The organism is Sphingomonas sp. GM_Shp_2, from assembly GCF_026540875.1.
Lineage (GTDB): Bacteria > Pseudomonadota > Alphaproteobacteria > Sphingomonadales > Sphingomonadaceae > Sphingomonas > Sphingomonas carotinifaciens.
Window position 1 is genome coordinate 1 of the sequence record NZ_JALNUQ010000014.1, and the last position, 55546, is coordinate 55546.

The window sequence follows — 55546 nt, forward strand, 5'->3', positions numbered from 1 at the left end:
ATGGTGTCGCTGTCGCGGCTGGACCTGGTGAACGCGGCGCATGGGCGGCCGGCGGGAACGATGCTGCTGCGCGCGATCGATTCGCGGATCCGGGCGGCGGCGGCGGAGGTGTTCGGGGAGGCGACGATCACCGCGCGGCTGAGCGGGTCGAATTTCGTGGTGGCGGGCATGGGCGGGGCCGGGGAGGCCGCCGCGATCGCCGCCGCGCTGGAGGGGGCGCTGGCGCGGCCGGTGCTGGCGGCGGGGTCGCCGGTGCTGCTGGGCACGCGGCTGGGACTGGCGCGCAGCGAAATGGGCGACGATGCCGCCGCCTTGCTGCGCCGGGCGAGCGAGGCGCTGGCCGAGGCCAAAGCGAGCGACGGCGCGGTGCTGCGCGTGGCGCATCCGCAAGGGGTGGCGCCGCTCGACGTGCTGGGCGTGGACCTGCACCATGCGATCGAACGCGGCGAGATCGACGTGCTGTTCCAGCCGCAGGTGGAGATCGCGACGGGGCGGATCGTCGGCGTCGAGGCGCTGGCGCGCTGGTATCACCCGACGCTGGGGCCGCTGGGGGCCGAGCCGCTGTTCGCCGCGGCGGAGCGCGCCGACCTGGGCATCGCGCTGTCCGATCACATCCAGCGCATCTCGCTGGCGCGTGCCACCCGCTGGCCGCAGGCGCTGGACGGGGTGAGGCTTTCGATCAACCTGACCGCGGCGGACATTGCGCGCGCCGGCTTTGCCGAAATGTTCCTGAAGCGCGTCGACGCCAGCGGCTTCCCGCGTGGGCGCCTGACCGTGGAGATCACCGAGACGGGGATGATCGAGAATCTCGACGCCGCCGCGGCGCTGCTCGCGCACTTGCGCGGGGCGGGGTGCCGCGTGGCGATCGACGATTTCGGGACCGGCTATTCCAGCCTCGCCTATCTGAAAGCACTGCCGCTCGACTATCTCAAGATCGACCGGGCGATCACGCAGGATATCGAGGGCTCGCCGCGCGACCGGGTGGTGGTGCGCGGGGTGATCGCGATGGCGCAGTCGCTGGGGCTGGCGGTGATCGCCGAAGGGGTGGAAACCTCCGCGCAACTGGCGCTGCTCGCGGCGGAGGGGTGCAATTACTACCAGGGCTTCCTGCGGGCAGGGGCACTGGGCGAGGCGCAACTGGTGGCGATCATGGAGAGCGAATGATGGGCATGATGGCGATCGGGATCGCGCTGGTCGCGGCACAGGCGGGCGATCCGGCCGAGGCGGGCATCCGCGCGGCGATGACGGCGAGTGCGGCCGGGTGGGACGCAGGCAATCTCGACCGGTTCATGGGCATCTATGCGCCCGATGCGGTGTATGTCGGTGCGCGCGGGCTGGTGCGCGGCAAGGCGGCGATCGCCGACAGCTACCGCGCCAGCTTTGCCGGGGGCGCGAACAGCCGCGGACGGCTGTCGTTCGAATATCTGCTGATCCGGCCGATCGGCGAGCGGCGAATGGTCTTCGCCCGCTGGCACCTGCGCGGGGGCAATGGCGAGGAAAGCGGGATGACGACGCTGGTCTTCGAACGCCAGGCGGGTGGATGGAAGATCGTGGCGGATCATAGCAGCTAGGGGTACGCGATATCCCCTTCATCCGTTCGGCCTGAGCGAAGTCGAAGGCCACGCGCTGGTGGCTGTGCTTCGACTACGCTCAGCACGAACGAACTATGTTCAAAGCCGACACGCCAGGCGCCGGCATTCAGCCCGCTGCCTTCGCCAGCCCCTTGGACAGTTGCAGCGCGCCGTGGAGGCGGGCCTTGGCGTCGGGCCAGGCGCGGTTGACGACCAGCTTGCCGTCGGGGCGCAGCTTGGCGACCTCCTTCAGCCGGTCCACATAGGCGAACAGGCCGTCCACATCGGCGGGCTTGTTGTCGTTAAACGACACCAGCACGCCCTTGGGGCCGACATCCATCTTCGACACGCACGCCTTCTTGGCGTTCAGCTTGATCTTGATGACCTGGATCAGGTTGTCGGTCGCATCGGGCAGCGGGCCGAAGCGGTCGATCATCTCGGCCGCGAAGGATTCGATTTCGGCATGCTTTTCGAGGTCGTTCAGGCGGCGGTACAGTCCCATGCGCAGGTCGAGGTCGGGGACGTAATCGTCCGGGATCAGGATCGGCGCATCGACCGTGATCTGGGGGCTGAAGTCGCGCGGACGCTCGAACGCGCCACCGGACTTGGCCTCCAGGATCGCCTCCTCCAGCATCGACTGGTAGAGCTCGTAGCCGACTTCCTTGATATGCCCCGACTGTTCGTCGCCCAGCAGATTGCCCGCGCCGCGAATGTCGAGATCATGGCTGGCAAGCTGGAACCCGGCGCCCAGCGAGTCGAGGTCGGACAGCACCTTCAACCGCTTCTCCGCGGCATCGGTCATCTGCCGCTCGGGCGGGGTGACGAGGTAGGCATAGGCGCGCGTCTTGGCGCGACCGACGCGCCCGCGAAGCTGGTAGAGTTGCGCCAGGCCGAAGCGGTCGGCGCGGTTGACGATCATCGTGTTGGCGGACGCGATGTCGATCCCGCTTTCGATGATGGTGGTGGAGACCAGCACCTCGAACTTCTTGTCGTAAAAGGCCGACATGCGCTCCTCCACCTCGGTGGCGGACATCTGGCCGTGCGCGACGACGTAGCGGACCTCGGGCACCTCGTTGCGCAGGAACTCCTCCAGATCGGGCAGGTCGGCGACGCGGGGCGTGACGAGGAAGCTCTGGCCGCCGCGATAATGCTCGCGCAGCAGGGCCTCGCGCAGCACCACCGGGTCCCACGGCATGACATAGGTGCGCACCGCCAGGCGATCGACCGGTGGCGTCTGGATGACGGACAGCTCGCGCAGACCCGACATCGCCATCTGCAGCGTGCGCGGGATCGGCGTGGCGGTCAGCGTCAGCATGTGGACGTCGGCCTTCAGCGCCTTCAGCCGTTCCTTGTGCGTCACGCCGAAGCGCTGTTCCTCGTCGACCACGACGAGGCCGAGGCGCTTGAACTCGACATTCTTGGCCAGCAGCGCGTGCGTGCCGACGACGATGTCGAGGTCGCCCGAGGCGGCGCCTTCCTTCACCTTCTTGGACTCCGCGGCGGTGACGAGGCGCGACAGCCGCCCGATCTTGATCGGGAAGCCTTCGAACCGCTGGACGAAGTTGTTGTAATGCTGGCGCGCGAGCAGGGTCGTGGGACAGACCACCGCAACCTGCATCCCCGCCATCGCCGCGACAAAGGCGGCGCGCAGCGCCACCTCGGTCTTGCCGAAGCCGACATCGCCGACGATCAGCCGGTCCATCGGCTTGCCCGCGGCAAGGTCGGCCAGCACATCCTGGATCGCGCGGTCCTGATCGTCGGTTTCCTCGTAGGGGAAGCGATCGACGAAGCTGGGATAGCCGGCGGTATCCGGCTCCGCCAGCTCGCCGGGGCGTAGCGCGCGCTCGGCAGCGGTGGCGATCAGCTCACCCGCAATCTCGCGGATGCGCTCCTTCATCTTCGACTTGCGCCGCTGCCACGCCTCGCCACCCAGCCGGTCGAGGGTGGCGCCGTCCTCGCCCGATCCGTAGCGGGTCAGAACCTCCAGATTCTCGACCGGCACGTACAGCTTGTCGCCACCGGCATAGGACAGGGCAACGCAGTCGTGCGGGCTCTTGCCGACCGGGACCGAGGTCAGCCCCTCGTAGCGTGCGATGCCGTGATCGGCATGGACGACGAGATCGCCGGGCGACAGCGTGGCGAGTTCGGCAAGGAACGCGTCCGCCGATTTGCGGCGCTTGGCCCGGCGGACGAGCCGGTCGCCGAGCATGTCCTGTTCGGTCAGCACCGACACGTCGGGCGCGGTGAAGCCATGGTCGAGCGGCAGGACGATCATCGCGACGCCGAAGCTCTTGCCCGTATCGGCGATGCCCAGCGCCTCCTGCCAGCCATCCGCCGCCTTGGCGCCCTTCAGCCCATGATCCTTGAGCAGGCTGGTCAGCCGTTCGCGCGCACCGACCGAATAGCTGGCGAGGACGGGCTTGCGCCCCTGTTTGCGCAAGGCCGCGATATGCGCGACGACTGCCTCGTAGACATTCGCCTGGTTGGCCCGCTCGGGCGCGAAGTCGCGGGCATTGTCGACGCCGAAGTCGAGCACGGTCCGGCTTTCCGGCTCGTGAAAGGGCGTGGTCAAATGTGCGGTCGCCGCCTCCAGCGCGGGGGCCCATTCCTTGGGCGCCAGATACAGTGCCTTGGCGGGCAGGGGGCGATAGCTGCCCGGCTGCGCGCCTTCGGCCCGCTTGCGGTTCTCGTAATAGTCGGCGACCGCCTCGAACCGGCCTTCAGCCGCCTGGGCGACGCCGGCGTCGCGGACCACGACCGCATCGCCCAGATGGTCGAAGAGCGTCGCCAGCTTGTCCTCGAACAAGGGGAGCCAATGCTCCATGCCGGCCAGTCGCCGCCCGTCGGAGATCGCCTGATAGAGCGGGTCGCCGGTCGCGGTCGCACCGAACGTCTCGCGATAACGGGTGCGGAACCGCTTGATCGATTCTTCGTCGAGCAGCGCCTCGGACGCAGGCAGCAGGGTGAAGCCTTCGATCCGCCCGGTGGTCCGCTGGTCGCCGGGATCGAAGGTACGGACGCTTTCGATCTCGTCGCCGAAGAAGTCGAGGCGCAGCGCCTGTTCCGCCCCGCTGGGGAACAGGTCGACCAGACCGCCGCGCACCGCATATTCGCCCTGGTCGTGCACCGTCTCGGTGCGGACATAGCCGTTCGCCTGCAGCAGCGCTGCCAGCCGGTCGAGGTCGATCCGCTCGCCGGGCGCCAGCTTGGCGACGAGCTGGCGGATGCGGAACGGGGTCAGCACCCGCTGCGTCGCGGCATTGGCGGTGGTCAGCACGAGTTGCGGCGCCTTCGCCTTGGCCTGCAACCGGTGCAGGCCGGCGATCCGCTCCGCCATGATGCGCAGCGTCGGCGAGGCGCGGTCATAGGGCAGGCAGTCCCAGGCCGGGATCTGGATGACCTCCAGCTCGGGTGCGAAATAGGGCGCGGTGCCGGCGATCGCGCGCATCTGCGCATCGTCGCTGGCGATAAAGACGACGCGTCCCGCCGCACGCGCCAGATCGGCGAGCAGCGACGGCTGGAACCCTGCGGGCACGCCGGACAGGGTGAGCGGGGTGGTGGCGGACAGGATCGTCTTCAGGTCGGGCATGATATTTCCACTAGGCCCTCGCCCCGACGGGGAGAGGGAGGGGACCCGCGGCGCAGCCGTGGGGAGGGTGAGGGGGTGCCAGGCAGCGTTTCCGCCTGTGGCATCCCCTCACCCCGACCCTCTCCCCGGGGGGGGGGAGAGGGGGGCAAAGGTCACTTCGCTACGGGTACGAAGTCCAGTTCGCGCATCGTCTGCATCATCGGACCCTCCCAACGCGGCGGACAGGGTTGGGTGCCGATCGCCCAGGCCATGATATCCACGTCCTGTTCCTCCAGCAGCGCCTCGAACCAGTCGGTCTGCTCTGGCGTCCAGTCCTGGTGATGCCGGTCGAAAAAGCCGCCGATCATCAGGTCGGCCTCCTTGGTGCCGCGGTGCCAGCTGCGAAAGCGCAGACGTTTCAGACGGATGGCGTGGTCCATGGGGCTCCCAACAAATGGTGCCCGGCGGACGCTGGCGGCGGCCGTCGGGTGCGGTATAGGCGGCATGTAGTCATGCGTCCCGATATCCTCAATCCGCTGTTCGCCGAGGTGACCGCGCTGAAAGGCGTGGGGCCCGGCCTTGCCAAGCCGCTGGACCGGCTGGACCTTCGTCGCGTCGTCGATGTCGCCTTCCACCTGCCGACCGGGCATATCGACCGGTTGCCGCGCGACGAGCTGATGACGTCGGATGCGGGACGGGTGATCGCGATCACGCTGACCCCGCGCGAGCATCGCAGCCCGGCCGGGCGCGGACCGGCGCGTGTGATTGCCGAGGATGCGCGCGGCAATACCGTTGCGCTGGTCTATTTCGGCGGATCGGCCGGCTGGGCGAAGCGGCAGTTGCCGGTGGGCGAGCCGCGCCGTGTATCCGGGCGGCTCGATCTTTATGGCGACACGCTCCAGATCGTCCATCCCGAGGTCGGCGAGGATGACGAGGCCTTTGCGATGCGCGAGGCGATCTATCCGCTGTCCGAGGGGCTGACCTCGCGCCGGATCGCGGGGTTCGCCGCGCAGGCGATCGAGCGGGCGCCGGCCTTGCCCGAATGGATCGAGCCGGGGCTGAAGGCCGCGCGCGGCTGGCCCGACTGGCGCGATGCGCTGGCGCGGATCCATGCCGACCCCACCGACGCCAAGGCGCGCGAGCGGCTGGGCTATGACGAGGTGTTCGCCAACCAGCTGGCAATGACGCTGGTGCGCGCCGATTCGCGGCGGCGGCGGGGCCGGGCGCTGAAGGGGGACGGGCGCCTGCGCGACATGCTGCGGTTGCCGTATCGGTTGACGGGGGCGCAGGACCGTACGGTGCGCGAGATCGAGGGCGATTTGGCGCAGGAGGCGCCGATGCTGCGGCTGTTGCAGGGCGATGTGGGCGCGGGCAAAACGCTGGTCGCCGCGATGGCGCTGCTGATCGCGGTGGAGGCGGGGACGCAGGGCGCGATGCTGGCGCCGACCGAGATCCTGGCGCGCCAGCATTACGAGACGCTGCGCCGGACGCTGGCGAGCCTGCCGGTGCAGATCGGGGTGCTGACCGGCCGCGACAAGGGGCGGGCGCGCGAGGCGACGCTGATGGCGCTGGCGGCCGGCGAGATCGACATATTGGTCGGCACGCACGCCATCTTTCAGGAAGGCGTCACCTACCGCGACCTCAGTCTGGTGGTGGTGGACGAACAGCATCGCTTCGGCGTGCAGCAGCGCATGATGCTGCAGGAAAAGGGGCGCAGTCCGCACGTCCTGGCGATGACCGCGACGCCGATCCCGCGCACGCTGACGCTCGCGAATTACGGCGAGATGGACGTCAGCCGGCTGGACGAGATGCCGCCCGGGCGCGAGCCGATCGAGACGCGGGTCGTATCCGAGGAGCGGCTGGACGAGGTCGCCGCCGGACTGGGCCGCCATCTGGCCGATGGCGGGCAGGCCTACTGGGTGTGCCCGCTGGTCGAGGAAAGCGAGAAGTCCGACCTCGCCGCCGCCGAGATGCGGGCGGAATCGCTGCGCGCGCTGTTCGGCGACCGGGTCGGCCTGATCCACGGCAAGATGAAGCCGGCGGAAAAGGACGCGGTGATGGAGGCGTTCGCGGGCAACCGGCTGGGCGTGCTGGTCGCCACCACCGTGATCGAGGTGGGGGTGGATGTGCCCAATGCGCGGCTGATCGTGATCGAGCATGCCGACCGGTTCGGACTGGCGCAGCTTCATCAGTTGCGGGGGCGTGTTGGGCGGGGCGGGGGGCTGTCGCGCTGTCTGTTGCTACGGGGCAATGCGCTGTCGGAGACGTCGCGCGCGCGCCTTGCGCTGATGCGCGAGACTAATGACGGTTTCCGGATCGCGGAGGAGGATCTGCGACTGCGCGGGGCCGGCGACCTGCTCGGCAAGCGTCAGTCGGGCGAGTTGTCGTTCAGGCTGGTCGCACCGGAGATGCTGAACGACCTGATCCAGTGCGCCCAGGACGATGCCCGGTTGCTGATCGACCGCGACGGCGGGTTGCAGGGGCCGCGCGGGCAGGCGGCGCGGACGGCATTGTACCTGTTCGAACGCGAGACGGGCGTGGCGCTGCTTCGCTCGGGCTGAGCGGGATCAGCTACCGCGCAGCGCCGACAGGAACGGGAAATAGGAATGGGTGGGCACCGGCCGGTCGAACTGGCAGCCGATCCGGCCGCCGAGCGCCCAGCGTATCTCGGCTGTGGCGCTGCCCAGAACCGGCAGCTGGACGTCGATCCGGTCCCCGACGTTCAGCGTGTCGATGCACCGCGCCATCAGGCCGCCGCCAGAGACGTTGACGATGACGATCGCGATCCTGCTGCCGTTGGCGGCGACGGCACTGGTGCGATAAAACACCTCGTGCCGCGGCTCGCCGCGATCTTCATGGTTGTTTGCCGTTGCTGCCCAATTCATCCCCGTACCCCCGCTTCACACCAATACGGTTAAACCCGCAATGGTTGAAAAAGGATCCAGATCAGAATTTTATTTGGCAAATCAGTATGATGTAGATCAAGATCTTATGCTGCATTGCAGCAAGGTCATTCCCGTGCCAGCAACCCATGGTGCTTCTTGCCGGCGGAAATTCGCACGGTTTCCGCATCGACCGCGATGATCGCGGTGTCGCTGTCGATCTTCTCGCCCTCGACGCGCGCGCCGCCGCCCGCAATCAGACGACGAGCCTCGCCCTTCGATTTGGCAAAGCCCAGGCCGACCAGCGCATCGACGATGCCGATACTGCCGCCTGCAACCGCCAGCGTCGGCAGCGCGCCGCCGGCCGACCCCTCCTCGAAGGTCCGGCGCGCGGTTTCGGCAGCCTCTTCCGCCGCCGCCGCGCCGCGGCACATCGCGGTCGCGGCGTTGGCGAGGATCTTCTTGGCCTCGTTGATTTCCGCGCCTTCCAGCGCTTCCAGCCGGGCGATCTCGTCCTCGGCCACGTCGGTGAACAGGCGCAGGAAGCGGCCGACATCGCGGTCGTCGGTGTTGCGCCAGAACTGCCAGTAATCGAAGTGCGGCAGCTGGTCCTCGTGCAGCCAGACCGCACCGGCCATCGTCTTGCCCATCTTGCCGCCGTCTGCGGTGGTGATGAGCGGGGTGGTCACGCCGAACACGTCGGTGCCGTCCATCCGGCGCGCCAGCTCGATGCCGTTGACGATGTTGCCCCACTGGTCGCTGCCGCCCATCTGGAGCCGGCAGCCGCGGCGCAGCGCCAGTTCGCGGAAGTCATAGGCCTGCAGGATCATGTAGTTGAATTCGAGGAAGCTGAGCGACTGTTCGCGGTCCAGCCGCAGCTTCACCGAGTCGAAGCTGAGCATCCGGTTGACCGAGAAATGCTGCCCCACCTCGCGCAGGAAGGGGATATATTCCAGCCGGTCGAGCCATTCGGCATTGTCGACCATCACCGCATCGGTCGGCCCCTCGCCAAAGGTCAGGAAGCGTTCGAAGATGCGCTTGATCGAGGCGACATTGGCCTGGATGCCATCCTCGGCCAGCAGCTTGCGGGCCTCGTCCTTGAAGCTGGGATCGCCGATCTTGCCGGTGCCGCCGCCCATCAGCACGATCGGCTTGTGCCCCGTCTGTTGCAGCCGGCGCAGCAGCATGATCTGCACCAGGCTGCCGACGTGCAGCGACGGCGCGGTCGGGTCGAAGCCGATATAGCCAGGCACGATCCCCTTGGCGGCCAGCGTGTCCAATGCCGCGGCATCGGTCATCTGGTGGATATAGCCGCGGGCAGACAGCGTGCGAAGCAGGTCGGACTGGTAGGTCATAGTGTGTGTGTCGTTACACATGCGCGCCGCCGCCGTCACCCTTCAGTTGGGTGGCCTTACTTGCGCGGCAACTGGCTTTGCGGATCGACCGGGGTACGGCCGCGACGCAGTTCGAAATGCACCTCCGGCCGGTCGGCGAAGCCGGTATCGCCCGACAGCGCGATCGTCTGCCCGCGCTTCACGCTCTGCCCGCGCTGGACGAGCAGCTTGGAGGCATGGCCATAGACGCTGGTCCAGTTGTCGCCATGCTTGACGATCACCAGCCCGCCCAGCGCGGCGATGCCGTCGCCGACATAGGCGACAACGCCGTCCGCCGCGGCCTTGACCGGCGTGGCCAGCGGCACCGCGATCTTGATGCCGTCGTTGCGCTCGCCGCTGGCACCGGGACCGAAGCGGCGCACGACGCGGCCGTCGACCGGCCAGACGAAGCCGGAGCGCAGGCGTGCCGGCGCGGCGACGACCGCGGTCGGGGGCAGCACGCGCTTCGGCGTCGCGGCGGGCCTGGCGGGCGCCTGGTTGCTGGCGAGCGCGGGCTCGCCGCCGGTCAGGATGTCGTCCACGTCCAGGCTGAACGCCGCGGCGCGATCGGCCAGCGAGGGCGTATGCTCGCCGCTCGCCGGGCCGGGAATGATGACGCGCTGGCCGGCGCGCAGCACATAGGGCTCCTCCAGCGCATTGGCGTCGACGATCCGCGACCATTCCACGCCATAGGCGCGCGCGATCGCGATCCCCGTCTCGCCGGAGCGGACCAGGTGATAGCGCCCGGCGGGGATCGAAAGCCGCTGCCCCACCCGGATGACGAAGGGGGGTTGAAGGCCGTTGGCCCGCGCGATCGCCTCCGACCCCGAACCGGTGCGATCCGCCACCCGGCGCAGGCTGTCGCCCGGCTGCACGACATAGGTGGAGGCGGGGATTTCGCGGGCGTCGGGCGTGACGGGCCGGGTTTCCCAGGACGGGCGCGGCGCCGGCAGCGTCGATACCGCGTCGCTGGCCGGCGGCGACAGGTCGCCCTGCATCGCCGGCGGGGCGGGCCGTTCCTCTGCGCGCGGGGGTGGCGGCGGCGGCGCAGTGGGGGTGGCATCGTCCAGGCTGGGGATGCACCCCGCCAGCATCGTCGCGCCCAGCATCATCGCCAGCTTCCGCATGCCGCCACCCTCCGCTTCAACTATAGGCCGCGTTCAGCATGGCGAGCGAGGCGCCGTGCGTCAGGTCCAGATGCAGCGGGGTGACCGCAATATGGCCGTCATGCACCGCGTCCAGATCGGTATCGTGCGCCGGCGTGTGCGGCATGCGACCGAGTGCCAGCCAGTAATAGTCATAACCGCGCGGATCGGTACGCTTGTCCATCCGCACCCGGCCATAATCGCGAATGCCCTGCCGCGCGACGCGGATGCCCTGCACCGCATCCGGCGCCACCGGCGGGAAGTTGACGTTCATGAGCGTGCGCGGCGCAAAGTCGAGACCCAGCAGCGGGCGCAACGCCCGCTCGCCCCAGGCGCGCGCGGTATCGAAGCTGACCGCATCGCCCATCCCGTGCTGCGCGTAACGCTGGCTGAGCGCGACCGAGCGGATGCCCGCCAGCGCGCCCTCCATCGCGGCGGATACCGTACCCGAATAGAACACGTCCTCGCCCAGATTGGCGCCGCGGTTGACGCCGGACAGGATCAGGTCGGGCTTGCCGTCCGCCATGATCTCGCCAAGCGCCATCATCACCGCATCGGTGGGCGTGCCCGCCACCGCGAAACGCCGCTCATCGAAGCGGCGGACGCGCAACGGCCGGGTCAGGGTCAGCGACCGGCTGGTCCCCGACTGTTCCTCCGCCGGTGCCACCACCCAGACATCGTCGGAAAACCGCGCGGCGATCTCCTCCAGAACCTTCAGGCCGGGGGCATGATAGCCATCGTCATTGGTGAGGAGGATGCGCATGGCTCAGCGTGCGCCCAGCACCGTGGCGCCGCCCAGATAGGGTTGCAGCACGGCCGGCACCGCCACCGATCCGTCCTGTTGCTGGTAATTCTCGATCACCGCGACGAGCGTGCGACCGACGGCCAGCCCAGAGCCGTTCAGCGTGTGGACGAAGCGGTTCCCCTTGCCCTCGGTGGGGCGGAAGCGGGCGTTCATCCGGCGCGCCTGGAAATCGGTGCAGGTCGAGCAGCTCGAAATCTCGCGATACCGGTCCTGCCCGGGCAACCACACCTCCAGGTCATAGGTGCGCGCCGCAGAGAAGCCCATGTCGCCCGTGCACAGCAGCATCCGGCGATAGGCGAGGCCGAGCGCGTCGAGCACCCCCTCGGCACAGGCCGTGATCCGCTCATGTTCTTCGTCCGACCGGTCGGGATGGACGATCGACACCATCTCGACCTTGTCGAACTGGTGCTGGCGGATCAGCCCGCGCGTGTCGCGGCCCGCCGCGCCCGCTTCCGACCGGAAACAGGGGGTGAGCGCGGTGAAGCGCAGCGGCAGTTCCTCCTCCGCCAGGATCGCTTCGCGCACGATGTTGGTCAGCGAAACTTCGGCCGTGGGGATCAGCCAGCGGCCATCGGTGGTGCGGAACAGGTCCTCGGCGAATTTGGGCAATTGCCCGGTGCCGAACGCCGCCTCGTCACGTACCATGAGGGGCGGCTGGACAAGCTCGAAGCCATGCTCCTGCGTCAGTCGGTCGAGCATGAACTGCCCCAGCGCCCGCGACAGCCGGGCCGCGTCCCCGCGGAGCAGCGTGAAGCGCGCGCCCGACAGCGCGACGCCGGTTTCGAAATCCAGTCCCAGCGCCGGGCCGATCGCGTCATGCTCGGCGGGCGGGAAGGGGAATTCGGGGCGCTGGCCGCGTGTGTGGACCAGCGCATTGTCGGCCTCGTCCGCGCCCGGCGGAACATCGGCGGCGGGCAGGTTGGGAATGGCGGCAAGGGCCGCGTCCAGCTCCGCGCCGATCGCGCGTTCCTGTTCTTCCAGCTCGGGCAGCTTTGCCTTCAGGTCGGCGACCTCGGCCATCAGGCTTTGTGCGCGGGCTTCGTCCTTTGCCGCCTTGGCCTGCCCGATCTGCTTGGACAGGTCGTTGCGGCGGGTCTGTGCGTCCTGTGCGGCCGCGATCGTCGTGCGGCGACGCTCGTCCAGCGCGAGCAGGGCGGCCGACTGCGGTTCGCCGCCACGCTTGGTCAGGGCGGCATCGAAGGCGGCGGGATCGTCGCGGATCAGGCGGATGTCGTGCATGGGCCGTGGCTATGGCGGGGTGAACGCGGGCTTGCAAGCCGGCCACCGGCGCAACCACGGCGGCGGCACGCGCGTTGTCCCGAATAGAACCGACACTGCAAGGAGATACGCGATGCTGGTGCCGCACAATGCATTCGTGCTGGTGGCCGACGGGCGCAAGAGCCTGTTCTTCCGCAACGATGGCGATGCCGAGTTCCCGAACCTCAAGGTCGAACATGCCGAAGAGCATCCCAACCCGCGCGACCGCGACCAGAAGACCGATGCAGCCGGTGCGGCCCGCTCGACGCAGAGCGGACAAGGCGCCCCGCCGATCGCGCAGGGCGGATCGAACCAGGCCGGTGGCGGCGGGCAGGGCGCGCAATTCGCCCCCTCGCGCGGCACGCTCGGCGAGACCGACTATCACCAGCAGGAGGAAGACCGCTTCGCGGTCGAGATCGCCGACATGCTGAAGCGTCGTGCGCTGGCCAATGAGTTCGAGTCGCTGATCATCGTCGCGCCGCCGCAGACGCTGGGCGAACTCCGCAAGCATTACCACAAGGAGGTGAGCAACCGGCTGACGGGCGAACTGGCCAAGGACCTGACCAACATGCCGGTGCCCGATATCGAGACGGCGTTGAAGAACGCCTGACGCGCGAGGGGACACCCCTCCCGCACACGCAGGAAGGGGCCCGCCGAGGGGATCGGCGGGCCCCTTTTTCCTTGGCCGCAAAGCTGGTGGATCAGGCCTGCGCGGTGCGCTTCGCGAACCGGTGGCGGGCGACCAGTGCGGCGGCGGCGGCCCCGAACAACAGCATCATCGGCGGTGCGGGCACCGGTGTCGGCGGTCCGCCATTCGATCCGCTGCTGCCCGAGGAAGAGGCCGAACTGGCCGAGGATGCCGAGGACGCGCTGCTCGCGCTCGATCCGGTGCTGCCCGAGGCGCCGCTGGCCGACGACCCGCTGGCGCTGGAGCCGCTGGCGCTCGATCCGTTCGACGACCAGCCGCCGTTCGAGGACCATCCGCCATTGGACGACCAGCCCTTGCTGCTCGATCCATAGCTGCTGCTCCCGCTCGCCGAAGAGGCGGACGACGCGCTGGAGGCGCTGGACGCCGACGACGCGCTGGAGGTGGAGGAGCCGCCGGTGGACGTCGAGGACCCACCCGTCGAGGTCGAAGATCCTCCGGTCGAGGTGGACGAGCCGCCCGTCGACGTCGAAGACCCGCCCGTCGACGTCGAAGACCCGCCGGTCGAGGTCGAGGAGCCACCGGTGGAGGTCGATGACCCGCCCGTGGATGACCCGCCGGTCGATGTGGAGGAGCCGCCCGTCGAGGTCGATCCGCCCGAAGAGGTGGACGAGATGACGATGCTGCCGCTGGAGCCGGCGCCGCCACCGAAGCCGAAGCCGCCGCCAAAGCCGCCGCCGAAACCGGGCGAGCCCCAGCCGCCGCCGATCACCGCTGGCGCAAAGCCGCCACCACCGCCGGCCAGCACCGGATCGGCGGGCAGCGGCAGCGGCACCGGCGGCGCCTGCGTCGATACGGTCACCACCGCCGGGGCGCAGGCGGTGGTCGTGGTCTTGGTCACCACGCGGCGGACCTTGCCGACCTTGGCATAATGGCGGCGCGGCGCCTTCTTGATCTTGGTCTGCTGGGTGATCGCCGGCCGCTTCGGACTTTCCGCGATATGCACGGCACCGCCGCCGATCACGGCACCGCCCGCCGCACATGCGCTAAGTTTCGCCAAGGCCATCCGGACCGACATCGCTTACCTCTCACATCGCCCGCCCAAGCCGGCCGGGGATCAACCCTGTTGACGCTCTGCGCCCGATACTTCGACAGAAACCAAGAAACACTTAAGTGCAAGGCCTCTCCGGCGCGTGCGGTCGTGCAAGAACGGGACTCGCGGGAGCGTGCGCTTGCGAAACCATGATTTTCGCTCAGGATCGTGCGGAAATTTCCCGCTTGCCGGTGCAGCAATGCTGCAACGGATGCCGAATGGCACAATGCTGCGCTGCACCAGCGTGCAGATGTTCGCAACAAAGCTGCGCAAATAGGTAAGCATCTGAAACGTCAGTCGCTTGCCGCGCCCGGTTTCTCCGATTATAGGCGCTGACACCATGGGGGGCGGCCCTGAGGACGCGGAGCGAAAAGCGCCGACGGGCCCGAGGGAGAGTGGTATGGCGACGGTGTTTAATCGCGTGGACGACTCCAGCAGCCCGGCGGCTGCGAACGACCTGGACGACGGCTATCGCCCTTCGGCGGACGAACCGTTCATGAGCCTGCGTCAGCAGGACTATTTCCGCCGTAAACTCAATCAGTGGAAGGAAGCGATCCAGCGTGATTCGCTAGGCACGCTGTCGCAGCTGCAGCTCGATTCGTTGCGCGAATCGGATCTGACCGACCGCGCCTCCAGCGAGACCGACTGGTCGATCGAGCTGCGCACCCGCGACCGGCAGCGCAAGCTGATCGCCAAGATCGATGCGGCGCTGCGCCGTATCGACGACGGCGAATATGGCTATTGCGAGGTGTCGGGCGAACCGATCAGCCTGGGCCGGCTGGAGGCGCGGCCGATCGCCACGATGACGGTGGAGGCGCAGGAGCGCCACGAGCGTAACGAGAAGGTGTCGCGCGACGATTGATCGACCGCGAATGATGCAATGGGTTATTGTTTCGTTTACCCATTGCGTCATATCCCCTTGGGATGGGGGCGGGCAACCGATAGTGTCCCCGGTTCAAGTCAGGGGCCCGCGCGGAATGGATATATGAACGGCGACGATCGCAGCACGAACCAGGCAGTGGCAGACGCGGAGCGGCGTGCGCCACGCGACAGTCTGTTCCTGATGGCGCAGTTCGAGGTCGCCGGGCAGCGCCATGAAGTGCGCGTGCGCAATCTGTCCGAGGGCGGGTTGATGGCCGAATTCCCCCGCATCCTGGAACCGGGCACCCCGGTCATGCTGGTGCTGCGCGGCATCGGCGAGGTGCACGGCAAGATCGCCTGGTGCACGCAGGGGCGGGTAGGCGTCGCCTTCGACAACAGCATCGATCCGCAACTGGCGCGCAAGCCGGTGACCGGTGGCACGACGACGCCGACCTATGCGCGGTCTATCCCCAATGTCCGGGTGAAATCTTCGAAACCCTGACGGGCGGCGGCGGCGGGTAGCGGCATGGCTCGCGACCGCCGGGCGGCAAAAGGGCCCCGGACGCCGATGCGTCCGAGACCCACGATCTGCCGTTAAAGGCTGCTCATTTCCTCTTTCAGTCGCAGCTTCTGTTTCTTGAGGTCGGCCAGGATGGTCGCATCGGGTAACGGGCGCTGCGTTTCTGCATGGATGCGACGATCCAGCGTCGCATGCTTCGTCTCCAGGGCCTGATGATGCGTTGACTGCATGGCGGTAAACCTCCTGAGCATTCGCGTTGGGGGAAAGGGATTAAAGCACCGATCGACCGCAATGTCCCGACCCCTTGGTCGGAAATCGACAAATGGTGGTGAAAGGCGCGACGACCTGCATCTGCCCGCTCGCGCCGCCGCCCGTCCCATCGTAAGGGAGCGGCAGCGATGGCCGGGGGATATGCGATGGACGATGCGGAATGGCGGGGGCGGCTGGACGTGTTGCGGGTCGAGCATCGCGATCTGGATGCCGCGATCGGCGCCCTGGCGGCCGTGCCGGTGCCCGACCAGCTGCAGATGGCCCGGCTGAAGAAGCGCAAGTTGCGCCTGCGCGATGAGATCGCCGCCGTCGAGGATCGCCTGATACCCGACATCATCGCCTGACGCCCTCTGGAAGCACAGGGGCAGGGCCGCCTGCTCCGTTTCGGGACGACGGCATCGTCGCAGGCTCTGTGCGACGTGCCGGGATTGTGCGAGCCGCATGCATCATGGATGGACGGACCGATCCCGATTTGCGCCGGCGCCTGACCGAGGGGCTGTATAGTGAGGCGATGCTGCTGGCCGATGAGGCTCGCAGCTATTTCGATCTGGGCGGGCGCGGCGATCGCGACGGTCTGGCGCCGGTCCAGCGGGTCGCCTTTTCCTGCGAGGCGCTGAAGCTGACCACCCGCCTCATGCATGTCATCGCCTGGCTGCTCACCCAGCGCGCGGTGGACGCGGGCGAGCTGAGCGCCGCCGATGCCTGCGCACCGACCCGGCGGCTGGGCGATGCGCCGGTCACCGATGGCGACATGCTGGCGACCATGCCGCCGCGCGCCCGCGGACTGGTGGCGACGAGCATCGACCTGCACCGGCGCGTCGCCCGGCTGGACCGGACCGTGGCCGACGACATGCCCAATCCGGCGCACTCGCTGCACGATCGGCTGGTCGCCGCTTTCTAAGGGCTGCGGCAGGCGGTTCGCGATGTGCGACCGCCGCCGCCCGAGGTTAAATCACGTTATTTCAGTCACTTGAAAGTTGCGTCACCTCCCGCTGTCCACCACAAGGGACAGGGCGATCGATGACGGCAGAGACCAGTGACCCGGCCAGCACCGGCCGCACCATGAAAGCCGCCCTGAAAACCGAGGATGGCCGCTTCCGCATCGCGGAGGTGGAGGAGCCCGCACTGCCCGCCGCGGACTGGGTAAAGGCGCGGGTGCGCGTCGCCGGCATCTGCGGCACCGACCTGCGCCACTGGAAGAAACCCGACCCCGAACTGCGCTGCTGCATCATGGGCCATGAAATGGCGGGCGAGGTGGTGGAGATCGGGGCGGATGTCACCCATGTCGCGATCGGCGACCGCGTGCTGGTCGAATCGGTTCTGGGTTGCGGACATTGCGAATGGTGCCGGGTGCGCCAGTATAATCGCTGCCCCGACCTTTATCCCACCCGCCGTGCCAGCGTGTCGCGTGCCTATGCCGAGTTCGTCGTCGGGCCACAGCACAAATTCTACAAGCTGCCCGATCATGTCGGCTTCGACGATGCCGCGCTGCTCGATACCTATGCGGTATGCCTGCATGCGCAGCATCTGTCGGGGCTGACCATCAACGCGCGTGTCGCGATCATCGGCGCCGGCCCGATCGGGCTGGGGCAGGCGATGCTGGCCAAGGCGAGCGGCGCCGATGTGCTGATCATCGACACCGTGGCGCATTCGCTGGAGGTGGCGCGGCAACTGGGCGCCGACGTGACGGTCGATCCGGAGCAGCAGGACCCGGTCGAACAGGTGATGGCGTTTACGCAAGGTCGCGGCGCGGACGTGGTGTTCGAATGCGCCGGCGGCACGTCGATGCCGACCACGCTGCCGCTGGCGACCAAATTGGCGCGACGCGGCGGCCGGATCGTCCTGGTCGGCGGCTTCGACGGGGGCAAGACCGAGATCGCGCTGGAATGGCAGCGCATCCAGATGTCGGAGATCGCACTGATCCCCAGTGCCAGCTTCGCCGTCCACGACATCTACCCCGAACAGGCCGAGGTGCTCGATCTGGTCGCGCGCGGCAAGCTGCGCACCCAGGAACTCATCACCCACCGCTTTCCGCTGGATGCGATCAACGACGCGTTCGAGGTCGCGCTGGACAAGGAGAAGACCAGGGCGATCTTTGTCGCGCTGGAGATCTGATGCAGGCTGGATCGGGGGCGGAGCCTACCCCCCGATCCGCACCCGGGCGGCACGATATTCGCGCTCCAGCCGCGCCACCCGGTCCGCGACCGGCTCTACCGCATCCACCGCGCCGATGCCCTGGCCCGATCCCCAGATGTCGCGCCATGCCTTGGCCTTGGCGCCGTTGCCGGTGCCGAAGTCCATCGTCTTCAGGTCGCCTTCGGGCAGCGCGTCGGGGTCGAGGCCGGCGGCGGCGATCGACCCGCGCAGGTAATTGCCGTGCACCCCGGTGAACAGGTTGGAATAGACGATGTCCGACGCGCGCCCCTCGACGATCGCCTGCTTGTAGCCGTCGACCGCATTGGCCTCGGTCGTGGCGATGAAGGGTGAGCCGATATAGGCGACGTCGGCCCCCATCGCCTGCGCCGCCAGGATCGCGCCGCCGGTCGCGATCGATCCGGACAGCGCCAGCGGCCCATCGAACCATTGCCGGATTTCCTGCACCAGCGCGAAGGGGGACAGCCGCCCGGCATGGCCGCCCGCGCCCGCCGCGACCGCGATCAGCCCGTCCGCGCCCTTTTCCACCGCCTTGCGGGCAAAGCGGTCGTCGATCACGTCGTGCAGCGTGATCCCGCCCCAGCCATGCACCGCCTGGTTCAGGTCCTCGCGCGCGCCGAGCGAGGTGATGACGATCGGGACCTGCCATTTGGCACAGGTCGCCAGATCCGCCTCCAGCCGGTCGTTCGACCGGTGGACGATCTGGTTGACGGCAAAGGGTGCGGCCGGCCGGTCCGGATGGTCGCGATTATGCGCGGCCAGTTCCTCGGTGATCCGGTGCAGCCATTCGTCGAGCATCGCCGCCGGTCGTGCGTTGAGCGCGGGAAACGATCCGACGATCCCCGCCTTGCACTGTGCGATCACCAGTTCGGGACCGGAGATGATGAACAGCGGCGACCCGATCACGGGCAGGCGCAGGCGGTCGAACAGGGCGGGCAGGGTCATCGCTTTACGATAACGTAAACGGCAAGCATGTCCAGTATGCGGCAGGAGGGGGCCGCTGTCCTACAGCGTCGCTTTCCGCTAGGCTTGCCGCCATGCTGACGTCCTCGTTCTACCGGTCCTTTGCGCGGCGGGACGATTGCAGAAAAGGTAAGTGGACACGGACAGGGGGGTGTAGTGTCCACTTCCAACCCACCGGGCACAAATCGCGTCGGCGGGACGCCGCGTTACCCGCGAATCGCCCCATCGCGCGCAACCCTCATGTTGCCTTGTTCGCGCAACAGCGTACACCGCCGATGTAACAGCATATCACAGGGTCCCGTTCATGAAACTCGCCGTTGCCGCGCTTCTGTCCCTTACCGTCTCCGCGCCCGCGCTTGCCGCCGGGCAGTTGCCGCGCACGGTCGTGCCGGTGCTGTACGACATCACGGTGCGCCCCGACGCGCAGAAGCTGACCTTCTCCGGCGAGGAGACGGTAACGGTCGACGTGAAGACCCCGACGCGCACCATCGTCCTGAACGCCGCCGATCTGGCGATCACCCGCGCGACGCTGGACGAAAAGCCGATCCGCTACGCGCTCGACAACGAAGCGCAGACGCTGACGCTGACCCTGCCGCAGGCGGTAACGGCCGGGCGCCATACGGTCGGTTTCGCCTGGACCGGCACGATCAATCGCGCCGCCTCCGGCCTGTTCGCGATCGACTATACCAACACCGATGGCAGCCAGGCCCGGATGCTGGCGACCCAGTTCGAGGCACCCGATGCCCGCCGCTTCGCGCCGATGTGGGACGAGCCCGCGTTCAAGGCGAAGTTCCGCCTGTCTTCGACCGCGCCGGCCGGCCAGACCGCCTATTCCAACATGCCCGCCACGATCACGCAGGCAGCGGACGGCAGCAAGCTCTACAAGTTCGGCGAAACGCCGGTGATGTCGAGCTATCTGCTCTTCCTCGGCATGGGCGATGTCGAGCGCAAGACGGCGCGCGCGAACGGCGTGGAGATCGGCATCATCAGCCGCAAGGGCGTGGTCGATCAGGGCGACTATGCGCTCGGCGCGGCGTCGAAGCTGCTGCCATACTTCAACAACTATTTCGGCCAGCGCTACCCGCTGCCCAAGATGGACATGATCGCCGGCCCCGGCTCCAGCCAGTTCTTCGGCGCGATGGAAAACTGGGGCGCGATCTTCTATTTCGAATCCGAACTGCTGTTCGATCCCAAGATCGCGACGGAAAGCAATCGCCAACGCATCCACACCGTTGTCGCGCATGAAATGGCGCACCAGTGGTTCGGCGACCTCGTCACCATGGCGTGGTGGGACGATCTCTGGCTGAACGAGGGCTTTGCCTCCTGGATGGAGAACAAGGCGTCCGCCGATCTCAACCCCGCATGGAAGGCGCGCGAGGCCGAGGTGGTCGGCGCCCGCGAAAGCGCGATGGCGATCGATGCGACGTCCGCCACCCATCCGATCATCCGCAAGGTGGAGACGGTGGACCAGATCGGCGAGGCGTTCGACAGCATCACCTATCTGAAGGGCCAGTCGGTCATCGGCATGCTGGAGGCGACGCTGGGCGAGGCGCCGTTCCGTGAAGGCATCCGCCGCTACATGGCCAAGTACAAGTACGGCAACACCGTCACCGACCAGCTCTGGGCGGAACTGTCCGCCGCCTCGGGCCAGCCGATCGCGACCATTGCCAAGGACTTCACGTTGCAGGGCGGCGTGCCGCTGGTCACGCTGACCGGCACGCGCTGCGAGGGCGGGGCGACCGTCGCCACGCTGACGCAAGGGCGCTTCGGCCTGGATGCCGCGTCAAAGACGCCGCAGACCTGGCATGTGCCCATCCGCTTGGCCACGATCGGCGGCGGCGAGGCACGCGCCACCGTCTTCGGTGCCACCGCGACCCCGGTCAAGGTGCCCGGATGCGGCACCTTGGTGCTGAACCATGGCAAGGGCAGCTACACCCGTGTGATGTACGACGAGACGGGTCATGCCGCGATCGTGCGTGATTTCAACAAGATGGCGCTGGACGACCGGCTCGGCACGCTGGGCGACGACTTCGCGCTGGCGGCGGGCGGCTATCAGGATCTGTCGCGCTGGTTCGCGGTGATGGCGCAGGTCGGGGCGAATGCCGACCCGCTGGAATGGGGCACGGTCGCGGGCAAGCTCGGCACGCTGGAGCGGCTGTATCGCGGCACGCCGCTGGAGGCGTCGCTCCGCCAGCGCAGCGCCGCCGTGCTGAAGCCGGTACTCGCCCGGATCGGGCTTGATGCGAAGCCGGGCGAGTCGGCGCTGATCAGCAACCTGCGCGAACAGTTGATCGGCCAGCTGGGTGGTGACGGCGATGCCGATGTCGCGGCCCGCGCCCGCACCTATGTCGCCGCGCTTCGCACCGATCCGGGCGCGATCCCCGCCGCCATCCGCGCGCCGATCTTGGCCACCTATGCCAGCAATGCGACCGCGGCGGAGTGGGACCAGTTGCTGGCCTTGACCAAGGCGGAGCGCAGCCCGGTCGCCAAGAACCGCTACGTCACGCTGCTCGGCTATGCCGACGATCCGGCCATCGCCGCGCGCGCGCTGGAGTTGCTGAAGACCGACACCTTCACGCCCCCGCAGCGCGCCGCTCTGCTCCGCTCGATCGCCGGCACCCACCCCGATCTCGCCTTCGACTGGGCGGTCGCCAATCGCACGCTGGTCGACAGCTTCCTGGAGGAAAGCACGCGTTCGGGCTTCATCGTCGGGCTGGGTGCAGGCTCCAGCGATCCCGCCATGCCGGGCAAGATCACGGCCTTTGCCAACCAGTATCTGCCCGCCGGCTCGCGCGGCGGCGCCACCCGCGCCATTTCGCAGATCGGCGTCCGCAAGGGCACGGCCACGCAGTTGCAACCCGCCGTCACCCGCTGGCTGGGCAAGTAACCTCCGCACCTTGTGCCGCCCGACCCTGGGTGGCACGAGGGCTTGGTCTGCTAGTGAATGATCGTCGGCGCCTGCGTCGCCTGGGTGAACAGCTTCAGCATCGCGGCATGGATGCCGTCGCCGTCCGATGCCTCCAGCAGCCAGCCGGGGGAGGCGCATTCCTCCAGCCTCGGGCGGATCTTCGATGGCGGCAGAGGGGCGATCAACCAATTGTATTCGAAAGCAAATTCTGTGCTTTTGTCGTCGGCTGGGAATTTCTTGACCGGCAGGTAGGTCGTATAGACGATCCCGATCGTGACCTTCTTGTCCCGCTTCAGCGTCTCGCATTTGGCCGGGTCCATCAACGCCATGCAATGGCTCTTGCCGCACAGGTCCTGTACACCATCGGTGACGATGAACAGGAACTTGCGGGCATCGGCTTTCGTAGTACCGTCGCCGCTCGCCGGGATCTGTGCCGCCATGCCGTTCATCACGGCGGCCAGGTTGGTATCGCCATAGCCGACCGCCCCGTCATTGGGACCGAGCGTCAGTTTCGACACGGTACGCGTCACGCTGCTCAGGTCGTCGGTCAGCGATTGCACCTGTCGCATATCGGTGCCGAACTCATACACCCCAAACCGATAGAAGCGGTCCTTGTTCTGGCTGTTCAGTGCCGTGTTGATCATGTCCAGCACAGCAATGCGCTCAATATCCACTCGCATCTTGATGCCGTATTTGTTGGCAATCGCTTCGTTTGAGTATTTCTCCCACGAACCATCCGTCAGCTTGCCAGCTACGTGGCAGCCGAACTGACACCCGCGCTTGTTCTTTTGGACGTCGCTGTTCAGCTCGTAGGTGAGCGTCCACAACCTCTTCGCATCCTCGTCGGATGCCGCCAGCCCCATGGATTGCGACGTGTCGAGCGCCAGATAGACGTCCATATACGGCGCCTTGATCGTCTCCGACGTGCTGGTGCCGGCCACGGCAAGCGTCGCGACGCCCAGCACGCCGGCAAAGCTGTTGGCCGATGTGCCGCCATAGGTGACGACCGCCTTGCGGGTCAGCGGCCGCTCGCCGGTAGCGTTCGCGTTGGGGTTCGTCGGGCAGATGTAGGGTGCCGCCGTGCCGGAGGCATAGGTGTCGGTAATGACGATCTGCAGGCCGCTGGGCTGGCTGACGTCGAGTGACAGACCGTCCAGCCCTCCCGTCTGGGAAACGAACGTGTTGCGCGCTGCGGCGCAGGCCGCACCGACGGGCTTCTCCATCGTCACCTGGGTCACGGCGGCGAGGCTGGCGGCATCGGCGACCGCGTCCAGCTTGCTTTCAGTCCGCTTGGCGCGACTGTAATCGATGCCCATCCCCGTGGCGAAGGTGATGGGCAACAGCGCGAACGCGGTCAGCATCAACACATTGCCCCGGCGATCCTCGTGCAGCCGGCGAGCCCCCCGGGATGCGGCGGCGATCAGGTCAGCGACAGTCATTGCAAACGACCATGTTGGAGTTGCGGGGATTCATGAAAAAGCGGTCGGAGAAATTCAGCTTGCCGACCGAACGATAAGCCACACCCGGATCATAGGCGTAGGTGACCTCGCCCATGATCAGCGCGGTATTCGCCACCCGCAGGCGGGCCGGTATGTCGTCCGTGGAAATAGCGGTGCGTGGCGTGGTATTGATCGCCCGGCTCCAGTCGATTGACGGCGTACCTGCGGCATCGAAGACGATCTGCAGCACCCGAACCGTGGCACCGGCGCGCGAATAGGGTGCCAGCATCGCGGTCGAGGACTCGAGGATGGTTTGCAGATCGGCCTTGGTCAGCGTCTTGGGCGTGCTCGCCAGATCGACGATGGTGCGATCCGCCAGCCCGACCTTGCGTTGGCACGCCACCGCATCGGCCAGTTGATAGCCGCCCAGGAACAGCAGCAACAGGATGGGAAAGGTGAAGGCGAACTCGATCAGGGCAACGCCGCGGCGATCCCGACCCAGCGTTATCAGCGGCCTCATTTATACAATTCCGCACGTGCGATCGCCGTGCCGACCAGCAGCCGACGCCCGCCCGGCAGATTGGAAATGTCGTAGCCCAGCGATACCGTCGGCAGATCCCATACGTACAGGACCCGCAGAACCGTGATCTTGCCGGGCTCACCGATGGTGAAGGGCAGATTGTCGATCGGCTTGCCCCTTGCGTCGAACCGGATCGTGGGTTGCGTGAAATCGGCAGCGGTAAAGGTGTCCGGCTTCGCCGCCGTAACCAACAGATTCTCGCAGCGCAGATAGGCGGGAAGATCGTTGCAGATACGCGTCCTGAACGCGGCCTTGCTGGCAACCGCTGCCTTGTCGCTCCCGGTCAGCAACAGCCGGCCCGAGCGGGCGGTGACGCTTTCCAGCGTCTGCTGGGCAAAGAAGACGAGGCTGGTCATCAATGCGGCGAGCAGAACGGCGAAAAACGGAAGCGCGATCATCGCGAACTCGACCAGCACGACGCCCCGCGTCGAACGCCAAAGCGGTCGGGATGTCGATGACGGCCTTGGAACAATGCTGGCGCAGCGCAGGATCATGGCCGCAATCGTTAGCAACAGAACGTAAAAAATAGCTTATCTGTGAAACGACACCCAAAATGGTACAGCTTTGCGACGTGTTTGATATCGATGGATAATCTTTGTCGGCGTTGCTCTCGCACGCCGCCGCGACCCGTATGAAATCACCATCGATCCTGCACGTCGCCGAGGTTGCCCCGGCGCGCCGCCGCGCCTAAGGTCCGCGCCGCTCCCCCAACCAGCTTCCGAGATCTGATGACCGCGCCACGCTTCAAACGCATCCTGTTGAAACTCTCGGGTGAGGTCCTGATGGGCGAGGGCGGTCTTGCCATCGACCCCGTCATCACCGCACGCGTCGCCGGCGAGATCGCCGATGTGCGCAACCAGGGCTATGAACTGTGCGTGGTCGTCGGCGGCGGCAACATCTTCCGTGGCCTCTCGGCGGCGGCCAAGGGGATCGAGCGGGCGACGGCCGATTATATGGGCATGCTGGCCACGGTGATGAACGCACTGGCCGTGCAGAACGCCTTGGAACAGATCGGCGTCGACACCCGCGTCCAGTCGGCGATCCCGATGTCCAGCGTGTGCGAACCCTTTATCCGTCGCCGTGCCGAGCGACACCTGGAAAAGGGCCGGGTGGTGATCTTTGCCGCCGGTGTCGGCTCGCCCTTCTTCACCACCGATTCCGGTGCGGCGCTGCGCGCGGCCGAGATGAAGTGTGACGCGCTGTTCAAGGGCACCAGCGTCGACGGTGTGTACGATGCCGATCCCAAAAAGGTGCCGACGGCCACGCGCTATGAAACCGTCAGCTATTCGCGCGTATTGTCCGACGACCTGAAGGTCATGGATGCCTCTGCCATCGCGCTGTGCCGCGACAACAATATCCCGATCGTCGTCTTCAACATCCGCGAGCATGGCAATTTCGGTGCCGTGCTCGCCGGTGACGGCGTCTCGACGATCGTGCAGAATCAGGAGTAATCGATGCCCGCCTACGTTAAATCCGATCTCGAACGCCGCATGGCCGGTGCGGTCGAGTCGTTGAAGCATGATCTGGGTGGCCTGCGTACGGGCCGCGCCTCCACCGCGCTGCTCGATCCGGTTACCGTCGAGGTCTATGGCAGCCACATGCCGTTGAACCAGGTGGCGACCGTCTCCGCGCCGGAGCCGCGCATGCTGTCGGTACAGGTATGGGACAAGTCCAATGTCGGTCCCGTCGAAAAGGCGATCCGCTCGGCCGGCCTCGGCCTCAACCCGATCAACGACGGCCAGACCTTGCGTCTGCCGATCCCCGACCTGACCGAGGAGCGCCGCAAGGAACTCGCCAAGCTTGCCGGGCAATATGCCGAAAAGGCGCGCATCGCGGTCCGCAACGTGCGTCGCGACGGTATGGACAGCCTGAAGACCGACGAAAAGAAGGGCGTGTTCGGCGAGGATGATCGCAAGCGCCACGAAACCGAGGTGCAGAAGCTGACCGACGCGACGATCGCCGATGTCGATGCGGCGGCGGCGGCCAAGGAAAAGGAAATCCTGGGCAAGTGAGCCCGCCGGCCGCCTCGGCGCAGGTCGCCCTGGGATCGCTTGCCGCCGTGCCTGATACGGGCGCGGTGCCGCGGCACGTCGCCATCATCATGGACGGCAACGGCCGCTGGGCGAAGCGTCGGCTGTTGCCGCGCTTCGCCGGGCACAAGGCCGGGGTGGACACGGTACGCCGCATCACCCGCGCGGCCCGCGCGCTGGGGATCGAGGCGCTGACGCTTTATGCCTTCTCGTCGGAGAATTGGCGGCGGCCGGAGGCGGAGGTGAGCGACCTGATGGGTCTGCTCCGCCTGTTCATTCGCAACGATCTGGCCGAGTTGGTGGCGGACAATGTGCGGCTGCGCATCATCGGCGACTATCGCCGTTTCTCCGCTGATCTCGTCGCGCTGATCGACGATGCGGTCGCGCGCACCGCATCCAATACCGGTCCGATCCTGGTGATCGCGCTCAACTACGGCGCGCAGGCTGAACTGGTGGCGGCCGCGCAGCGGCTGGCGACGCGCGCCGCGGCCGGCGAGATCGCGCCGGAGGCGATCACGGCGGAGGCGATCGAGGCCGAACTGGACACCCACGGTCTCCCGCCCCTCGATCTGGTGATCCGCACCTCGGGCGAGCAGCGGCTGTCCAACTTCCTGCTGTGGCAGGCGGCCTATGCCGAATTGCTGTTCGTCGACACGCTGTGGCCCGATTTCGACGAGGCGGCGCTTGGTGAGGCGGTGGCAGCGTTTGGCCGCCGCCAGCGACGTTTCGGAGGCTTGTGACCGACCCCGCGCCGATGCCGTCCGGCATGTCGAACATGACCAAGCGCATCCTGGCGAGCCTCGTCATGATCGCGGTCGCCAGCCTGTGCCTGGTTGCGGGCGGGCTGCTCTTCTGGCTGCTCGCCGTTGTCGTCGCCTTGTTCATGATGGCGGAATGGTCGGACCTGCATCAGGCCGATGCCAAGGCAAAGCGCATGGCGCAGTTTGCGCTGTCCGTGCCGCTGGCGATCATGGCGCCGGAACTGGCGGCTGGTCCGGGCTTCTTTGCGCTCGGCCTGATCGCTGGCGCGTTCTTCTTCGTCACCATTGTCTCGCGGCGCCCAGCGCTGGGCGCGGGCGTTCTTTATGTCGGCCTGCCGGTCTTCTCGCTGCTGCTGATCCGCGAACAGCCCAATGGGCTTGTGCTGGCGCTATGGGCGATGGCGCTGGTCTGGGCATGCGATAGCGGTGCCTTCTTTACCGGCCGCACCTTTGGCGGTCCCAAGCTCGCCCCGTCGATCAGCCCTGCAAAGACCTGGTCCGGTCTTCTCGGCGGCGTTGTCCTTGCGACCCTGCTGGCGGCCGTGATGGAGGCCTTCTACGACCTGCCGTTGCGCCTGACCATCGCCACGCCGTTCCTAGCCGTGCTGGCACAAGGTGGCGACCTGTTCGAAAGCGCGCTCAAGCGGCGAGCTGGCGTGAAGGATTCGGGCAATGTCCTGCCCGGTCATGGCGGGGTGCTGGACCGGCTGGACGGCGTCGTACCGGTGGCGCCGATCGCGGCGCTTCTCGTGATCGCACCGCGGCTGATCTGATGCGCACCGTCACCATCCTTGGCGCGACCGGGTCGGTCGGTACCTCGACGCTCGACCTGATCGAACGCGAGCCGGACAAGTTCCGCGTGCGGGCGCTGACCGCCAATTGCGATGTCGCGAAGCTAGCGGCCGCCGCGCGGCGTACCAACGCGGAACTGGCGGTGGTCGCGGACGAAAGCTGCGTGCTGGCACTGCGCGACGCATTGGCAGGTACCGCAACGCAGGTGGCTGGGGGGGCGCAGGCGGTGTGCGAGGCAGCGGCTCTGGGCGCGGACTGGACGATGGGCGCTATCGTCGGCTGTGCGGGCATGAAGCCCGCCATGGCCGCGATCGAGCGGGGCGGCACGGTGGTGCTGGCCAACAAGGAGCCGCTGGTATCCGCGGGCGAGCTGATCCTGGCCGCGGCGGCGCGCAGCGGTGCGACGCTGTTGCCGGCCGACAGCGAGCATAATGCCATCTATCAATGCTTCGATTTCGCACGGCCCGAACGCGTCCGGCGTATCATATTGACGGCGAGCGGCGGCCCGTTCCGCGACAGGACGCGTGAAGAGATGGCGCGCATGACGCCCGAACAGGCGGTCGCGCACCCCAACTGGTCGATGGGCGCCAAGATCTCGATCGATTCGGCGACGATGATGAACAAGGGGCTGGAGCTGATCGAGGCGGCGCGCCTGTTCCCCGTGCCCGAGGACCGGATCGAGATCGTCGTCCATCCGCAATCGGTCATCCACTCCGCCGTCGACTATATCGATGGATCGATGCTGGCACAGCTGGGCCCGTCGGACATGCGGGTGCCGATCGCGCATTGCCTGGCCTGGCCGGACCGGATGGCGACGCCGATGGCCCCGCTCGATCTGGTCGCGCTCGGCCGGCTCGATTTCGCGGCGCCCGATCCGGTGCGATTCCCCGCGTTGCGGCTGGCGCGCGAGGCGCTGATCGCGGGTGGTGCCCGGCCGGCGATCCTGAACGCGGCGAACGAGATTGCGGTTGCGGCCTTCCTGGCCCGTCGCATCGGCTTCCTCGAAATTGCCGCAATCGTCGAGGATATACTGGAGCGTTACGACCCGGCCCCGCCGGATACGCTTGATGCGGTACTCGCAATCGATGCGCATGCGAGGGTATTGGCGGGCGAACGCGTAGAGGATTGCGTCGTTTGATCGAGACTCCCGGTTTCCTGTTGACCATTCTCGCCTTCGTGCTCGTCATCGGCCCGCTCGTGTTCGTTCACGAACTGGGCCATTATCTTGCCGGCCGCTGGTTCGGGGTGAAGGCGGACGCCTTCTCCATCGGCTTCGGTCGCGAGGTGGCGGGTTTCACCGACAAGCGCGGCACCCGCTGGAAGATCGGCTGGCTGCCGCTGGGCGGTTACGTCAAGTTTTCGGGCGACATGAACCCAGCCAGCCAGCCCAGCGCCGAATGGCTGTCGATGCCGGCCGAGGAGCGGCAGCGCACCTTTCAGGCCAAGCCCGTATGGCAGCGCGCGATCATCGTCGCGGCAGGCCCGGCGATCAACTTTGCCGCGGCGATCCTGATCCTGGCGGGTTTTGCGCTGGCATATGGCGAAGCGGTGATGCCGCCGGTGGCAGGGGCCGTCGCACCGAACAGCGCAGCGGCCGCGGCGGGGCTTCGCGCAGGCGACCGGGTCACCGCACTTGATGGTCGGCCGATCGACGATTTTGCCGACATGGTGCGCTTCATCCAGATTCGTGCCGGCGAGCGGGTGCGCGTCGATCTGGTCCGCGATGGCCAGCCGACCTCGGTAGAGGCGGTGATCGCCACCGATCTGCAACGCGATCGCTTCGGCAACGAGTATCGCATCGGTCGTCTGGGCCTGCTCGGTCCGAAGCCGGAGATACAGCCGGTCGGCCTGTTGCGCGCGCCCGTCGTGGCGGTGCAGCGCACCGGCCAGATCGTGTCGATGATGGTGGAAACGCTGGGCCAGGTCATTACCGGCCGCCGCTCGGTCAAGGAGTTGGGCGGGCCTTTGTCGATCGCCAAGGTTTCCGGCGAGCAAATGGCGCTTGGGCTCGACGCCTTCGTGTTCCTGATCGCGCTGGTGTCCATCAATCTGGGGTTCATCAATCTGCTGCCAGTGCCGATGCTCGATGGCGGTCATCTGCTGTTCTACGCGATCGAGGCGGTGCGGCGGCGACCGCTCGGCCCCGATGCGCAGGAATGGGCCTTTCGTGGCGGAATGCTGGCGATCCTGGCGCTGATGCTGTTCGTGACGTTCAACGATCTGGGTAATCTGGGCCTGTGGAAGAATCTCGCCGGCTTGATCGGGTGAGCAAGCTGGGGCAGGGCGGCGAACGCAGGGGTCGGTTCGACTTTTCTGGGGTGGGTTTGGTGACAGCGATGACTGGTATGAAGTTCGTGCGCGCGGGCGCTGTGCTGCTGGCGGGTACGGCGCTGTCGGGCGTTCCTGCCCTTGCGCAGACCGCGCCGGCAAGGTCGGGTGCCGCCACTGCCCCCGCGCAGGCGCCCGCCGCGGTGCCGAGCGTGGCACCGGCACCGGTTCGCACCATCAAGACGTTGCGAGTCGAGGGGGCGCAGCGCATCGAGCCCGAGACGGTGCTGTCCTATACCAAGCTGCGCGTCGGCATTCCCTACACGCCGGAAACGCTGGATCAGGCGCTCAAGGACCTGCAGGCCAGCGAGTTGTTCGCCGATTTCTCGATCGCCGGCGTCGAGACGGGCGACATCGTGCTGCGCGTGCGCGAGAACCCGATCATCAACCGCGTGATCCTTGAGGGCAACAAGCGCCTCAAGAACGACAAGATCACCAAGGAAATCCGGCTGGCCCCGCGCCAGATCTTCACGCGTACCGCGGTCCGCCAGGACGTGGCGCGCATCGTCGAGCTGTATCGCCGTCAGGGCCGGTTCGGCGCGGTGGTCGAACCGAAGATGGTCAGCCTCGACCAGAACCGCGTCGACGTGGTGTTCGAGATCAGCGAGGGCCCGAAGTCCAAGGTCCGCCAGATCAACATCCTGGGCAATGAAAAATTCTCCGATGACCAGTTGCGCGGCGAGATGGCGACCAAGCAGTCGCGCTGGTTCCGCCTGCTGTCGTCCAACACCTCCTACGACCAGGACCGGCTGGCCTATGACCAGCAGAAGCTGCGCCAGTTCTACCTGACCGAGGGCTATGCCGATTTTCGCGTGACCAGCGCGGTGGCCGAGCTGACCCCGGACAAGCAGGACTTCATCATCACCTATGTGGTGGAGGAAGGGCCGCGCTATAAGTTCGGCGACGTGGCGGTCGACAGCCAGATCCGCGATTTCGACAATACGAAGCTTGCCGCGTCGCTGCCGATGAAGAAGGACGACTGGTACAATGCCAAGCTGGTTGAGGACTCGGTCGAAAGCCTGAGCCAGACCGCCGGCCTGTTCGGCTATGCCTTCACCGATGTGAACCCGGAGTTCCAGCGCGATCGCGAGGCGCTGACCATGTCGGTCACGTTCAACATCGCCGAAGCCAAGCGCACCTATGTCGAGCGCATCGAGATCAACGGCAACACGCAGACGCAAGACAAGGTCGTGCGGCGTGAAATCCGTTTGGCCGAGGGCGACGCGTTCAACAGCTTCCAGGTGCGCCGTTCGCAGGACCGCATCAATTCGCTCGGCTATTTCCAGGACAAGCTGGAGATCAAGCAGAACCCCGGTTCCGCCCCCGATCGACTGGTGCTGGAGACGAATGTCGAGGAGCGCTCGACCGGCGAGTTGCAGCTGTCCGCCGGCTATTCGTCGCTCGAACGCTTCATCATCCAGGCCAACATCACGCAGCGCAATTTCCGCGGCAAGGGCCAGGAACTCCGCGCCGGCGTGAATTATTCGGCCTATTCCAAGTCGGTCGAACTCGGCTTCACCGAGCCATACGTGTTCGACAAGAACATCGCGATGGGCGTCGACATCTTCCGCCGCGACTTCAACGCGTTCAACTTCGTCGGCACCAACCGTCAGACCACCTACAGCCAGGTGTCAACCGGCTTCCAGGTGCGCGCGGGCGTGCCATTGACCGAATATTGGTCGCTGTCCGGTCGCTATGGCCTGACCTATGACGAGGTCGGTCTCGCCAACTCCTTCTTCAACGCGGCAGGCGAGTGCGACGTCACCATCGCCGGCCGATATCTGTGCGAGCAGCTTGGCAATCGCTGGACCTCGTCGGTCGGCTACTCGCTGATCTATGACAGCCTGAACAGCCGCCTGCGCCCGACCGCGGGCCACCGCTTCTCGTTCAGCCAGGACTTTGCCGGTCTCGGCGGTGACGTGAAATATATCCGTACCCGCGCCGAGGGCTCGAAGTTCAAGGGGTTGGGCAGCGGCTTTGTGCTGTCATGGCTGGGCGAGGGCGGTTACATCCACTCGCTGGAAAGCAGCCGTGGCCCCGGTATCGATCCCGTGCGCATCACCGACCGTTTCTATTTGGGCGAGCCGCAGTTCCGCGGGTTCGACATCCGCGGCGTGGGTCCGCGCGTTCAGCGTCGTTTCTTCACTGGGAATGCAGCCGATGGCACACAGGCGCTGATTACCGACCGTAATCAGCTTGTGGATGACGCACTGGGCGGCAAGGCCTATTACCTGACGCGTCTCGAACTCGAACTGCCGCTCGGCTCCGGTGCCCGCGAGATGGGGCTGCGGCCGTCCATCTACGTGCAGGCCGGTTCGTTGTTTGACCTGACCCGTCCGCGTCCGACCGCTGACCCGCCCTTCGAACAGTTGCGCGATGCCAGTGGCAATCTGCGCTTCAACAGCGATGGATCGCCGACCCTGATCGGCAACATCCAGCGTGATGCCGCCGGTAATCCGCTGTATACCACCCCGGGGACCGGACTGACCACCACGTGCGCGACCGGTACGCTGACGAATGGTGTCTGCACCGGCACCACGGTCAATACGCTGGTACGCAATACGCCGTTCGTGGAGAATTACTTCGGTGGACGTTGGACGCCCCGCGTGTCGGTCGGCGTCGGCGTAAACTGGAATTCTCCGTTCGGCCCGCTGCGTATCGATCTCGCCAAGGCGCTGGTCACCCAGGCGGGCGACGACCCCAAGCTCATCACCTTCAACGTAGGGACACAGTTCTGATGAAGACGTTCACGACTCTCCTCCTCGCCGCTGGCGTCCTTGCTGCGGCTCCGGCCGCCGCGCAGGTCGGTGGTGTCGCCGTCGCCGATCCGCAGGGTGCGATCGCCAACTCGCGCGCCTGGACCGCTGCCCGCACCCAGATCGAGACGACCTATAAGGCGCAGCTCGATCAGGCCGAAGCACGTCGCCAGGCCCTGTCGACCGAGTTGCAGCCGCTGATCCAGCAGTTCAACACCGCCCGTTCGGCGCCCAACGCCAACCAGCAGGCGCTGCAGACCCAGGCGCAGCAGATCCAGACGCGTGAAACCGCTGCGAACCAGGAGCTTCAGCGCCTGACCCAGCCGGCACAGCGCGCGCAGGCCTATGCCATCGAGCAGATCCAGAACCGTCTGGGCGAAGCGGTGCAGAGCGCCGTCCGCGCCAAGAATGTCAGCCTGCTCGTCTCGCCGCAGGCGGTGCTGTTCATGCAGCCGACCGCCGACATCACCGCGGCCGTGACGGCCGAGCTCGACCGTCTGGTCCCGACCGTCAACACCACGCCGCCGGCCAACTGGCAGCCGGGTCAGGGCGGTCAGGCCGCCGGTGCTGCGCCGGCCGGTGCTGCACCCGCCGCGACGCCGGCTCCGGCCGCCACCGGTAACCGCCGCAACAGCGGCCGGTGAGCGACGCGGTGACTGACGAGGTGAAATCCGCCATGGGCCCGTTCGATATCGGGCGGGTCATGGCGGCGCTTCCGCACCGCTATCCCATGCTGTTGATCGATCGTGTCGAAAGCCTCGTGCCCGACACGTCGATCACGGCGATCAAGGCGGTGACGATCAACGAAGGCTTCTTCCAGGGGCACTTCCCCGGCCGCCCGATCATGCCGGGCGTGCTGATCGTCGAGGCGCTGGCACAGGCCGCTGGTGTTCTGGCGGTGGAAAGCCTGGGCCTCGCCGGATCGGGCAAGCTCGTCTATTTCATGGCGATCGACGGTGCCAAGTTCCGCAAGCCGGTCGAACCCGGCGTGCTGCTGCAACTGGAGGCGACCTTCGTCCAGAAGCGGGCCACCGTCTGCAAGTTCGCCGGTGTCGCCAAGGTCGACGGAAAGGTCGTTGCCGAGGCGAACTTCACCGCGATGATCGCCGATTCGCCGAAGGCCGACTGATCCTCGTTCGATACGGCGTTTGACCGTGCGGCGCCCGTTCGCTATGGGCGCCGCTTCGCATTCCCGGCTGGTCGGAACCAGCCACGCAGGAGCTACCACCATGAAGACCGATACCCATCCCGACTACCACATGATCAAGGTCCAGATGACCGACGGCACCGTGTTCGAAACCCGCTCCACCTGGGGCAAGGAAGGCGACACGATGCAGCTCGACATCGACCCGCTGGCGCACCCCGCCTGGACCGGTGGCCGTGGCCAGATGCTGGACGCGGGCGGCCAGGTCGCACGCTTCAACAAGCGTTTCGGTGGTGGCCTGACGCTGCGCAAGTAAGCGCCAAGGTCCTACGCTTCGGGAATGGCCCGGCTTCCACGAGGAAGCCGGGCCATTTTTGTTTGCGGACGGATCGGTCAGCGTACCCGTTTCACGAACAGGCGGCCGTCCGGGCGACGCTCGGTCTGGAAATTGGGTACGGCCTTGATAAGATCGGAAAGCTGGCGAAATCCGTAGTTGCGCGCGTCGAAGCTGGAGCGGTTGCCGGCCAGCTGGCCCATTGCAGAGAGGCTGACAAAGCCCCGGTCGTCGCGCTTGACCGAGGTATAGGCATCGATCAGCAGCTTCAGCAGATCCTCGTCCACTGGGCGGACCGCGCTCTCGGTTGTTCGTGCCTCGATCGGGGGCGGCAGCGACTCGGACAGCGGCACGTCGGCGGGGGAGGGCTTGGGCCGCTCGGTCAGTGCGGTCACGTCGATGAAGCGGGTGCAGGCCTGTCGGAATGCCTCCGGCGTGCGCGAACTGCCGAAGCCGTAGACGGGAATGCCATCCTGGCGGATGCGCATCGCCAGCGGCATGAAGTCGCTGTCCGAAGACATGATGCCGAACCCCTGAACCCGGCCGCGGAACAGCAGGTCCATCGCGTCGATCGTCATCTTCATGTCGGTGGCGTTCTTGCCCTTGGTCAGGTCGAACTGCTGTTGCGGCTCGATGCCATGCTTGACCGACATGTCGCGCCAGCCCTTCAGGCCGGGCTTGGACCAGTTGCCATAGGCTCGGCGGACGTTGACGGTGCCCAGCTCGGCCAGCACCGTCAGTACCGGATCAAGCGCGGACGGCGTGGCGTTGTCCGCATCGATCAGAAGCGCGATGTTACGCGCCGGTACGTCGTCCGCCATGGCCGTCCTTATTCGTTGCCGCCCCGCCGATCGGAGGGATAGGCCGTGTTGTTAGCAATCGCGCTTTCCTTTGTAACGCGGTCATGTGCTTCGGGGTCTTCGACCTCGCGGGTCAGGTCGTTCTGCGTCCCGACGTCCGTCGCTAGTCGCCCGCCCGCATGGCCGACTGCATTCGGCGAGCGTTCGGCGGCGTCGATGATCGCGCTGTCGTCATGATCACGCGCGCTGGTCGTGCGGGGATTTTCCATCGTCTCTCTCCTGTCGTTGCAGGGAGATAACCGGCGGTGGGACGGCCCCGTTCCTCAGGCCGCCGGGTAGGTGATGGCGATGACCTCATATTCCCGCTCGCCTGCGGGCAGATGGACCCGGCGCAGATCCCCGATCGCGGCCCCCCGTAGTGCCCGGGCGATCGGCGCGTTCCATCCGATGCGGCCCTGGCCCGCTTCCGCCTCGTCGTCGCCGACCAGCGTGAGGATGCGTTCCTGATCGTCCTCGTCGACGATGGTAGCGGTTGCACCGAACCAGATGCGCGTCCGGTCCTCCTGACGAACCGGGTCCACCACCTTGGCAGCCTTCATCCGCTTCGACAGCCAGCCGAGCCGCCGATCGATCTCGCGCAGCCTTTTGCGACCATAGATATAGTCGCCATTCTCCGATCGATCGCCATTGCCCGCCGCCCAGGCGATGGTATCGACCAGCCGGGGCCGCTCGGTGCCGAACAGTTGCTCATATTCGGCACGCAGCGCGGCGTATCCGGCCGGCGTGATGTAGTTGGGTCTGTCCGTCACGGCTCGTGCGATCAGCCCGGCCGCCCGGACTTGCCCAGATACCAGCTCAGCGGCGTCTTCGTGCCCCGGCTCTTGGCGCGCGCCGGGTTCATCAGATCGTACACCACCGCGTTTTCCAGCACACGCTGCACGTAATTGCGCGTTTCCATGTACGGAATCTGCTCGATCCAGTCGACGATGTCGATTGCTCCGGTGCGCGGGTCACCGTTCTGGCGCAGCCACTTGTTCACGTTGCCGCCGCCGGCATTATAGGCCGCGATCGCCAGCGGATAGCTGCCGTAATTGCCGAAGATCCGCTCGAAATAGCTGGAGCCGAGCTGGATCGACAGACTGGGGTCGGTGGTCAGCGCCGCGGGGGAGTAGGACAGGCCGATCTTGCCCGACTGTTCGGCGGCAGTGGCGGGCATCAACTGCATCAGCCCGCGCGCACCGGCATGGCTGACCGCGGCACGATCGAACTGGCTTTCCTGGCGCGCGATGGCGTGGATCAGCGTCCAGTTGCCTTCATAGCCCTGCGGCACCGGTACGGTGGGGAAGCCGGCGGCGGAATAATCGGTCAGGCCGTTCTGCATCGCGCTGCGTCCGACCATGACGGCCAGGTCCGGCCTTCCGATCTGACGCGACAGGTCGGCGGCGAGCCAGTGATCGGTTTCCGTCGTCGCATCGGCTGCGATCTGGCGAACGAATGCGCTTTGATCCTGATACTGGCCGATCTGGCCCAGGAAGCGGGCCGCGCGCACCACCTCGCGATTGGCGAAGGCTTGTTGGACCGCGGGGGCAATGGCCGGCGCGGCGATGGCCGGCGGCGCCGTCAAGGGCTGACCGGTGCGCTCCAGCGATAGCTGGCCGTAGAACTGATCGCGATAACCGGCTGCCTGAGCGTAGAACGCTGCGGCTTCGCTGGTGCGACCGGCGGCCTCGGCCGCGCGACCCGCCCAGTAGAAGCCCTTGGCGCGGGTCTGCGGCGACTGGCTGCCCCGGCCATAGCGTTCGAACAGCACCATCGCGTCGGCGGGACGGTTCAGCTTCATCGCCGTCTGCCCACCCAGCCATACCAGGCTGGTGTAATCGTCGCGCTCGCCATAGGGCTTGGTCGAGACGTCGGTGCCCGCGGGATAGGCGTCGTCCACCTGCCGCGCGATGTCATAGGCAGTCTGCAACTGATTGTCCGCGGCGGCCGCGCGCGCGTTGACGAGCAGTGCCTCATACCATTTCTCGACATTGCCCGGCCGGCTGGCGAGCGTGCGCGGGCGGGCAAGCCAGCCGCGGGCAGTGGGGCTGGCGCCGCTGTTGCGCAACCATGTCGCGCGGTCTGCGATGTAGCCGGGATCATTGGCGTAGAGCGCCTGTGTCGAGGCCGACAGGTCGGACGCATTGGCGGCATTGGTACGAAAGGCCAGCCGCGCCTCGAAGATCGGGCGCTTTGCCGTGCTGGTGAAGCCGATCTGGCGGGCGGCAACGCTGGTCGCGCCCTGCCACAGCAGCGCATCCATCCGCTGGTCGTGATCGTCGGGCGTCAGCGCGCTGCCGAAGCTGGACAGGACCAGGGCCTCGTCGGTCGGGGACAGCGGACCACGGCGCCACGCGGCGCGGGCGGCCTTAGCTGCCTCCGCAGTGGCGCCCGTCGTCTGCAGTGCGCGGGCAAAGGCGACGCCGCCTGCGGCACTTTGTGGCGGGAAGCGCCGGAAATAGGCGACGATATTGGCGGGCGCTGCGGTAAAGTTTGCCGCCTGCCGCTCCGCTGCGCGCCGGTTGCTCGTCTCGCCCGGCCAGCCGGGATGCGCCATCAGGAAGCCGGCATAGCTGTCGAAGGGTAGCGAATCGGTCTGTTGCAGCGCGCGCCATTGCGCGAGTGCCGCGGCGATCGTGCCATCGGCGGGCATCGCGCTGGCGGTCTGGGCACTGGGCGGCATGTTCGCCATCTGCGTGCGGTAGCGGTCGAGCTGATCCTGCGACTGGCTGTTCTGTTGGGGAGGAAGGGCCACGCCGGCAAAGGCCGCCAGCATCATCACGGGTTTCAAAGCAGTCACCATGCTGGACAGAATAAGGCCCCGACCCGTACATGTCCTGAACAAATTGGCCTATCAGTGCAGCAGGAGCGCATTTTCTTCCATGTTCTCAGGATCGATTCCCGCACTGGTGACGCCGTTCGCGGACACGGGCGACCATGTTGGTGGCGCGTTTGACGAGGGGGTGTTTCGGGCCTTTGTCGAGTGGCAGATCGAGCAGGGGTCGACCGCGCTGGTCGCGTGCGGGACGACGGGCGAGGCGGCGACCATGCCGAAGGACGAGCATTTCCGCGTGGTGCGGGCCTGTGTCGAGCAGGCGGCGGGGCGGGTGCCGGTGATCGCGGGCGCCGGTTCGAACGACACCGGCGTGGCGGCGGCGAATCTCCAGGCGGCCAAGGATGCAGGGGCGGACGCCGCACTGATGGTGCCGCCTTATTACAACCGGCCGAGCCAGGAGGGGATCGCACGCCACTTCGCGGTGCTCGCCGAGCGGTCGCCGCTGCCGATCGTGCTCTACAATGTGCCCGGCCGCACCGTGACCGATATCCAGCCGGCGACGCTTATCCGCATCGTATCAGCCGCACCGGAGATCTTCGTCGGCGTGAAGGACGCCAGCGGCGTGCTCGCCCGCGTGTCGCAACACCGCGCCGGCCTGGGCGAGGGCTTCTGCCAGTTGTCGGGCAACGACGATCTGGCGCTGGCGTTCAACGCGATGGGCGGGGTGGGGTGCATCTCGGTCACCGCCAATGTCGCGCCGCGCCTGTGCGCGGATTTCCAGGCGGCCTGTGCAGCCGGAGACGGGGCGCGGGCCTTGGCGCTGCATGACAAGCTGTTCCCGCTGCACGACGCGATGTTCACCGATGCCTCGCCGGGGCCGGTGAAGTACGCATTGTCGCGCGTGTGGCCTGACATGCCGATGGGCCTGCGTTTGCCGATGACCTGGCCGTCGGACGCTGCCCGTGCAGCGGTCGATGCTGCGCTGGCGCATGCGGGGTTGGTGTAAGGCAGGATTGTTGGTTCACGCGAAGCCGCGAAGCCGCGAAGAAGAAGTTATGGGTTCACGCGGAGACGCGGAGACGCGGAGAGTGGCACTAGCGGCCTTGAGGCGTGTCCTCTCGATCGGGAGACGATCGCGGACGTCGACGAGGATCGGGAGCCTTCGGCTCGAGATATTCTCCGCGCCTCCGCGCCTCCGCGTGAACACATCGTCTTCGCGTCTTCGCGTGAACAAAACTTCTACGAACGCGCCATCATCCCGCCCAAATCATAGCGCAGCCTGCACAACACCACAGGGGCGGGAGACCCATGCGATGTTGCCCACGCTGCTGTTCGGCCTGCAAGCGGTGTCCGGCCCGGTGCTGCCCGTGCCGAAGGTCCTGCGCGCCGCGCCGGGCTGCGACCGATCGGCGGACGGGGACGAGGTCGTCGTGTGCGCCCGCACCGATCAGCCCGATCGCCTGAAACCGGTGCCCGAGCGCTACACCGAGCCGACCATTCCCAAGGCGGAGGTCCGCGTGTTCGGCAACGCCAGGCTGTCCGCCGAAACCGAACAGGCCGGCGTCGGCGGTTTTCCCAGCAACCGGGCGATGATGCGGCTGAAAATCCCGTTCTGATCCCACCCCGTGTCGCGCGCCCGCTTTTCACGGGGCCTGCGACCGCCTACATCCCCGGTCCCATGCGTCCCAAACCCCGTACCTTCGACAAGAAGAAGATCGTTGCCGAGAACCGGCGCGCCCGCTTCGATTATGCCATCGACACGACGTACGAGGCAGGCATCGCCCTGACCGGTACGGAGGTGAAGTCGCTCCGTTTCGGCGAAGGCTCGATCGCGGAGTCCTATGCCGAAGTGAAGGGCAGCGAGGTGTGGCTGATCAACAGCAACGTGCCCGAATTCAGCCATGGCAACCGCTTCAATCATGAAGCGAAGCGCCCGCGTAAACTCCTCCTTCACGAGCGGGAGATCAACAAGCTCCACGGGGCGGTCGCGCGCGAGGGGATGACCCTGGTGCCGCTGACCGTATATTTCAATTCGCAAGGACGCGCGAAGGTGGAACTGGCACTGGCCAAGGGCAAGAAGGCGCACGACAAGCGCGAAACGATCAAGGAGCGCGACTGGAAGCGCGAGCAGGGCCGTATCCTGCGCGACCGGGGCTGATGGCCAGCGCGGCGCCCACCATGTGGTCCCGCACCGTCGCGTGGATGCGGCGCAACATGCCGACGCGCGACAGCATGGAGCAGAGCCGCCTGCTCCGCCCCGTCGCCCACCGCGTGCTGGCGCCCGAACTGTGGCGCTTCACCCGCCGGTCGGTGCCGCGCGGCGTGGCGCTGGGCATGGTGGCGGGGTTCCTGTTCCCGGTCGCACAGATCGCCATCGCCGCCCTGTTCGCGCTGCCGGCGCGCGCAAACGTGCCGGTCGCGGCGCTGACCACCTTTATCACCAATCCGCTGACCACGCCGATCCTGTGGTACATCGCCTATCAGATCGGGCATTGGCTGCTTCGCACCGATACGCCGCTGATCGCGCAGCCGGTGGCGGAAACCGCGACCGGCTGGCTGCAATGGGCGACCGGCGCGTTCCACTGGCTGTGGGAGCAGGGGCCTGCCTTCGGCCTGGGGCTGTGCGTGCTGACCGCGGCGTGCGCGATACTGGGCTATGCCGGCACCGCGCTCGGCTGGCGCCTGTGGATCGCGCACAAATGGCGGGTGCGCCACCGTCTGGGCCATCGCTGCGAAAAATAAGGTCGCAAGCCTTGCCGTAAATCTATTGGAGCGGCCGTGCTACCCGGTTAGAACACGCAGCATCGAAGCGCCTTCATGTAAAAGGACCGTTGATGCGTACGTCGATTCTCGTCGCCTGCCTGCTCGCCTCTACCGCCGCATTCGCGCAAAGCCAGACCAACCAGACCCGCACCGTGGGCAAGGCGGCGACCGGCCCGGTCGCCCCCGCCAGCGCGAACAAGCCGCAGATCGGCGACTTCGGCTTCGACATGGCCGGCCGCGACCTGAGCGTGAAGCCGGGTACCGACTTCTTCGATCATTCCAGCGGCACCTGGTACAAGGCGACCGAGATCCCCGCGGATCGCTCGTCCTATGGCATGTTCCACGTCCTCCAAGACCTGTCGCTGGAGCGGACGCGGACCATCCTCGACGAAGCGGCCAAGCGTCCGGGCGACAAGGTCGGTGATTTCTACACCAGCTTCATGGACGAGGCGGCGGTGAACGCGAAGGGCGTCGCCCCCGTCAAGCCGATGATCGCCACGCTGGCCGGCGCCAAGGACAAGACCGCGCTGGTGCAGGCGATGGCCGCACTCCAGCGGCAGGGGGTTGGCGGTCTGTTCGGCACCTATGTCGGCCAGGACGACAAGGCGCCCGACACCTATATCGTCAGCTTCGGCCAGTCGGGCCTCGGCCTGCCCGACCGCGACTATTATCTGAAGGACGATGCCAAGCTGGCGGCGATCCGCACCGCATACCAGGCCTATCTGGCGCAGATGCTGACGCTGGCGGGCGAGCCGAACGCGCAGGCACGCGCCGCCGCCGTGTTCAACCTGGAAAAGGCGATCGCGACCGCGCACTGGACGCGCATCGAGAGCCGCGACGCGGACAAGACCTACAACAAGTGGACCGCGGCCGACTTCGCCGCCAAGGCGCCGGGCTTCCCCTGGGCGCAATATATGACCGCGCTCGGCACCGCCAAGCGCCCGGCCTATCTGGTGGCGCAACCCAGCGCGATCACCGGCGAGGCGAAGGCCTTTGCCGATGCGCCGCTGCCGGTCCTCAAGGACTTTGCGACGCTGAAGGTGCTGCGCGCCTATGCGCCCTATCTGTCGACCAATTTTGACAAGGCGAACTTCGCTTTCTACGGCACCACCCTGTCGGGCACGCCCGAGCAGCAGGTCCGCTGGAAGCGCGGCGTCAGCCTGGTGTCGGGCGGCATGGGCGAAGCGATCGGCCAGCAATATGTCGCGAAGTATTTCCCGCCGGAATCGAAGGCCGCGGCCGACGATCTGGTGAAGAACGTCATCGCCGCGATGGGCGAGCGGCTGCGCAATCTGGAATGGATGGCGCCCGAGACCAAGACGAAGGCGCTGGCCAAGCTCGCCGCCTTCACGCCCAAAATCGGCTATCCCGACCATTGGCGCGATTATTCGGCGCTGCAGATCCGCCGCGACGATCTGGTCGGCAATGTGGCGCGCTCCAACGCGTTCGAATATCAGCGCGACCTGAACAAGCTGGGCAAGCCGATCGATCGGGCCGAATGGTTCATGACGCCGATGACCATCAACGCCTATGCCAACCCGACGATGAACGAGATCGTCTTCCCGGCCGCGATCCTCCAGCCGCCCTTCTTCGATCCGAAGGCGGACCCGGCGGTGAATTACGGCGGCATCGGCGCGGTGATCGGTCACGAAATCAGCCATCATTTCGACGATCAGGGCCGCAAGTACGACGCGACCGGCAAGCTGACCGACTGGTGGACGCCGCAGGATGTGGAGCGCTTCAAGAGCTTCACGGACAAGCTGGTCGCGCAATATGACGCCTATGAGCCGATCCCCGGCCAGCATGTTCAGGGCGGGCTGACGTTGGGCGAGAATATCGCCGATCTCGCCGGTCTGACCGTGGCACTGGATGCGTATCACAAGTCGCTGGGCGGCAAGCCGGCGCCGGTGATCGACGGCACGACGGGCGACCAGCGCTTCTATTATGGCTGGGCGCAGGTGTGGCGCACCAAGTTCCGCGAGCCGGCGCTGCGCCAGGCGCTGCTCTCCGACCCGCATGCACCGGGCCATCAGCGCGTGCTGACCGTGCGCAACCTGGACCCGTGGTATGCTTCGTTCGACGTGAAGCCGGGCACGGCGCTGTTCCTGACGCCCGAACAGCGCGTCCGCATCTGGTAATGCCCGCACCCCTCTCCCTTTGGGGAGGGGGGTGACTGGCGGGGCTGCCGGGCGGCGCCAGGCGCGGCGGGGCAGCCCCGGCCTCCTTCCGGCCCTACGGCTCTACGCCGTTCGCGCTTGACCGGCATCCTTCGCCATCGGAAGACATGATCCATGGCGACGCTGGCCCCCACCCGAACGCTTTCCCCCATCCAGACCGCCTTGCTCGTCACGATCGGGACGGGGCTGCTGGCGGCGATCCTCGTGTTCGCGGTGGTCGGCAGCTGGCCGTTTGCCGCCGGTTTTCTGGGAACCGGGCTGGTCGTCGGCGGCGGCGTGGTGGCGTGGCGGCTGTTGTCGCCCGCGCAAGCCACGGAGCGCCGCGCGCTCGACTGGGATTTTACCCGCGTGGTCGCCGATACCAGTGACGATGCGATCGCGGTCACCGACCGTGCCGGTCGACTGGTCTGCGCCAACGATGCCTATGAGGCGCTGTTTCCCGGCTCGCCCACCCCACCGGGTCTGCCCATCGATGGCGAGGGCGTCGCCGCGCTGACCCAGGCCGGCCGGGTGGCATGGCGCGATGGGCTGGGGCGCGCCGATCGCCTGCTGGCGAACGGGGTGCGGGTATCGGCACTCGTGACACGGGCGGGGGACGAGGCGGACATGCTCGTCTGGCGCTTCGTGGTCGCGGTCGAGCAGGATCTGGCGCAGATGGTCGAGGCGCTGATCGCGGGCAAGGACGGCGACCGGTTCGGCGCGGCGGGGATCATGGCGGCGGTGGTCGGCCCCGATGGGCGGGTGCGCGCCGCCAACCGCGTGCTGGCCGCGCGCGCCCTGGGGCGGGCCGAGGGCAGCATCGCCGGTCGCGACTTCGCGCGCTTCCTGATCACCGACAGCCGCGGCCTGCTGCGCTTCGAGCGCGAGGGGCTGGACGGCTCGCCACTGCGGCTGATCCAGGTGCCCTTTGTGGAAGGGGACGGTGCGCCGATGCTCGTCGCGCTGATCGACGAGGAGGAGGATGCCGCCCCCGCCATCGGCGCGAGCGCGACGCAGCATGTCCGCACGCTGGTCGCGCTGATGCCGTTCGGCATGGCGCTGGTCGATCGCGACGGGCGCTTTCTGCAGATGAACGACGCCTTTATGCGGGCAGCCGGGGTGACTGCCGCGGCGCCGCCGCTCTATCCGGGCGATCTGGTGGTGCGCGAGGACAAGGGCGCGGTTGCCGATGCGATCCGGCGCTTTGCCGGGGGCGCGACGCATTCCGCCGACATGGCGGTGCGCCTGAAGGACCATCCCGACGAGCCCGTGGCGCTGACCATCGCCGGTGCGCGGGGGCTGGGCGACGCGTCCGTGCTGCTCAGCCTGAAGGATAATTCGGAGGAAAGCCGCCTGAAGCGCGAGGTGGCGCAGGCGACGAAGATGCAGGCGGTGGGCCAGCTTGCCGGCGGTGTCGCGCACGATTTCAACAACATCCTGACCGCGATCATCGGCCACTGCGACCTGATGATGATGCGCCATTCGCCCGGCGACAGCGATTATGACGACATCCAGCAGATCCGCTCCAATTCCAACCGCGCCGCCGCGCTGACCCGCCAGTTGCTCGCCTTTTCCCGCCAGCAGACGCTCAGGCCGCAGGTGCTGCAACTGCCCGACGTGGTGTCGGAGGTGTCGAACCTCCTGAAGCGCCTGATGGGCGAGACGGTGCGGTTGGACGTCAGCCATGGCCGCAACCTGGGGCCGGTACGTGCCGATCCGGGACAATTGGAACAGGTGATCGTCAACCTGGCGGTCAATGCACGCGACGCGATCGTGCAGGCGAACGGGCCTTCGGGCGGCACCCTGACCATCCAGACGCGCAGCATATCCGCCGACGATGTCCGCGCGATGGCCTCCGACATACTGCCGGTCGGCGACTATACCGCGCTGATCGTCAGCGACACCGGCGCCGGTATTCCCGCCGATGTGCTGCCCAAGATCTTCGAGCCGTTCTTCACCACCAAGGAACTGGGCAAGGGGACCGGGCTCGGCCTGTCGACCGTCTATGGCATCGTCAAACAATCGGGCGGCTGGATCTTTGCGGACTCCCGTCCGGGGCAGGGGGCGACCTTCTCCATCTACCTGCCGATCCATGCCGCGCCCGCAGTACCGCAACCCAAGCCACTGAGTTCGCGCGCGCCCACCCGCCCGGCCGACCTGTGGGGAACCGGCATCGTGCTTCTCGTCGAGGACGAGGACATGGTCCGCGCAGTCGCCGAGCGTGCCCTGACCCGGCAGGGCTATACGGTAAAGGCCGCCGAGCATGGCGAGGCGGCGCTGGAGATGCTGGCGGCGATGGACAAGCCCGACCTGCTGATCTCCGACGTGGTGATGCCGACGATGGACGGCCCCACCATGGTCCGCCAGGTGCGCCTGCGTTATCCCGACCTGCCGGTGCTGTTCATGTCGGGCTATGCTGAGGAGCAACTGCGCCGTTCGATTGACATCGACAATGTCGCATTCCTGCCCAAGCCCTTCTCCGTCCAGCAACTTGCCGAGGCGACGCGCGCCGTGCTGTTGCAACAAGGCACTGGCGGTTCTGCAAATCCGTGATAAGGGCAGGCACGATGAACGACCCTGTCCAGATCCTCATCGTCGAGGACGAGCCCCTGATCGCCATGATGCTCGAGGATTTCCTCGACATCCTCGACAAGCAGGTCGCGGGCACCGCCGACAGCGTCGAGGACGCGATCGCGCGGGTGGAGGCGGGCGGCATCGACGCTGCGATCCTGGACGTCAACCTGCGCGGCGGTGAAAAGAGCACCCCGGTCGCCGAACTGCTGGCCGAGCGCGGCGTCCCCTTCGTCTTCGCCACCGGCGGCAGCGACGATTCGGTAGACGAACGTTTCCGCGACCGCCCCCGTTTGCAGAAGCCGTTCACGATGGACGGCGTCGCAAAGGCGCTTGGCGAGCTGTAAGCCGCCATCGCCGGATTTCCGGCGTTCTGTATATCGGAAGTGCCTCTCCGTGACGGGGAAGGGCTCGGCGCCTCGTTGCGCGCTGCGATCGAAGAATCTGGGCGAAAAGCATCATCTTTGACGCTCCGTGGCTTTGCAGGAGCGCAGTTCCAGCCGGCTTGTGTGAAACAAGCTTGCGTTTGGGGGTCCTTGCGCGACATAGGGCTACGCCATGACCCACCAGTTCGATAAATCCCGCCTGCCGTCGCGCCATGTCTCCGTCGGTCCCGAGCGCGCTCCGCATCGCAGCTATTATTATGCGATGGGCATCACCGAGGAGGATATCGCCAAGCCGTTCGTGGCGCTGGCGTCGGCGGGCAATAACTCCGCGCCGTGCAATACGACGCTGGACGCGCAGGCCGATGCCGCGCAGGGCGGCGTGATCCGCGGCGGCGGCATGCCGCGTCGTTTCAACACGATCACCGTGACCGACGGCATCGCCATGGGCCATCAGGGCATGAAGGCCTCGCTGGTCAGTCGCGAGGTCATCGCCGACTCGGTCGAGCTGTCGGTGCGCGGCCACTGCTACGACGCGTTGGTCGGCTTTGCGGGGTGCGACAAGTCGCTGCCCGGCATGATGATGGCGATGCTGCGCCTGAACATCCCGTCGATCTTCGTCTATGGCGGATCGATCCTGCCCGGCCGCTTCCACGACAAGGACGTGACCGTCGTCGACGTGTTCGAGGCGGTGGGCCAGCACGCCGCGGGCAATTGCCCGCTCCAGCAGTTGATCGAGCTGGAAAAGGTCGCCTGCCCCGGCCACGGCGCGTGCGGCGGACAGTTCACCGCCAACACCATGGCCTGCGTGGGCGAGGCGATCGGCCTGTCGCTGCCCAATTCGAACATGATGCCCGCACCCTTTCTCGACCGCCACGGCATCGCCGAGGCCGCGGGCGAGCAGGTGATGGCCCTGGTCGCGAAGAACATCCGCCCGCGCGACATCTGCACCCGCGAAGCGTTCGAGAATGCCGCCCGCGTCGTCGCGGCCACCGGCGGATCGACCAATGCCGCGCTGCACCTGCCGGCGATGGCGAACGAAGCGGGGATCGACTTTGACCTGCACGACGTGGCCGAGACGTTCAAGACCACGCCATACATCGCCGACCTGAAGCCCGGCGGCAAATATGTCGCCAAGGACATGTACGAGGCGGGCGGCGTCTACATGCTGATGAAGACGCTGCTCGCCGGTGGTTATCTGCACGGCGACTGCATGACCGTGACCGGCAAGACGCTGGCCGAGAATATCGACGAGGTCACCTGGAACCCCGACCAGAAGGTGATCTACGACGTCAAGGCGCCGATCACCCCGACCGGCGGCGTCGTCGGTCTTCGCGGATCGCTGGCACCCGAGGGCGCGATCGTGAAGGTCGCCGGCATGAAGCGCCTGCAGTTCGAAGGGCCGGCGCGCGTCTTCGACTGCGAGGAGGACGCCTTCGCCGCGGTCGAGGCGCGGATGATCGAGGACGGCGAGGTCGTGGTGATCCGCTATGAGGGGCCCAAGGGCGGCCCCGGTATGCGCGAGATGCTGTCCACCACCGCCGCGCTTTATGGCCTGGGCATGGGCGAGAAGGTTGCGCTCATCACCGATGGCCGCTTTTCGGGTGCGACCCGCGGCTTCTGCATCGGCCACGTCGGGCCGGAGGCGGCGGACGGCGGCCCGATCGCGCTGGTCGAGAATGGCGATGCCGTTCGTATCGATGCAGAGGCCGGGACGATCGATCTGCTGGTCGACGATGCCGTGCTGGCCGATCGTCGCGCCCGCTGGACCATGCGGCAGAATGATTATCAGTCGGGCGTGCTGTGGCGCTATGCGCGCAATGTGGGGCCGGCCTATAAGGGGGCGGTCACCCATCCGGGAGCGAGCGCCGAAACCCATGTCTATGCGGATATCTGATCGGGCGTCTGCCCTGCTTCTGCTCGCGCTGGCCGGCTGTTCGTCCGGCGAGACGCCGTCGGGCGAGGCGATCCCGGCGGCGGATGCGGACCGCATCCCCTGCGCCCGCAGCAACGCGCCGCTGGAGCCGAATTGTACCGTCGAGCGGATGGTGGACGGCGAGGGTCTGGTACTGACCGTGCGTCACGGCGATGGCGGCTTCCACCGCCTGCGCGTAACGAACGACGGTCGCGGCGTAGTCGCCGCCGATGGCGCCGAGCCGGCGCGCGTCACGGTGGTGGGCGCCGACGGGATCGACGTGTCGATCGGTCAGGACCGCTACCGCCTGCCCGCGACGATCAAGGGCGCATGATCCCGCTGGACGGCCAGCCGATCCTGACCGCGGGGGAGATGCGCGCTGCCGAGGAGGCGGCGATGGCGGCCGGGACCAGCGTCGATACGCTGATGGAGCGGGCGGGCGAGGGGGTCGCGGTCGCCGTGCACCGTCTGGCGGCGGGGGCGGACATCCTGATCCTGTGCGGCCCCGGCAATAATGGCGGTGACGGCTATGTCGCCGCCGCCGCGCTGCACCGCATGGGCGCGGCAGTGCGCGTCGCCGCGTCCGGCGCGCCGGCAAGTCCCGCCGCGATCCGTGCGGCGGCCCGGTGGCACGGCCCGGTCGAGGCGCTGGCACAGGCGGAACCCGCCACCATCCTGGTCGATGCGCTGTTCGGCACGGGTCTGTCGCGGCCGCTGGTCGACGAGGTCGCCGCACCGCTCCACCGCCTTGCCCATGCCGCGCGGTTGCGGATTGCGGTGGACGTGCCAAGCGGGATCGGCAGCGATGACGGCGCGGTGCTGGGCGCAGCGACCTGCGACATCACGCTGGCGCTTGGTGCTGCCAAGCCTGCGCATCTGCTGCAACCCGCAGCACAGGCCTGCGGCACGGTGCGGCTGATCCCGATCGGCGTGCCGGTCGTCAGCCACACCCACGTCCTCTCAAGCCCACTCCCTTCCGGGGAGAGGGACATGGCTTGCGTAGCGCCTTCCATTACCCTTCCCGAACCCGGCCCCGACTCGCACAAATACACCCGCGGCATGGTCGCCATCGTCGCCGGTGGCATGGCGGGCGCCTCCGAACTGGCCGGCCTCGCCGCGATGCGCGCCGGTGCCGGCTACGTCCTCCATCTGGGCGAAGGGCAGGGTGCCCCGCACGCGCTGGTCCGCAAGCCATTCTCCGCCGAGGCGTTGCAGGACGCGCGTATCGGCGCGATCGTCGTCGGTCCCGGTCTTGGCCGCGACGATGCCGCACGCCGCATGCTGGACGCCAGCCTTGCCGCGCATCGCCCGCTCCTCATCGATGGCGACGCATTGCGCCTGATCGATGCCACGACGATCCCCGCGGGCAGCATCCTGACCCCGCATGCCGGCGAATTTGCCCATCTCTTCGGGCAGGAGGGCGACAAGATCACCCGCACCCGCCGCGCCGCGGCGCAGACCGGTGCCGTCATCGTCCACAAGGGACCGGACACCGTGATCGCCGCACCCGATGGACGGGTCATGGTCGCGGGTGAGGGAAGTCCCTGGCTTTCCACCGCCGGCACGGGCGACGTGCTGGCCGGTGCGATCGGGGCGATGCGCGCCGCCGGGCTCGATCCCTTTGCCGCAGCGGGGGCCGGGGTGTGGCTCCACGGTGCCGCGGCGCGGCGATTGGGACCTGCCTTTATCGCCGACGACTTGGCAGACGCGCTCTCCGCCGTCAGAGGCTGATCGCCATGACCGATACCATTATCCGTGTCGCGGCTCGCGGCGACGGCGTCACCGCCGATGGCCGTCACGCCGCGTTCGCCGCGCCCGGCGATATCCTGAACGCCGATGGCACGCTGACCCATGGCCCGCATCATCAGGTGCCGCCTTGCCGTCACTTTCCCACCTGCGGCGGGTGCCAGCTTCAGCATCTCGACGATGACAGCTATGCCGCCTTTGTCACCGACCGGGTCGCCTCCGCCCTCGACGGGCAGGGGCTGGCCGCGCCGATGCGTGTTCCCCATGTCTCGCCGCCCAACACGCGCCGCCGCGCGACCCTGCATGCCGAGGCGAAGGGTGGGCGCATCCGGCTGGGCTTTTCGGAGGAGAAAAGCCACGCGATCGTCGACATCGCCGAATGCCACATCCTGCGGCCCGAACTGTTCGCGCTGGTCGCGCCCTTGCGCGGCTTTCTCCAGCGGCTGGGGTTCAAGCGGCGCTGCGACATCCACCTCGCCATGGCGGATCAGGGGCCGGACATCACCATCACCGGCTTTGCGCCGGAAGGGCTCGACGCGGCGGAGGCGATCATCGCCTTTTGCGAGCGGCACAAGGTCGCCCGGCTCAGCGTCGATGACGGCATGGGGCCGGAGACGCGGTGGGAGCCCGAGCCCGTCACCATCACCCTGGGCGGCATCCCCGTGCCGCTGCCTCCCGGTGCGTTCCTCCAGGCGACCGAGGACGGCGAGGCGGCGCTGGTCGCCGCTGTCGGCGACGCGGTCGGCAAGGCGGGAACGGTGGCGGACCTGTTCACCGGCCTCGGCACCTTCGCCCTCGCGCTGCCGGCGCGCGTCTATGCGGCGGAAGGCGCACGCGACGCCCTCCTGTCGCTGAAGGCGGCCGCCAATGGCGCGGGCAGGCAGGTGTTCGCCGAGCATCGCGATCTGTACCGCCGGCCGCTCACCAAGCCCGAGCTCGACCGGTTTGACGCCATCGTCCTCGATCCGCCCCGTGCGGGCGCACGCGATCAGGCGGAGGCACTGGCGCGGGCGGACGTGTCGGCGATCGCCTATGTGTCCTGCAATCCGGCCAGCTTCGCGCGCGATGCCAAGATGCTGGCGGATCATGGCTGGCGGATCGACTGGGTGCAGCCGGTCGGTCAGTTCCGCTGGTCGACCCATGTCGAGCTGGCGGCGCGATTCGTCCGGTAGCAGAGATGGTTACGGATACGCCGCCGAGACGAAGAACAGCCCGTCCGGCGGCGCGTTGAGCGCCAATCGCTGGCGATCCTGCGCGGCGAGGGCGGCGCCGACATCGTCGGGCGTCCACCGTCCCATGCCGACATGCACCAGGCATCCGACCATGGACCGGACCTGATGATGCAGGAACGACCGCGCCGCCGCCCGCACCGTTACCCGGTCGCCGATGCGGGCCACCTCCAGTCGGTCCAGCGTCCGCACCGGGCTGTCCGCCTGACAGTGCGCCGATCGAAAGGTGGTGAAGTCGTGCCGGCCCAGCAGCTGCGCCGCACCCGCCGCCATCGCATCCGTGTCCAGCGGATGGGCGACCTGCCACGCCAGTCCCTTTTCATGGGTCAGCGTCGCGCGGCGGTTGACGATGCGATATTCGTACGAGCGGCCGATGCATGAAAAGCGCGCGTGCCAGTCGTCCGCCACCACCTCGCACGCCAGAACCGCGACCGGCGCCGGCCGCACGCGCGCGTTCAGGGCTTCCATCAGGCGGAACGGCGTGATCGGCTTGGCGATGTCGACATGGGCGCGCATGCCCAGCGCGTGCACGCCCGCATCGGTGCGGCCCGATGCGTGCACCGCCGCCGTTTCGCCGGTGATCGCGAACACGGCCTCTTCCAGCGCCTGCTGCACGCTTGGCCCATGTGCCTGCCGCTGCCATCCCATGAAGGGGCGGCCGTCATATTCCACCAGCAAGGCAAAGCGCGTCAAAGCCGGGTTCCCGAGGGGACGGGGAAGCCGCGCAGCATCTCTGCGGTACTGGTCACGCTCTTGCCGGCGCGCTGCACCAGCGTCGGGCGGATCGCCCCGTCGCCGCACGCGATCGTCAACTGGTCGTCCACCGTCTCGCCCGTCCCGTAGAAGCTGAAGGGCAACAGGTCCGCCGCCAGGATCTTCACCCGCTCGCCGGCAATCTCGCACCATGCGCCCGGCGCCGGGTTCATCGCGCGCACCAGCCGCTCGACCTCGATCGCGGGGCGCTCGAAGTCGATGCGCGTTTCCGCCTTTTCGATCTTGGCGGCGTAGGTCACGCCGTCTTGCCGCTGTGGCACCGCCGGGTGGCCGTCGAGATCGCCCAGCACCTGCGTCATGAGGGCGGCGCCCAGGGCTGCCAGTTCCTGCGTCAACATGCCCGTCGTCTTGCCGTCGACCGGTGTCCGTCCTTCCAGCCGGACCGGGCCCGTGTCCAGGCCGGCCTCCATCTGCATGATGCCGACGCCGGTTTCCGTATCGCCCGCCAGGATGGCGCGCTGGATCGGCGCTGCGCCGCGCCATCGTGGCAGCAGCGATCCGTGCACGTTCAGACAGCCATGCACCGGGGCATCGAGTATGGCCCGCGGCAGGATCAACCCATAGGCCGCGACCACCGCGACATCGGCGCGCAGATCGGCGAACGCGGCCTGTTCGTCCGCACCCTTCAGTGAAACGGGTGTGCGTACGGGAATGCCCAGTTCCTCGGCCTGCGCCTGAACCGGGGAGGGTACCAGCTGCCGCCCGCGCCGCCCGCCGGGGCGCGCCGGCTGGCTGTAGCTCGCCACCACCTCGTGGCCTGCCGCCACCACCGCATCCAGCACCGGCACCGCAAAGCCCGGCGTTCCCATGAAGACGATCCGCATGTCTGCCCGTCTCCCCGCTGGCGGCGCGGCGCGCAACCCCCTATCTGTTCTCCATGGCTTCCCCAGAGATCGAGGCGCTGACCCAGGCGCTCGCCCGCCTCCCCGGCCTCGGCCCCCGCTCCGCCCGCCGCGCCGTCCTCCACCTGCTGAAAAAGCGGGAATCCGCGCTTGAACCGCTGTTGAGCGCGCTTGCGGCCGTGGAGGATCGGCTGGTGACATGCACCACCTGTGGCAACATCGATACCGCCAATCCGTGCGCGATCTGCGCCGATGGCCGGCGGGACGACCGGGCATTGTGCGTGGTCGAGGAAGTTGCCGATCTTTGGGCGCTGGAGCGCTCGCGGCTGTTTCCGGGACGGTTTCATGTGCTGGGCGGGCGCCTGTCCGCACTGGAGGGTGTGCGACCGGAGGATCTGTCGATCGACCATCTCGTTCGCCGGGTCGAGGCGGGGGGCGTCGATGAGGTCGTGCTGGCGATGAATGCCACGTTGGAGGGGCAGACCACGGCGCATTACATCGCCGAGCGGATCGAGCGTTTTCCCGTCCGTATCACCCAGTTGGCGCATGGCCTGCCCGTCGGCGGCGAGCTCGACTATCTGGACGAGGGCACCCTGGCGCAGGCCCTGCGCGCGCGGCGGCCGGTCGCTTGACGGCGTGGGGGACGTTGCCTAGCTGACAGCCATGGCTATTCTTCCCATCGTCGAAGTTCCCGATCCGCGTCTGCGCCTCGTCTCCAACCCTGTTGAGACGATAGACGACGATGTGCGCGCCTTCGTCGCAGATATGTACGACACGATGTATGACGCGCGCGGCATCGGTCTGGCCGCGATCCAGGTGGGCGTCGACAAGCGCATCCTGGTTATCGACCTGCAGGACGAAGAGGATGAGGAAGGCAAGCCGGTGCGCAAGCCGGCGGCCTATATCAACCCTGAGATCCTGTCGGTGTCCGACGAGGTTTCGAGCTACAACGAAGGCTGTCTGTCGATCCCGGAGCAATATGCCGAGGTGAAGCGCCCGGTTCGCTGCCGCGTCCGTTGGCAGGACGAAAATGGCGCCTCGCACGAGCAGGAGCTGGACGGATTGCTGTCGACCTGCATGCAGCATGAGATCGATCATTTGAACGGTGTGCTGTTCACCGATCATGTCAGCCGCCTGAAGCGCGACATGCTGATGAAGAAGCTGGCAAAGCTTCGGCGCGGCTGAGCCTTTCGCCGAAGACTCCGGGGCGGGTGCGCATTTAACCGTTGTCGGACCCTCCCCGTTCGATCTATGTTCCCGCGCATGTTGCCGTTCATCATCGAGCCGGGGGCGTGCCGATGCCCGAACTGATCATCGTCGCCTGCCTCGCCCTGGGGCTCGGCCTGCTCATCGGCTGGCTCGTCGCCAGCCGCGCTGGACAACGCCTGGCGGCGGATCTGGCAACCGCGCAGGCGCGTGCCGCCGATTTCGACCTCGTGCGTACCGCGCGCGATGCGGTGGAGCGCGAGCGGAACGAAGCGATGCAGAATTTGGCCGAATTGCGAGGCCGTGCTGCCGAACTGGAGCCCTTGCGCACGGCGCTCGCCAGCGCTCATGCCGAGCGCAATGAGGCGAATGCGATGCTGGCCGAGCTTCGGGCGCGGGCGGATGAGCGTGAGGCGGCGCATGCGGTGGCGTTGGAGCAGTTGAAGGCGGCGCGCGAGCAGATCGGGGTGCAGTTCGGGGATACGGCGGCCAAGGCGCTGGAGACGGCGCAGCGGCAGTTCCTGGAGCGGGCCGAGGCACGGTTCCGGCAGTCGGAGGAAGCGTCGGGGCAGTCGCTGAAGGCACTGCTGCAACCGGTGACCGAACGGCTGCAACGCTATGAGGAAGGCGTCGCCAAGGTCGAGCTGGAACGCCGCGACGCCTTTAGCGAGTTGCGCGGGCAGATCGACGCGATGCGGATCGGCCAGGAGCGTGTGTCGGGCGAGGCGGCCAAGCTGGTCAACGCGCTGCGCAATGCGCCCAAGGCGCGCGGACGCTGGGGCGAGCAGCAGTTGCGCAACGTGCTGGAAAGCTGTGGACTGTCCGAACATACCGATTTCCAGATGGAAGTCAGCGTGGCGGACGGAGAGGGCGGACGCCTGCGCCCCGATGCGATCGTGCGCGTGCCGGGTGGCAAGTCGCTGATCATCGACGCCAAGGTGTCGCTCAACGCCTATCAGGACGCGTTCGGCGCGGTGGACGAGGCCGAACGGCATATCGGTCTGGCGGCGCACGCGCAGTCGATGCGCACCCACATCAACGGGCTGGGCAACAAGGCCTATTGGGCGCAGTTCGACGATGCGCCCGAATATGTCGTCATGTTCGTGCCGGGCGAGCATTTCCTGTCGGCCGCGCTGGAGCATGATCCGGGCCTGTGGGACTTCGCGTTCGAGAAGCGGGTGCTGCTGGCGACGCCAACCAACCTGATCGCGATCGCGCGCACGATCGATGCGGTGTGGCGGCAGGAGAAGCTGGCCAAGCAGGCGCAGGAGATCGGTACGCTGGGCAAGGAGCTGTACCAGCGGCTTGCGGTAATGGGCGGCCATGTCGCCAAGCTGGGCAAGAACCTGGATACCGCGATGGGCGCCTATAATGCGTTCGTCGGCAGCCTGGAGAGCAATGTGCTGACCAGCGCGCGGCGGTTCGAGGCGTTGAATATCGACACCGGGGGCAAGGCGATCGACACGCTACCTGTCGGAGAACAGACCGTGCGCCCCCTGACCAAACTGGCCGTCCTGCCCGACGCGGCAGAATAAGCGTGGCGCGGCGCCGGTCCACGACGCTGCCGCCACCCTATCTGAAGCGCGTCTGGTTCGACCCCGACCGGGTGCGCGACGAACATAGCTATCCCTTCAACCTGCCGATGTTCCGTGGCGGCGAATTCGAGTTGCATTTCGACCGGGCGGTGACGATCATCGTCGGCGAGAATGGCGTCGGCAAATCCACGCTGATCGAGGGTATCGCGGCGCTTGCGGGGTTCGATCCCGCCGGCGGAGGCCCCGGTTATCGACCGATGGATCACAGCCAGGCGGTGGAGCGAGACGGCGACGTCCTTGCCAGCGTGCTGCGGGCGAGTTGGTTGCCGAAGATCGGGCAGGGCTGGTTCTTCCGGGCCGAGAGCTTCTTTTCGGTCGCCCGCTATCTCGACCAGGCTGCGCGCGAGTCATGGGCGGCCCCACCGGACTTTCTGTCGCATTCGCATGGTGAGGGCTTCCTGCGCTTTTTCGCGGAGCGCTGCGGCCGGCCCGGCATCTTCTTCTTCGACGAGCCCGAGTCGGCGCTGTCACCTCGCCGTCAGTTCGAGTTCCTGAAAGTGCTGCGCATGATCCAGGAGCGGCGGCAGGCTCAGGTGATCATGGCGACGCATTCGCCCATCCTCATGGCGCT

Annotated in this window: 55 protein-coding genes (1 of these 55 cut by a window edge); 37 read left to right on the forward strand and 18 right to left on the reverse strand. The window is 67.2% G+C overall.

Translation table 11 applies throughout. The features are described 5' to 3' along the window. On the forward strand, nt 1-1164 hold a 1164-nt coding region (locus tag OXR08_RS07180), incomplete at its 5' end, for a GGDEF domain-containing phosphodiesterase (protein WP_267349014.1). Continuing rightward, nucleotides 1161-1571 carry a nuclear transport factor 2 family protein gene (locus tag OXR08_RS07185; protein WP_267349016.1) on the forward strand — a complete coding sequence of 137 codons (411 nt, stop codon included), beginning with the start codon at nt 1161-1163 and terminating at the stop codon, nt 1569-1571. The genes OXR08_RS07180 and OXR08_RS07185, both read left to right, overlap by 4 nt. A gap of 127 nt (nt 1572-1698) precedes the next feature. Here the strand turns inward: OXR08_RS07185 and mfd are convergent, their stop codons facing one another. Beyond that, entirely contained in the window at nt 1699-5160 is a 3462-nt protein-coding gene (gene mfd, locus OXR08_RS07190) for a transcription-repair coupling factor (protein ID WP_267349018.1), read from the reverse strand. 152 nt (nt 5161-5312) lie between these two features. After that, nucleotides 5313-5579 carry a succinate dehydrogenase assembly factor 2 gene (locus OXR08_RS07195; protein WP_112382422.1) on the reverse strand — a complete coding sequence of 89 codons (267 nt, stop codon included), beginning with the start codon at nt 5577-5579 and terminating at the stop codon, nt 5313-5315. Between the two features lie 72 nt (nt 5580-5651). Between OXR08_RS07195 and recG the strand changes: the two genes are divergently transcribed. Then, nucleotides 5652-7700: an ATP-dependent DNA helicase RecG gene (gene recG / locus OXR08_RS07200; RefSeq protein WP_267349021.1), complete on the forward strand. Its 2049-nt coding sequence runs from the start codon at nt 5652-5654 to the stop codon at nt 7698-7700. Between the two features lie 6 nt (nt 7701-7706). Here the strand turns inward: recG and OXR08_RS07205 are convergent, their stop codons facing one another. The 5 genes from OXR08_RS07205 to serS form a co-directional block, all read right to left on the reverse strand. Next, nucleotides 7707-8024: a PilZ domain-containing protein gene (locus OXR08_RS07205; protein WP_267349023.1), complete on the reverse strand. Its 318-nt coding sequence runs from the start codon at nt 8022-8024 to the stop codon at nt 7707-7709. A gap of 125 nt (nt 8025-8149) precedes the next feature. Next, the gene (tyrS, locus tag OXR08_RS07210; RefSeq protein WP_267349025.1) at nt 8150-9376 is read right to left on the reverse strand and encodes a tyrosine--tRNA ligase; all 1227 of its coding nucleotides are present in this window, start codon (nt 9374-9376) and stop codon (nt 8150-8152) included. A 56-nt stretch (nt 9377-9432) separates the two neighbouring features. Beyond that, nucleotides 9433-10521: a M23 family metallopeptidase gene (locus tag OXR08_RS07215; protein ID WP_240313462.1), complete on the reverse strand. Its 1089-nt coding sequence runs from the start codon at nt 10519-10521 to the stop codon at nt 9433-9435. A 16-nt stretch (nt 10522-10537) separates the two neighbouring features. After that, a complete protein-coding gene (gene surE, locus OXR08_RS07220; protein ID WP_112382419.1) occupies nt 10538-11302 on the reverse strand; it encodes a 5'/3'-nucleotidase SurE in 765 nt (254 codons plus the stop codon). 3 nt (nt 11303-11305) lie between these two features. Beyond that, nucleotides 11306-12583 (reverse strand): serine--tRNA ligase, encoded by a 1278-nt coding sequence (gene serS / locus OXR08_RS07225; RefSeq protein WP_267349029.1) that lies wholly within the window; start codon nt 12581-12583, stop codon nt 11306-11308. A 112-nt stretch (nt 12584-12695) separates the two neighbouring features. Between serS and OXR08_RS07230 the strand changes: the two genes are divergently transcribed. From OXR08_RS07230 to OXR08_RS07250, 5 genes are all read left to right on the forward strand, one after another. Continuing rightward, a complete protein-coding gene (locus OXR08_RS07230) occupies nt 12696-13211 on the forward strand; it encodes a host attachment family protein (RefSeq protein ID WP_112382417.1) in 516 nt (171 codons plus the stop codon). A 71-nt stretch (nt 13212-13282) separates the two neighbouring features. Then, nucleotides 13283-13621, forward strand: coding sequence for a hypothetical protein (locus OXR08_RS07235; protein WP_267349032.1), 339 nt, complete (start codon nt 13283-13285; stop codon nt 13619-13621). A gap of 84 nt (nt 13622-13705) precedes the next feature. Beyond that, entirely contained in the window at nt 13706-14179 is a 474-nt protein-coding gene (locus tag OXR08_RS07240; protein ID WP_267349034.1) for a hypothetical protein, read from the forward strand. 561 nt (nt 14180-14740) lie between these two features. Further along, complete coding sequence (gene dksA, locus OXR08_RS07245; RefSeq protein ID WP_112382416.1) at nt 14741-15202, forward strand: RNA polymerase-binding protein DksA; 462 nt, start codon at nt 14741-14743, stop codon at nt 15200-15202. A 123-nt stretch (nt 15203-15325) separates the two neighbouring features. After that, nucleotides 15326-15703 carry a PilZ domain-containing protein gene (locus OXR08_RS07250; RefSeq protein ID WP_112382415.1) on the forward strand — a complete coding sequence of 126 codons (378 nt, stop codon included), beginning with the start codon at nt 15326-15328 and terminating at the stop codon, nt 15701-15703. Between the two features lie 92 nt (nt 15704-15795). On the opposite strand, the gene OXR08_RS07255 is transcribed toward OXR08_RS07250, so the two are convergent. Continuing rightward, complete coding sequence (locus OXR08_RS07255) at nt 15796-15951, reverse strand: YdcH family protein (RefSeq protein WP_112382651.1); 156 nt, start codon at nt 15949-15951, stop codon at nt 15796-15798. Between the two features lie 186 nt (nt 15952-16137). Here OXR08_RS07255 and OXR08_RS07260 point away from each other — a divergent pair, with 186 nt between their 5' ends. The 3 genes from OXR08_RS07260 (at nt 16138) to OXR08_RS07270 (ending at nt 18106) form a co-directional block, all read left to right on the forward strand. Next, entirely contained in the window at nt 16138-16335 is a 198-nt protein-coding gene (locus OXR08_RS07260; protein ID WP_112382650.1) for a DUF465 domain-containing protein, read from the forward strand. A 104-nt stretch (nt 16336-16439) separates the two neighbouring features. Next, entirely contained in the window at nt 16440-16892 is a 453-nt protein-coding gene (locus tag OXR08_RS07265) for a DUF1465 family protein (protein ID WP_112382414.1), read from the forward strand. 119 nt (nt 16893-17011) lie between these two features. Next, nucleotides 17012-18106, forward strand: a complete 1095-nt coding sequence (locus tag OXR08_RS07270; protein ID WP_267349038.1) for a zinc-binding dehydrogenase — start codon at nt 17012-17014, stop codon at nt 18104-18106. 24 nt (nt 18107-18130) lie between these two features. Here OXR08_RS07270 and OXR08_RS07275 read toward each other — a convergent pair whose 3' ends face one another. Beyond that, a complete protein-coding gene (locus tag OXR08_RS07275) occupies nt 18131-19090 on the reverse strand; it encodes a nitronate monooxygenase family protein (RefSeq protein WP_112382413.1) in 960 nt (319 codons plus the stop codon). 322 nt (nt 19091-19412) lie between these two features. Here OXR08_RS07275 and OXR08_RS07280 point away from each other — a divergent pair, with 322 nt between their 5' ends. Further along, the gene (locus OXR08_RS07280) at nt 19413-21995 is read left to right on the forward strand and encodes a M1 family metallopeptidase (protein ID WP_267349040.1); all 2583 of its coding nucleotides are present in this window, start codon (nt 19413-19415) and stop codon (nt 21993-21995) included. 50 nt (nt 21996-22045) lie between these two features. Here the strand turns inward: OXR08_RS07280 and OXR08_RS07285 are convergent, their stop codons facing one another. The 3 genes from OXR08_RS07285 to OXR08_RS07295 are packed head-to-tail and all read right to left on the reverse strand — an operon-like array spanning nt 22046 to nt 24451. Further along, nucleotides 22046-23455 (reverse strand): vWA domain-containing protein, encoded by a 1410-nt coding sequence (locus OXR08_RS07285; RefSeq protein WP_267349042.1) that lies wholly within the window; start codon nt 23453-23455, stop codon nt 22046-22048. Continuing rightward, on the reverse strand, nt 23442-23975 hold the full coding sequence (locus OXR08_RS07290; protein WP_267349044.1) for a TadE/TadG family type IV pilus assembly protein: 534 nt from the start codon (nt 23973-23975) through the stop codon (nt 23442-23444). The genes OXR08_RS07285 and OXR08_RS07290 overlap by 14 nt, the downstream gene beginning before the upstream one ends. After that, nucleotides 23972-24451 (reverse strand): TadE/TadG family type IV pilus assembly protein, encoded by a 480-nt coding sequence (locus tag OXR08_RS07295; RefSeq protein WP_267349046.1) that lies wholly within the window; start codon nt 24449-24451, stop codon nt 23972-23974. Before OXR08_RS07295 ends, OXR08_RS07290 begins: the two co-directional genes overlap by 4 nt. A gap of 312 nt (nt 24452-24763) precedes the next feature. Between OXR08_RS07295 and pyrH the strand changes: the two genes are divergently transcribed. The 10 genes from pyrH to rpmE all read left to right on the forward strand — a co-directional run bounded on the left by pyrH (nt 24764) and on the right by rpmE (nt 34162). After that, the gene (gene pyrH / locus OXR08_RS07300; protein ID WP_174236598.1) at nt 24764-25486 is read left to right on the forward strand and encodes a UMP kinase; all 723 of its coding nucleotides are present in this window, start codon (nt 24764-24766) and stop codon (nt 25484-25486) included. 3 nt (nt 25487-25489) lie between these two features. Further along, entirely contained in the window at nt 25490-26047 is a 558-nt protein-coding gene (gene frr / locus OXR08_RS07305) for a ribosome recycling factor (protein WP_112382407.1), read from the forward strand. A gap of 29 nt (nt 26048-26076) precedes the next feature. Beyond that, a complete protein-coding gene (locus OXR08_RS07310) occupies nt 26077-26805 on the forward strand; it encodes an isoprenyl transferase (RefSeq protein ID WP_267349110.1) in 729 nt (242 codons plus the stop codon). A 26-nt stretch (nt 26806-26831) separates the two neighbouring features. After that, nucleotides 26832-27599, forward strand: coding sequence for a phosphatidate cytidylyltransferase (locus OXR08_RS07315; protein ID WP_267349112.1), 768 nt, complete (start codon nt 26832-26834; stop codon nt 27597-27599). Beyond that, nucleotides 27599-28756 (forward strand): 1-deoxy-D-xylulose-5-phosphate reductoisomerase, encoded by a 1158-nt coding sequence (locus tag OXR08_RS07320; protein WP_267349050.1) that lies wholly within the window; start codon nt 27599-27601, stop codon nt 28754-28756. Before OXR08_RS07315 ends, OXR08_RS07320 begins: the two co-directional genes overlap by 1 nt. Beyond that, nucleotides 28753-29886: an RIP metalloprotease RseP gene (rseP, locus tag OXR08_RS07325; RefSeq protein WP_267349052.1), complete on the forward strand. Its 1134-nt coding sequence runs from the start codon at nt 28753-28755 to the stop codon at nt 29884-29886. Before OXR08_RS07320 ends, rseP begins: the two co-directional genes overlap by 4 nt. Nucleotides 29887-29954: 68 nt before the next feature. Beyond that, a complete protein-coding gene (bamA, locus tag OXR08_RS07330; RefSeq protein WP_267349054.1) occupies nt 29955-32684 on the forward strand; it encodes an outer membrane protein assembly factor BamA in 2730 nt (909 codons plus the stop codon). Beyond that, the gene (locus OXR08_RS07335; protein ID WP_149681601.1) at nt 32684-33346 is read left to right on the forward strand and encodes an OmpH family outer membrane protein; all 663 of its coding nucleotides are present in this window, start codon (nt 32684-32686) and stop codon (nt 33344-33346) included. Before bamA ends, OXR08_RS07335 begins: the two co-directional genes overlap by 1 nt. A gap of 32 nt (nt 33347-33378) precedes the next feature. Further along, nucleotides 33379-33831 carry a 3-hydroxyacyl-ACP dehydratase FabZ gene (fabZ, locus tag OXR08_RS07340; RefSeq protein ID WP_267349114.1) on the forward strand — a complete coding sequence of 151 codons (453 nt, stop codon included), beginning with the start codon at nt 33379-33381 and terminating at the stop codon, nt 33829-33831. Between the two features lie 100 nt (nt 33832-33931). After that, entirely contained in the window at nt 33932-34162 is a 231-nt protein-coding gene (gene rpmE, locus OXR08_RS07345; protein ID WP_112382645.1) for a 50S ribosomal protein L31, read from the forward strand. A 77-nt stretch (nt 34163-34239) separates the two neighbouring features. Here the strand turns inward: rpmE and OXR08_RS07350 are convergent, their stop codons facing one another. Genes OXR08_RS07350 through OXR08_RS07365 form a run of 4 tightly spaced genes read right to left on the reverse strand, consistent with a single transcriptional unit; the run spans nt 34240 to nt 37822 of the window. Then, nucleotides 34240-35001, reverse strand: coding sequence for an NYN domain-containing protein (locus OXR08_RS07350; RefSeq protein WP_112382402.1), 762 nt, complete (start codon nt 34999-35001; stop codon nt 34240-34242). Nucleotides 35002-35009: 8 nt separating this feature from the next. After that, nucleotides 35010-35249, reverse strand: a complete 240-nt coding sequence (locus OXR08_RS07355; RefSeq protein WP_267349058.1) for a hypothetical protein — start codon at nt 35247-35249, stop codon at nt 35010-35012. A 54-nt stretch (nt 35250-35303) separates the two neighbouring features. Next, nucleotides 35304-35789 (reverse strand): transcription elongation factor GreB, encoded by a 486-nt coding sequence (greB, locus tag OXR08_RS07360; protein WP_267349060.1) that lies wholly within the window; start codon nt 35787-35789, stop codon nt 35304-35306. An 11-nt stretch (nt 35790-35800) separates the two neighbouring features. Then, nucleotides 35801-37822, reverse strand: a complete 2022-nt coding sequence (locus OXR08_RS07365; protein WP_267349062.1) for a lytic transglycosylase domain-containing protein — start codon at nt 37820-37822, stop codon at nt 35801-35803. Between the two features lie 79 nt (nt 37823-37901). Here OXR08_RS07365 and dapA point away from each other — a divergent pair, with 79 nt between their 5' ends. From dapA to OXR08_RS07420, 11 genes are all read left to right on the forward strand, one after another. Continuing rightward, nucleotides 37902-38801: a 4-hydroxy-tetrahydrodipicolinate synthase gene (dapA, locus tag OXR08_RS07370; RefSeq protein WP_267349064.1), complete on the forward strand. Its 900-nt coding sequence runs from the start codon at nt 37902-37904 to the stop codon at nt 38799-38801. Nucleotides 38802-39108: 307 nt separating this feature from the next. Further along, entirely contained in the window at nt 39109-39411 is a 303-nt protein-coding gene (locus OXR08_RS07375; protein WP_112382397.1) for a hypothetical protein, read from the forward strand. A gap of 62 nt (nt 39412-39473) precedes the next feature. Next, nucleotides 39474-39953: an SsrA-binding protein SmpB gene (gene smpB, locus OXR08_RS07380; protein WP_112382396.1), complete on the forward strand. Its 480-nt coding sequence runs from the start codon at nt 39474-39476 to the stop codon at nt 39951-39953. Then, nucleotides 39953-40537 carry a DUF2062 domain-containing protein gene (locus tag OXR08_RS07385; RefSeq protein ID WP_267349068.1) on the forward strand — a complete coding sequence of 195 codons (585 nt, stop codon included), beginning with the start codon at nt 39953-39955 and terminating at the stop codon, nt 40535-40537. Before smpB ends, OXR08_RS07385 begins: the two co-directional genes overlap by 1 nt. A gap of 92 nt (nt 40538-40629) precedes the next feature. Further along, entirely contained in the window at nt 40630-42696 is a 2067-nt protein-coding gene (locus OXR08_RS07390) for a M13-type metalloendopeptidase (protein ID WP_267349070.1), read from the forward strand. Between the two features lie 153 nt (nt 42697-42849). Further along, nucleotides 42850-45267 (forward strand): PAS domain-containing sensor histidine kinase, encoded by a 2418-nt coding sequence (locus OXR08_RS07395; protein WP_267349072.1) that lies wholly within the window; start codon nt 42850-42852, stop codon nt 45265-45267. Between the two features lie 14 nt (nt 45268-45281). Beyond that, the gene (locus tag OXR08_RS07400) at nt 45282-45632 is read left to right on the forward strand and encodes a response regulator (protein WP_112382393.1); all 351 of its coding nucleotides are present in this window, start codon (nt 45282-45284) and stop codon (nt 45630-45632) included. 211 nt (nt 45633-45843) lie between these two features. Further along, nucleotides 45844-47565 (forward strand): dihydroxy-acid dehydratase, encoded by a 1722-nt coding sequence (ilvD, locus tag OXR08_RS07405; RefSeq protein ID WP_267349076.1) that lies wholly within the window; start codon nt 45844-45846, stop codon nt 47563-47565. Then, the gene (locus OXR08_RS07410; RefSeq protein WP_267349078.1) at nt 47546-47917 is read left to right on the forward strand and encodes a hypothetical protein; all 372 of its coding nucleotides are present in this window, start codon (nt 47546-47548) and stop codon (nt 47915-47917) included. Before ilvD ends, OXR08_RS07410 begins: the two co-directional genes overlap by 20 nt. Beyond that, nucleotides 47914-49314: an NAD(P)H-hydrate dehydratase gene (locus tag OXR08_RS07415; RefSeq protein WP_267349080.1), complete on the forward strand. Its 1401-nt coding sequence runs from the start codon at nt 47914-47916 to the stop codon at nt 49312-49314. Before OXR08_RS07410 ends, OXR08_RS07415 begins: the two co-directional genes overlap by 4 nt. 5 nt (nt 49315-49319) lie before the next feature. Then, on the forward strand, nt 49320-50501 hold the full coding sequence (locus OXR08_RS07420) for a class I SAM-dependent RNA methyltransferase (protein ID WP_267349082.1): 1182 nt from the start codon (nt 49320-49322) through the stop codon (nt 50499-50501). Nucleotides 50502-50510: 9 nt separating this feature from the next. Here the strand turns inward: OXR08_RS07420 and truA are convergent, their stop codons facing one another. Continuing rightward, nucleotides 50511-51251: a tRNA pseudouridine(38-40) synthase TruA gene (gene truA / locus OXR08_RS07425; protein ID WP_267349084.1), complete on the reverse strand. Its 741-nt coding sequence runs from the start codon at nt 51249-51251 to the stop codon at nt 50511-50513. After that, nucleotides 51248-52156 carry a methionyl-tRNA formyltransferase gene (gene fmt / locus OXR08_RS07430; RefSeq protein WP_267349086.1) on the reverse strand — a complete coding sequence of 303 codons (909 nt, stop codon included), beginning with the start codon at nt 52154-52156 and terminating at the stop codon, nt 51248-51250. Before fmt ends, truA begins: the two co-directional genes overlap by 4 nt. 53 nt (nt 52157-52209) lie before the next feature. Between fmt and recR the strand changes: the two genes are divergently transcribed. The 4 genes from recR to OXR08_RS07450 form a co-directional block, all read left to right on the forward strand. Then, nucleotides 52210-52806 (forward strand): recombination mediator RecR, encoded by a 597-nt coding sequence (gene recR, locus OXR08_RS07435; RefSeq protein ID WP_267349088.1) that lies wholly within the window; start codon nt 52210-52212, stop codon nt 52804-52806. A 31-nt stretch (nt 52807-52837) separates the two neighbouring features. Next, nucleotides 52838-53359: a peptide deformylase gene (gene def / locus OXR08_RS07440; RefSeq protein ID WP_267349090.1), complete on the forward strand. Its 522-nt coding sequence runs from the start codon at nt 52838-52840 to the stop codon at nt 53357-53359. Nucleotides 53360-53472: 113 nt separating this feature from the next. Further along, the gene (gene rmuC / locus OXR08_RS07445) at nt 53473-54915 is read left to right on the forward strand and encodes a DNA recombination protein RmuC (RefSeq protein WP_267349092.1); all 1443 of its coding nucleotides are present in this window, start codon (nt 53473-53475) and stop codon (nt 54913-54915) included. A gap of 2 nt (nt 54916-54917) precedes the next feature. Continuing rightward, nucleotides 54918-55546, forward strand: the 5' portion of a protein-coding gene (locus tag OXR08_RS07450) for an AAA family ATPase (protein WP_267349094.1). 136 nt of this gene lie beyond the right edge of the window; only the first 629 of its 765 coding nucleotides appear in the window; the start codon lies at nt 54918-54920; its stop codon lies off the right edge, out of view.

Coding starts and splice junctions, on each gene's coding strand:
- OXR08_RS07185 (WP_267349016.1), top strand. CDS start 1,161: ATGATGGGCATGATGGCGATCGGGATCGCGCTGGTCGCGGCACAGGCG.
- mfd (WP_267349018.1), bottom strand. CDS start 5,160: ATGCCCGACCTGAAGACGATCCTGTCCGCCACCACCCCGCTCACCCTG.
- OXR08_RS07195 (WP_112382422.1), bottom strand. CDS start 5,579: ATGGACCACGCCATCCGTCTGAAACGTCTGCGCTTTCGCAGCTGGCAC.
- recG (WP_267349021.1), top strand. CDS start 5,652: ATGCGTCCCGATATCCTCAATCCGCTGTTCGCCGAGGTGACCGCGCTG.
- OXR08_RS07205 (WP_267349023.1), bottom strand. CDS start 8,024: ATGAATTGGGCAGCAACGGCAAACAACCATGAAGATCGCGGCGAGCCG.
- tyrS (WP_267349025.1), bottom strand. CDS start 9,376: ATGACCTACCAGTCCGACCTGCTTCGCACGCTGTCTGCCCGCGGCTAT.
- OXR08_RS07215 (WP_240313462.1), bottom strand. CDS start 10,521: ATGCGGAAGCTGGCGATGATGCTGGGCGCGACGATGCTGGCGGGGTGC.
- surE (WP_112382419.1), bottom strand. CDS start 11,302: ATGCGCATCCTCCTCACCAATGACGATGGCTATCATGCCCCCGGCCTG.
- serS (WP_267349029.1), bottom strand. CDS start 12,583: ATGCACGACATCCGCCTGATCCGCGACGATCCCGCCGCCTTCGATGCC.
- OXR08_RS07230 (WP_112382417.1), top strand. CDS start 12,696: ATGCTGGTGCCGCACAATGCATTCGTGCTGGTGGCCGACGGGCGCAAG.
- dksA (WP_112382416.1), top strand. CDS start 14,741: ATGGCGACGGTGTTTAATCGCGTGGACGACTCCAGCAGCCCGGCGGCT.
- OXR08_RS07250 (WP_112382415.1), top strand. CDS start 15,326: ATGAACGGCGACGATCGCAGCACGAACCAGGCAGTGGCAGACGCGGAG.
- OXR08_RS07255 (WP_112382651.1), bottom strand. CDS start 15,951: ATGCAGTCAACGCATCATCAGGCCCTGGAGACGAAGCATGCGACGCTG.
- OXR08_RS07260 (WP_112382650.1), top strand. CDS start 16,138: ATGGACGATGCGGAATGGCGGGGGCGGCTGGACGTGTTGCGGGTCGAG.
- OXR08_RS07265 (WP_112382414.1), top strand. CDS start 16,440: ATGGATGGACGGACCGATCCCGATTTGCGCCGGCGCCTGACCGAGGGG.
- OXR08_RS07270 (WP_267349038.1), top strand. CDS start 17,012: ATGACGGCAGAGACCAGTGACCCGGCCAGCACCGGCCGCACCATGAAA.
- OXR08_RS07275 (WP_112382413.1), bottom strand. CDS start 19,090: ATGACCCTGCCCGCCCTGTTCGACCGCCTGCGCCTGCCCGTGATCGGG.
- OXR08_RS07280 (WP_267349040.1), top strand. CDS start 19,413: ATGAAACTCGCCGTTGCCGCGCTTCTGTCCCTTACCGTCTCCGCGCCC.
- OXR08_RS07285 (WP_267349042.1), bottom strand. CDS start 23,455: ATGACTGTCGCTGACCTGATCGCCGCCGCATCCCGGGGGGCTCGCCGG.
- OXR08_RS07290 (WP_267349044.1), bottom strand. CDS start 23,975: ATGAGGCCGCTGATAACGCTGGGTCGGGATCGCCGCGGCGTTGCCCTG.
- pyrH (WP_174236598.1), top strand. CDS start 24,764: ATGACCGCGCCACGCTTCAAACGCATCCTGTTGAAACTCTCGGGTGAG.
- frr (WP_112382407.1), top strand. CDS start 25,490: ATGCCCGCCTACGTTAAATCCGATCTCGAACGCCGCATGGCCGGTGCG.
- OXR08_RS07315 (WP_267349112.1), top strand. CDS start 26,832: ATGTCGAACATGACCAAGCGCATCCTGGCGAGCCTCGTCATGATCGCG.
- OXR08_RS07320 (WP_267349050.1), top strand. CDS start 27,599: ATGCGCACCGTCACCATCCTTGGCGCGACCGGGTCGGTCGGTACCTCG.
- bamA (WP_267349054.1), top strand. CDS start 29,955: ATGACTGGTATGAAGTTCGTGCGCGCGGGCGCTGTGCTGCTGGCGGGT.
- OXR08_RS07335 (WP_149681601.1), top strand. CDS start 32,684: ATGAAGACGTTCACGACTCTCCTCCTCGCCGCTGGCGTCCTTGCTGCG.
- fabZ (WP_267349114.1), top strand. CDS start 33,379: ATGGGCCCGTTCGATATCGGGCGGGTCATGGCGGCGCTTCCGCACCGC.
- rpmE (WP_112382645.1), top strand. CDS start 33,932: ATGAAGACCGATACCCATCCCGACTACCACATGATCAAGGTCCAGATG.
- OXR08_RS07350 (WP_112382402.1), bottom strand. CDS start 35,001: ATGGCGGACGACGTACCGGCGCGTAACATCGCGCTTCTGATCGATGCG.
- OXR08_RS07355 (WP_267349058.1), bottom strand. CDS start 35,249: ATGGAAAATCCCCGCACGACCAGCGCGCGTGATCATGACGACAGCGCG.
- OXR08_RS07365 (WP_267349062.1), bottom strand. CDS start 37,822: ATGGTGACTGCTTTGAAACCCGTGATGATGCTGGCGGCCTTTGCCGGC.
- dapA (WP_267349064.1), top strand. CDS start 37,902: ATGTTCTCAGGATCGATTCCCGCACTGGTGACGCCGTTCGCGGACACG.
- OXR08_RS07375 (WP_112382397.1), top strand. CDS start 39,109: ATGTTGCCCACGCTGCTGTTCGGCCTGCAAGCGGTGTCCGGCCCGGTG.
- smpB (WP_112382396.1), top strand. CDS start 39,474: ATGCGTCCCAAACCCCGTACCTTCGACAAGAAGAAGATCGTTGCCGAG.
- OXR08_RS07385 (WP_267349068.1), top strand. CDS start 39,953: ATGGCCAGCGCGGCGCCCACCATGTGGTCCCGCACCGTCGCGTGGATG.
- OXR08_RS07390 (WP_267349070.1), top strand. CDS start 40,630: ATGCGTACGTCGATTCTCGTCGCCTGCCTGCTCGCCTCTACCGCCGCA.
- OXR08_RS07395 (WP_267349072.1), top strand. CDS start 42,850: ATGGCGACGCTGGCCCCCACCCGAACGCTTTCCCCCATCCAGACCGCC.
- OXR08_RS07400 (WP_112382393.1), top strand. CDS start 45,282: ATGAACGACCCTGTCCAGATCCTCATCGTCGAGGACGAGCCCCTGATC.
- ilvD (WP_267349076.1), top strand. CDS start 45,844: ATGACCCACCAGTTCGATAAATCCCGCCTGCCGTCGCGCCATGTCTCC.
- OXR08_RS07410 (WP_267349078.1), top strand. CDS start 47,546: ATGTCTATGCGGATATCTGATCGGGCGTCTGCCCTGCTTCTGCTCGCG.
- OXR08_RS07415 (WP_267349080.1), top strand. CDS start 47,914: ATGATCCCGCTGGACGGCCAGCCGATCCTGACCGCGGGGGAGATGCGC.
- OXR08_RS07420 (WP_267349082.1), top strand. CDS start 49,320: ATGACCGATACCATTATCCGTGTCGCGGCTCGCGGCGACGGCGTCACC.
- fmt (WP_267349086.1), bottom strand. CDS start 52,156: ATGCGGATCGTCTTCATGGGAACGCCGGGCTTTGCGGTGCCGGTGCTG.
- recR (WP_267349088.1), top strand. CDS start 52,210: ATGGCTTCCCCAGAGATCGAGGCGCTGACCCAGGCGCTCGCCCGCCTC.
- def (WP_267349090.1), top strand. CDS start 52,838: ATGGCTATTCTTCCCATCGTCGAAGTTCCCGATCCGCGTCTGCGCCTC.
- rmuC (WP_267349092.1), top strand. CDS start 53,473: ATGCCCGAACTGATCATCGTCGCCTGCCTCGCCCTGGGGCTCGGCCTG.